This is a genomic window from Tepidicaulis marinus, assembly GCF_000739695.1.
GTDB lineage: Bacteria > Pseudomonadota > Alphaproteobacteria > Parvibaculales > Parvibaculaceae > Tepidicaulis > Tepidicaulis marinus.
In genome coordinates, this window is the sequence record NZ_BBIO01000013.1 from 56,616 (window position 1) to 107,632 (window position 51,017).

Sequence of the window (51,017 nt, forward strand, 5' to 3'; positions counted from 1 at the left end):
GATAGGCGCTGCGCAGGCTCTCCGCCTTGCCCACCAAAAGCCGGCGCGGGTCTTCCACGCCAACGAATTCCGTGCGCCCTTCGAAGGGAAGGTCGGCTTCGGCCGGATCGATGATCTGCACCATATGTCCGCCAATGCCGCGGTGCGCATAAGGTTGCAGCGCCTTGGCAAGCTTATCGGGCGGGGAGAGAAAATCGCTGAAGAAAACCATCGCGGCATAAGGCGGCACATGGGCGCCGGGGGGCAGGCTTTCCGGCTGGCTCTCTTCATCTGAAAGATAATGATGCGCAAGACGGCGCAGGCCCATCCGGTTGGTGGCGGGGGGAATACCGCTGCCAAGCACCGCGACCCGTTCGCCGCCGCGCACGAGCAGATTGGCCAGCGCCAGGCTCAGCACGGTGGCGCGGTCTTTCTTGGAAATTTGCGCGAAGGAGGAACGGTAATCCATGGAGGCGGAGGCATCGCGCCAGAGCCAGAGCGTTTCGGCCGCTTCCCACTCCGTTTCGCGCACATAAAGTTTGCTGGATTTGCCGGATTGGCGCCAATCGATGCGCTGGGCGGCATCGCCCGCGCGGTAGCGGCGGTATTGCCAGAAGCTTTCGCCCGATCCAGAGCGCCGCCGCCCATGCACCCCTTGCGCCACGGTATTGGCGACGCGTTCGGCTTCCACGAGAAGCGGCGGCAGCGCTTCGGCGAGACGCTCGGCTTGCGCGCGCAGACCCGCGCGCGCAGGTGCGGCCTGCGTACTTCGGGCCTTCTCGGCATGGGGGCTTTTAGGGCCGCCGGAAAGGGGGGCGTCTTCGCTCATCTGGTCTCATCTTTAAAACGGTGCGCGCTCAGCCCAGCCGTTGCACAAGCCGGTCGACGACACCGGGAATGGTAATGCCTTCGGCCCGCGCGGCGAAATTGAGCGCCATGCGGTGGCGCAGCACCGGCGCGGCGAGGGCCGCCACATCGTCGATCGAGGGCGAGAAACGGCCATCGGTCAGCGCCCTTGCGCGCACGGCCAGCATCAAGGCCTGGCTGGCGCGCGGGCCGGGACCCCAGGCGACATGCTCCGTCACTTCGGCGACATTTGCCTCTTCGGGCCGCGCCGAGCGCACAAGTTCCAGAATGGCATCGACCACCTGTTCGCCGACGGGAATGCGGCGCACCAGGCGCTGGGCGCTGCGCAGCTCCTCGCTGCTCAAAATCTGGCGGACCGGCGTTTCATCGAGGCCCGTCGTGGCAAGCAGCATGCGCCGTTCGGCGGCAAGGTCGGGATAATCCACATCGATCTGCAGTAAGAAACGGTCGAGCTGGGCTTCGGGCAGCGGGTAGGTGCCTTCCTGTTCCAGCGGGTTCTGCGTTGCCAGCACATGGAAGGGGCGCGGCAATTCATAGCGCTGGCCGGCCACCGTCACATGCTGTTCCTGCATCGCCTGCAAAAGCGCGGACTGGGTGCGCGGGCTGGCGCGGTTGATTTCATCGGCCATGAGAAGCTGGCAAAAAACGGGACCCTTGATGAAGCGGAAATTGCGCCGGCCTTGTTCGTTCTCCTCCAGCACTTCCGAACCCACAATATCGGCGGGCATTAGATCGGGGGTAAATTGGATGCGCTTGTCTTCCATGCCCAGCACAACGCCCATCGTATGCACAAGGCGCGTCTTGGCGAGGCCCGGCACGCCGACAAGCAGCGCATGGCCGCCGGCCAGCAGCGTGATGAAGGTTTCCTCGACGACTTTCGTCTGCCCGAAAATCACGTCGTTAACGGCGCTGCGCGCTTCGGCGATGCGGGCACCGGCCGTTTCGACTTCGCGGACGATATCGCCCTCTGCTTCACTGACCGTGTTCATTGTCCTACATATATCCTGAAGAGCGTTGCGGTGGATAAGCATGCGCCGGGGCGCTTATGGGCGAAAAGCCCCAATTTGCTCAGTTTTCGCGGTCTTTATGGCCCGATTATGACGTTGGAGCCCGCCCGCGCCTAGTCAAGCAGGCGTGAGATGCCCACGTAAAGCCGTGTAAACGGCTTAAAATGGAAGATAGAGGAGGCAAAACCGATGGCGGAGGCCAAGAGCGGCGAAAAACCTGCCGGTTCTGCCGGTTTGAGCGGCAATCCCGGCGATGCGCTGAAAGAGATCACCCGCGCGGCGGAAGAAGCCAATAAAGAGACGGGCGGCAAAAAGAAAAAAGGGCTGCCGCCGGTTCACCTGTGGAACCCGCCTTATTGCGGCGAGCTCGACATCCGAATCAAGCGCGACGGCAGCTGGCACTATCTGGGCACGCCCATCGGGCGGGAACGGCTGGTGCGGCTTTTCTCGACGGTTTTGCGCCGCGATGATGACGGCAAATACTATCTCGTCACGCCGGTGGAAAAGATCGGCATCACGGTGGATGACGCGCCTTTCGTCGCCGTGGCGATGCAGGTGGAAGGGGAGGGCAAAGACCAGCGCCTGACCTTCACCACCAATGTGGGCGATGAAACGGAAGCCGGTCCCGAGCACCCGATGCGCTTTGTCATCGACAAGGAAAGCGGCGAGCCCGCGCCTTATGTGCATGTGCGCGCCGATCTTGAAGCGCTGATCAACCGCGCGGTCTTTTACGATCTTGTGGAGATCGGCACGGAAGAGGACTGGGAAGGCGAGCGCTGGTTCGGGGTGTGGAGCGGCGGCACGTTTTTCCCCATCGCCCTTGCCGCGGATGTGACCGGTCCTGCCCAATGAACGCTTACCGGGAAAAGATCCTCGGCGCGATCGACCGGGACATGCCGCCTGCCGACATCGTGCTGAACGGCGTGAAGACACGCGGCGATCACGATCTCAATCCGGATGAATGGGTGGAGCCTTCCGAGCGCAAGAGCTTGCGCCTTGCCGCCGTGCTTGTGCCGCTTATCGAGCGGGGAGAGGGCGTCTTCGTGCTGCTCACCCGGCGCGCGGATCATCTCAATTCCCATTCCGGCCAGGTCGCCTTTCCGGGCGGCAAGGTGGAAGAAGGGGAGACCGCGGCGCAAGCGGCGCTGCGCGAGGCGGAAGAAGAAGTCGGCCTCGATCCCTCGCTTGTGGAAATCGCAGGCTTCCTCGATCCTTATGAAACGGGCACGGGCTTCCGGATTCTTCCTGTTGTCGGCTTCGTCAAACCCGATTTCACGCTGAAGATCGATCCCAACGAGGTGGCGGAAGCTTTCGAGGTGCCCTTGTCTTTTCTCATGAACCCTGATCACCATGAACGCCATAGCATCATGTGGCGGGGCAAACGGCGGGCTTATTACGCCATGCCTTATGAGGGCCATTACATTTGGGGGGCGACGGCGGGAATGCTGAAAAACATGTATGACAGGGTGTACGCGCCATGAGCCGCCTGCTTCTCAACGCCTTTCTCTTCCTGCTGCCCTTCATGCTGTACGGGCTCTATGTGCTTGCCGCCCGCCGGCTCGGCTGGATGAGCCGGGAGAGCGATCAAGCTCCGCCCCATGCCTGGCTGGTGCTGGCCGGGATCGGGCTCGTGCTTGCCTCGATCGGGCTTTTCGCGGTCTTCGACGGCTCGGAAGTCGGCAAGGAATATGTGCCTGCACGCCTTGAAAACGGCGAGATCGTGCCGGGCGGTTTCCGCTAAACTGCCTGCGGCAATTGCGGTCCTTTCGCCCCGCCTTCCAAGGGCTTATATGTTGAAGCAATCAAGGATAAGGCCGCCGGTCTGGGGACGTTCTAAAGGCATGCTCAGGGTCAGGCGCCGCATAGGAGGTGTGACGTGAGCGAGGCAAGCAAGGGCGAGCTGAAACTGGCAACCTGGATCCGCGACGCGGCGACGGTGAAGATCATGCAGGCGCTGGGGGAGGGCGAGGCCCGTTTCGTCGGGGGCTGCGTGCGCAATGCGCTTCTGGGCGAGCCCGTTGTCGATATCGATATCGCAACGGCGCTCAAACCTGAGGAAGTGATCGCCCGGTTGAAAAAGGCGGGCGTGCAGGTCATCCCCACCGGGATCGACCATGGCACCGTAACGGCGGTGACCGATGGGCGGCATTTCGAAATCACCACCTTGCGTGTCGATGTGGAAACGGACGGGCGGCGCGCCGATGTCGCCTTTACCGGCGACTGGCTGGAAGATGCCAAGCGCCGCGACTTCACGATGAACGCGCTTTATGCCGATAGCGACGGAACGGTGCACGATCCTTTGGGCGGGCGCGAGGATTTGAAAGCGCGCCGCGTGCGCTTCATCGGCGATGCCTCTGAGCGCATCAAGGAAGATTATCTGCGCATCCTGCGGTTTTTCCGCTTCCACGCGCAATATGGCAAAGGCGAGCCCGATGCCGAAGGGTTGAAAGCCTGCGCCGCGCAAAAGGAAGGCCTTGCCCAGTTGTCGGGCGAGCGGGTGCGCATGGAGCTTTTGAAAATTCTGGGCGCGGATAATGCGCCTGCCGCAATTCGCCAGATGGCGGCAAGCGGTATTCTTTCCAAAGTGCTGCCGGAGGCCGAACGCACCGAGCTTCTGGAGCGTGTGGTTGCGATCGAAACCGATCAGCTTTTCACTTCCGATCCCATCATGCGGCTCGGCGCGCTGATCGATCTCGACGAAGCGGGCATCCGCAAACTTGCCGAGCGCCTGCGTCTTTCCAACAAGGAGCGGGACCGTCTGATCCGGATGCATACGGATCAAACGAAGATCGTCTCTTATATGTCGATGCGTGAGATGCGCCGCGCGCTTTACTGGATGGGCCCGGAGCTTTTCAAGGACCGCGTCATGCTCGGCTGGGCGGCGGATAAAAAGCTCGCCAATTCCGTGCAATGGCGCGCGCTTCTGGCCATGGCCGATAGCTGGGAAAAACCGCAGCTGCCGCTGACGGGCCAGATGGTCCGCTCCGCCGGTGTGCCCGACGGGCCGGAAATCGGCCGCGTCATGCGCGAGGTCGAGGAATGGTGGGTCGATGCGGATTTCATCGAGGATGAGTTTTCGATCATCGAGCGCCTGAAAGCGGTGGTGCAGGCGACGGTTTATTGAGGGGTTTAATATGCCGAAGCCGCCAAAAGGTGAGGCGTTGAATTTCTTGGTTGATGCGGGTTCTCCTCGGAAAGGACGGAATTTCGTTCTCTCTGATAAGCTTTCCGCAGAATTGAACAGAAGGGTTCGTTACACGACTGAATTGACACCCGACGAGTATGAGATAGCTAGGAAGTTACTGTCGGCTGCCGTTCGCGATGTCGCCATTGGGAAAATTATAATTGATCTAAAGCCCGATAAAGTCTGGATGCTTGATTTTTCAGCTAGACGAGATCAACCGGTCGAGATTGAAGTTGCGTGTAAGGGGGTGACGATATCAGGTGCAAAAAAATTGTCTCGCATCGAATTCATTAATCATTCTGAATACGGAATGGTGGAAGTTCGAAAAAGCGACGTGCGACAGTTTTTTGTGCGAGAGAATTCCCATTTGAAGCTTGAGATAGAAGAAGCGCATATCGGGTTTCTTTCTTTGGCGGCGAATAGTGTCACTGATTTTAGAGTACGTGGTGGCTCGATCTTGAATATGTCGATCCCGAACCCGCACGCTGGTTTACCATTCACTGGGTCCGTCTCGTTTCAGTCCGTTTTCTTTCCTAAAAATACAAAAGTTTATGGACTCTCCGGTGCCCAACCGTATCGCAACATGCGAGCGCATCTTGCTAGTTTGCAGAATGGACCGGGTGTTTCGCTCTTTCACAGCTTGGAAATGGCTGTTGAGCGAGAGGAGCTAAGCTATTTTGATGCCATGGTGAGTTGGTTCTATGGTTTTTCTTCGAACTATGGCGCGTCGGCTGGCAGATCTCTTCTAATTCTGCTTGGCGTGTGGGCTGCTTCAATCCTTCTCCTGTGTGCCGTGGATGGTGCCGTTATTGCGAATGGCGCATGCGACGATCCGCGCGGTATTCAGCAAGCCGTTTGCAGCCCGGAGGTCGCTGGCTCTCTGTCCCGCTCAGCGATTTTATCTCTTCAGCCGTTGACACTATTTGGCAATCTATTGGGGGTTGGCCGGTCGGTAACGATCGTTGCTTCGAATTGGTGGGTTCAGATTTTTCTGGTGTTTGAAGGATTGGTCGCGACAACCTTGCTGGCCTTGAGTGTTTTTGCGCTTCGCCGGAAGTTCAGACTTTCTGCTTGAATATAGTTGTTTAGAAAGCAGGCTGCATGGACCCCGGGACAAGCCCGGGGTGACGCGTATTGTTTGTGGCAAGACGGTGCTTCAGATAGAAGCCGTCACCCCGGCCCCCGAGCCGGGGTCCAAACAGCGTCACGCCATGCCGCAGTGTCTGCATGGACCCTCGCGTCAAGCGCGAGGGTGACGATAGGGAGGGGCCGTCAGGTAATCACCGCCTTCGTTCCCTTTACCGCGTCCAGCAAAACACCCGGCGCGATTTCAAGCTCGAGGCCGTAGGCCCCGCCGCTGACATAGATGCTGGCAAAGCCGAACGCGCTTTCATCGAGAAAGGCGGGAAGCGCACTCTTCTGGCCGAGCGGCGCGCAGGCGCCCATTTGGTAGCCGGTGAGTTTGATGGCTTTTTCTTTCGGGGCAAGATCGACGCGCTTGGCTTTCATGAGCCGGGCGAGCGCCTTGCGGTCAAGGTCCCTGTCCGCTGGCACGATGGCCATGGCGAAGGTTTTGGCGTCGGCCAGCACGATCAATGTTTTGAAAAGCCGGGCAGGATCGAGGCCGCTTGCCTTAGCCATTTCAAGTGCGGAGGTTTTGCGGTCTTTCGGCACGCCGATTTCGTGAAAGGTGCCGGGAATGCCGTTAAGGCGGACAAAGCGCTGCGCCGCCGTTTCGCCCTTTGCCATTGCTGTTACCTGCTTAGGGCCATTTCACCGCAGGCGGCATGGAGGACAGGATCGAGTCCACATTGCCGCCGGTCTTCAGCCCGAAAGTGGTGCCGCGGTCGTAGAGCAGATTGAACTCCACATAACGGCCCCGGCGGATGAGCTGTTCCTCGCGCTCCGCCTCGCTCCAGTCTTTATTCATGTGGCGGCGCACGAGCACGGGATAAATGTCGCGGAAGGTGCGGCCCACATCCTGGGTGAAGGCGAAATCCTTTTCCCAGTCGCCGGTATTGTGGCGGTCGTAGAAAATACCGCCAATGCCGCGCGCTTCATTCCGGTGGGGCAGGAAGAAATATTCATCGCACCATTTTTTGAAACGGGCGTGGTAATCCTCCCCATGCGCATCGCAGGCTTTTTTCATGGCGGCGTGAAAATCCACGCTGTCGGGGTGGTCTTGCGTGCGGTTCGCCATGAGAACAGGCGTGAGGTCGGCGCCGCCGCCGAACCACCAGTCCTGCGTCACCAGCATGCGTGTGTTCATATGCACGGCGGGCACATGCGGGTTTTGCATATGGGCGATGAGCGAGATGCCGCTGGCCCAAAAACGCGGGTCCTTGTCGGCGCCGGGAATTTGCGCGCGGAACTCTTCGGAAAATTCGCCATATACGGTGGAGGTATGCACGCCCACTTTCTCGAACACGCGGCCCTTCATGATCGACATGGTGCCGCCGCCCTGATCCTCGCTGCCGTCCCCGCGCGTCCAGGGTTTGCGCTCGAAACGGCCCGGCGCCTCACCGGCAAAGGCGGTGCCTTCCAGCGCGTCTTCGAGTTTTTCGAACTCGGCGCAAATCTCATCGCGCAGCGTTTCGAACCAGGCGCGGGCACGGCTTTTTGCGTTTTCGATATCGGGCACGTCGTTCATCCGGCTCGTTGGGCGCAGGGGCTGCGCAGTGAAAGATGGCGCAGGGGCTGCGCAGTGAAAGCTAAGGCGCGCTTTTTCGCCGCAGCCGGGTTTCTCCCGGCAGTCTGACCTGGATCAAGGCGCCTTTTGAAATGCGGCGCTACTTTCCCCCATCAGCTTGCGGGCCGCAAGGCCCCCGCGCGGCTAAGGCCGGCGAAGTGCAGTGACAGTAAGCCGGATGAGGTGTGGATGCCGGAAACAGCGAGAATGAACGAGGCGCTTGCGGTCAAATACGGCGTGAACGTGCCCCGCTATACGAGCTATCCGACCGCACCCCATTTCAGCCGGGCGGTGAGCGAAGGGGTTTACCGCAACTGGCTTGCGGCCCTGCGCCCGGAACAACCGCTCTCCTTATATTTTCACATTCCCTATTGCCGGGAGATGTGCTGGTTCTGCGGCTGCCACACGAAGGCAACGCGGCGGTATGCGCCTGTCGGAGACTATCTCGACATATTGCTGCGTGAAGTCGATCTGGTGTCGGCGGCCGCGCCGGGGCCGATGCGCGCGGCGCACGCGCATTGGGGCGGCGGCAGCCCGAGCATGCTGAGCGCGGAAGACTGGCTGCGCATGGTGGCCCATGTGCGTTCCCGGTTCACGTTCGATGAGGCGAGCGAGCTTGCGGTGGAGATCGATCCGCGCACGGCAAGCGCCGATTATATCGCAGCGCTTGGAGAGAGCGGGGTAACGCGCGTGAGCATCGGCGTGCAGGATTTCCGCGAGGAGGTGCAGCGCGCCATCAACCGCATTCAGCCTTATGCGCTGACCGCCAAAACGGTGGAACTTGTGCGCGCCGCCGGCGTCAAATCCGTCAATCTCGACTTGATGTACGGGCTGCCGCATCAGAGCGTGGATTCGGTGCTGGAGCAGGTGGACCTTGCCCATGGGCTTTCGCCCGACCGGATCGCCCTTTTCGGCTATGCCCATGTGCCCTGGATGAAGACCCATCAGCGGCTCATCGACGAGGCGGCGCTGCCGGGGCTGGGCGAGCGGTTCGAGCAGAGCCAGGCGGCGGCCATGCGGCTGCGCGCGCTTGGCTATGTGGCGATCGGCTTCGACCATTTCGCCCGCCGGGATGACGGTCTTGCCCAGGCGCTGGTCGAGGGCACGTTGCAGCGTAATTTTCAGGGTTATACGTCGGATGATGCCGATGTGCTGGTCGGTTTCGGCGCCTCGGCTATCGGGCAGATGCCCAAAGGCTACGTGCAGAACGAGCCGGCCATCGGGCGCTATGTGGAAGAGGTGAAGGCGGGCCGGCTGCCGGTGGTGCGCGGGGCGGTGCTGAGCTCGGAGGACCGGGTGCGGCGCGACATCATTAATGAGCTCATGTGCCATATGGAAGCCAATATCGCCCCGGTTTCGAGCCCCGATACGGTCGAGCGCCTGGCGCCGCTCGTGGAAGACGGGCTGGTGGTCCGGCAGGGCACCTTTATCCGCATTACCGAAAAGGGCAGGCCCTTCGTGCGCGTCGTCGCCTCCCTCTTCGATGCCTATCTGCATTACGGCGAAGAGGTCCGCCATTCAAAGGCGGTCTAGAGGGGGGGCGGTCTAGACGGGCTCAAGCTCCCGGCAAGGGGAAGCTTTGCGTCTGGCGCAGCGCCTCGCCCAGTACCATGGCAGCGGCGACCGCCACATTGAGCGAGCGGGCGCCGGGGGCGAGCGGAATAAGAAGGCGGGCATCGGCGGCAGCGTGCACGTCCTCTGGCACGCCCGCGCTTTCCCTGCCCAGCAGCAGCGTGTCGCCGGGGGCGAATCGGAAGCCTGTATAGGGTTCGGCGGCCTTGGTGGTGAGCAAAATCAGCCGGTTTTCCGGCTTCCGGGCGTCCTGGAAGGCCTGCCAGTCGGCATGTCGGCGGATTTCTGCATGCGACACATAGTCCATTCCCGCCCGGCGCAGGCCCCGGTCGGAGAAGGGAAAGCCGCAGGGCTCGATAATATCCACGGGAACGCCCAGGCACGCGCCCAGCCTAAGAATAGTGCCGGTATTCTGCGGAATGTCGGGTTGGTAAAGGGCAAGTCGCATGAGCCGTTCCATACCCCGGTACGGGGCGGGCCGCCAAACGGAAAAAAGTGAGCAGGGGGCGCAGGTTGCGCCTTAGCCTTGCCGCTTGCGGCATCCTGCCACATTTCCCGATGGCGGGTCTGGACAATCTGTGAAGACAGTGCCACAAACGCCGCACATATGCGGGTGCTGGGCGGCCTGAGCTTGGGAGGGCAAAGGCTCGTGCCATGCAGTTCGGATGGGGTGGCGTTTGTGTCAGGGAAGACATCCCGGGCAGGCGGGTGCCCTTAAGTGATGAATCAGGGAGACCTCAACCGTGGCACACATCGACACGGATGAGCCGACACGGCGCGATTTTCTATATGTCGCGACCGGCGCTTTTGCGGCAGTCGGCGGCGCGGCAGCCATTTGGCCGCTGATCGATCAGATGAATCCGGATGCATCGGCGCTTGCGCTGGCATCCATCGAAGTTGACCTTTCCTCCATCGAAGTCGGACAGAGCATTACCGTGCAATGGCGCGGGAAGCCCGTCTTCGTGCGCCGCCGTACGGCTGCGGAAGTGGAAGAGGCCAAATCGGTCCCGGTGGAAATCCTGCCGGACCCGATCGCGCGCAACGACAACCTTTCCGGCGATGTGCCGGCAACGGATGAGAACCGCGCGGCGGAAGGCAAGGAAGAATGGCTGGTCATGGTCGGCATCTGCACCCATTTGGGCTGCGTGCCCAAGGGCCAGAAAGTCGGCGATGCCAAGGGTGACTTCGGCGGCTGGTTCTGCCCCTGTCACGGCTCGCACTACGACACGGCCGGACGTATCCGGAAGGGCCCGGCGCCCCAGAACCTGGAAGTGCCGGTTTATTCCTTCCTGTCCGACGACCGGATCAAGATTGGCTGAGGGGGCGTATTATGAGCCATGAAATCACCTATACGCCGTCGAACGCCTTTACCCGTTGGCTCGACGAGCGTCTGCCCATTATGGGCCTCGCCCACCACATGCTTGAGTATCCGACACCCCGGAACCTCAACTACTGGTGGACTTTCGGCGGCATTCTCACCTTCTGCCTTCTGACGCAGATCGTGACCGGCATCATCCTGGTGATGCATTACACGCCGCATGTGGACCTTGCCTTCAATAGCGTCGAGCACATCATGCGCGACGTGAACTATGGCTGGCTGATCCGTTACGTGCACGCGAACGGCGCCTCCATGTTCTTCCTGGCGGTCTATATCCACATGTTCCGCGGCCTTTACTATGGTTCCTACAAGGCGCCGCGCGAAGTGCTCTGGATCCTGGGTGTGATCATCTATCTCCTCATGATGGCAGCCGCCTTCATGGGCTATGTGCTTCCCTGGGGGCAGATGAGCTTCTGGGGCGCCACGGTGATCACGAACCTCTTCGGCGCCATTCCGCTGGTGGGCGATGCCATCCGCGAATGGCTGTGGGGCGGCTTTGCGGTCGGCAATCCGACGCTGCAGCGCTTCTTCTCGCTGCACTACCTCATTCCCTTCATCATTCTGGGCGTCGTCGTTCTTCACATCTGGGCGCTGCACGTGCCGGGGAACAACAATCCGCTCGGCATCTCGGTAAAGGACAAGCAGGACACGGTCAGCTTCCATCCTTACATGACGGTGAAGGATGCGCTGGGCCTGACGGTCTTCCTCCTGCTCTTCGCGTATTTCGTGTTCTTCAACCCGAATGTGCTCGGCCACGCGGATAACTATATCGAAGCCGATCCGCTGCAGACCCCGCCGCACATCGTGCCGGAATGGTATCTGTTGCCGTTCTACGCGATCTTGCGGGCGATCACCTTCGATATCGGCCCGATCGATTCCAAGCTGGGCGGCGTTATCGCCATGTTCGGTTCGATCGCCATTCTCTTTGTGCTGCCCTGGCTCGACACGTCGAAAGTGCGCTCGGCGCGCTTCCGTCCGCTGTTCCGCCAGTTCTTCTTCCTCTTCGTGGTGGTGTGCCTCGGCCTCGGCTGGGCAGGCGGGCAGTCGCCCGACCGCACCATTTTCACGAGCAGCGAAGTGATCGGCACTTATGAGAGCGCGGCCGAAGCCGATGCGGCGATCGCAGAAGCGGTGAGCCAGACGGACGCCACGGCGGACATGTTCAAGAAGCATGACGTGATCGAGGGCGGTGTCTATGGCGTTGAAGTGGAACGGGTGGATTACGCTTTCGATGTGGCATCGCTCAGCCTGGTGCTGACGATCCTCTACTTCGCGTATTTCCTGATCCTGCTTCCGCTGCTCGGGCTCATCGAAAAGACCAAGCCGCTTCCGGAAAGCATTTCCAAGGCCGTTCTGGCCGAGAAAGATGCGTAAGGGGGCCGAGGGATGATCATGAAAAACGAAGCTCTGAACCAAGCCGCCCGTCCTTGTGTGTTCACGCGCTTGTCGCGCGTGGCGCCCTATATCGCGACAGCGGCGATAACGGCCCTGGGCATGATGTTTCTTGCCAGCGTGCCGGCCAAGGCCGCCGGCAATGTTGAGCTGAAACATGCCGATTGGTCTTTCGAAGCGCCGTTCGGCACCTTCGACCGCAGCCAGCTGCGCCGCGGCTACAAGGTCTATAAGGAAGTCTGCGCGGCCTGCCATTCCATGGATCTGGTGAAGTTCCGCAACCTTGCCGAAGAAGGCGGGCCGGAATTTTCCGAAGCGCAGGTGAAGGCGCTGGCGGCCGAATATGAGATCGAAGACGGTCCGGATGAATATGGCGACATGTTCATGCGCGCCCGCGAGCCGAAAGACCCGATGCCGGCACCGTTCGCCAACGAAAACGCCGCCCGTGCGGCCAATGGCGGTGCCTATCCGCCGGACTTCTCGGTGATCGTGAAAGCCCGTTCCGGCGGCGCCGATTACATTTACTCGCTGCTCACGGGCTATGAAGAACCCCCGCAGGGTTTCCCGATGTCGCCCGGCATGAATTACAACGCCTATTTCGGCGGCCATCAGATTGCCATGGCAAACCCGCTGTTCGACGAAATCGTCGAATATGAAGACGGGACGCCCATGACGGTCGATCAATATGCCCGCGACGTGGCGGCCTTCTTGACCTGGGCGTCCGAGCCGAAACTGGAAGCGCGTCATCAGCTTGGCTTCCAGGTGATGGTCTTCCTGGCGGTTCTGGCAGGGCTTCTCTACTTCGCCGGCCGCAAGCTCTGGGCCGACAAGCACTGATACTCGCGTTTCATACGCGCTGAAAAGGGCCCCTCAGGGGCCCTTTTTTATGGTCATCCTTGTCGTTTTTGATAGGTTCGCGCCCGGGTTTGGGCGGAAATCTTCAGGAAAGGCGCGCGCATGGTAAAGACGGTTCTCGGCGTAATCGGCGGCAGCGGGGTCTATGACCTCCCGGGGCTTGAAAATGCCCGCTGGGAGAAGGTGGAAAGCTCCTTCGGCGAACCCTCGGACGCGTTGCGCATGGGCACGCTGGGCGGCGTGGACATGGTCTTCCTGCCCCGTCACGGGCGCGGGCACCGGCAGACGCCGTCCTCCATCAATTACCGGGCCAATATCGACGCGCTGAAGCGGGCCGGGGTAACGGATATTCTTTCCGTTTCCGCCGTGGGCTCGCTGCGCGAGGATCTGCCGCCCGGCTCCTTCGCCATTGTCGATCAGTTCATCGACCGCACCTTTGCCCGCGAGAAGAGCTTTTTCGGGCCGGGCTGCGTCGCCCATGTCTCCATGGCCGATCCGGTGTGCCCGCGCCTTGGGGATTATGCGGAGAAGGCTTGCAAGGAGCTTGGCATCGCTCACAAACGCGGCGGCACCTATATCGTCATGGAAGGCCCGCAATTTTCCTCGCGCGCGGAGAGCCATCTCTACCGCTCCTGGGGCTGCTCGGTGATCGGCATGACGAACATGCCCGAGGCGAAGCTCGCGCGGGAAGCGGAGATCAATTACGCAACTGTCGCCATGGTGACGGATTATGATTGCTGGCATGATGACGAGCCCGATGTCTCGGTGACCCATGTGGTCGAGGTGCTGCGGCAGAACGCGGAAAAGGCGCAGGACATGCTCAAGCATATCGTCGGCCAGATCGGGCCGGGCGAGCGTGAGCCGTGCCCGATGGGTTTCGACAAGGTGCTGGATTTCGCCATCATCACGCCGCCCGAGGCGCGCGATGCGGCGCTGATGAAAAAACTGGAAGCGGTGGCTGGCCGCGTGTTGAACAGATAAGTGAGCCGAGGGGCCTTAGACGATGGACGTGAAAGATTATATCCGCACCATTCCCGATTATCCCAAGCCGGGTATTCTCTTCCGGGACGTGACGACGCTGCTTTCCGATGCGCGCGGCTTCCGCAAGGCGGTGGACGCGCTGGTGCAGCTTCATGTGGGCGATGCGATCGACCTTGTGGCGGGGATTGAGGCGCGCGGCTTCATTCTGGGCGGGGCGGTGGCCCACCAGCTCGGCAAGGGGTTCGTGCCGGTGCGTAAGAAAGGTAAGCTGCCCTGGGAGACGATCAGCCAGGAATATGAACTGGAATATGGCACCGATAAGGTGGAAATCCACAAGGATGCTGTCTTCGACGGCGCGCGGGTGCTGCTTGTCGACGACCTCATCGCCACGGGCGGTACGGCGGAAGCGGCGGTCAAGCTGATCGGCCGGGCGGGGGGCAATGTGCTCGGCGCCAGTTTCGTGATCGAACTTCCCGACCTTGGCGGACGTTCACGTCTTGAGGCCTATGATATCGAAGTGCTGTCGCTCTGCAGCTTTGAAGGAGACTGAATGAGAATCGACGGGCGCCCCATGCGGACCATTTGGGTCGGCGCGGATGGCTGGTCGGTGGAAATCATCGATCAGACGAAGCTGCCGCATCTTTTCGAGGTGGCGGCGCTGCGCAGCATGGAAGATGCGGCACGGGCAATCTCGCATATGGCCGTGCGCGGCGCGCCGCTGATCGGGGCGACGGCGGCTTACGGAGTGGCGCTTGCCATGCGCGAGGACGCAAGCGATGCCTCGCTGGAGCGCGCTGTTGCAGTGCTGGGGGCAACACGCCCGACCGCGGTCAATCTTCACTGGGCGCTCAATGACATGAAGGCGTGCCTCGGCGCGGCAAGCCCGTCTGACAGGCTCGATCTTGCCTATGACCGGGCCGCGCAAATCTGCGATGAGGATGTGGAAACCTGCCGCCTCATCGGCGCGCATGGGCTGGAGATCATCCGCGCGCTTGCCGAAAAGAAAGACGGCGCCCCCGTCAATATTCTTACCCATTGCAATGCCGGCTGGCTTGCCTGCATCGATTGGGGCACCGCCACCTCGCCCATCTATCAGGCTCACCATGAAGGCATTCCCGTCCATGTCTGGGTGGATGAAACACGCCCGCGCAATCAGGGTGCTTTTCTGACCGCTTTCGAGCTCGGCCAGGAAGGCGTGCCGCATACGATCATCGTCGATAATGCGGGCGGGCATTTGATGCAGAAGGGCAAGGTGGATTTCTGCATTGTCGGCACCGACCGCACGACGGCGAGCGGCGATGTGGCGAACAAGATCGGCACCTATCTGAAGGCGCTGGCTGCAGCAGACAATGGCGTACCTTTCTATGTGGCGCTGCCCCATTCCACCATCGACTGGTCGCTTGAAGACGGCTTGCGCGATATTCCCATCGAAGAGCGGGACGGGCGCGAGGTGACGGCCATGGCCGGGCGCATTCCGGGCGGCGAGGTGGTGGAAGTCGATATTGCCGCGCCCGGCAGCCCGGCGGCGAATTACGGGTTCGATGTGACGCCCGCGCGCCTCGTCAGCGGCTTCGTGACCGAGCGCGGGCTCTGCGATGCCAGCCGCGAGGGTCTCCTCTCGCTTTACCCGGAAAGGGCGCGGGAAGCCTCATGAGTGATCTCAGCCTTGCCATGGACGAAGAATGGGCGCGCCAATCGGTGATCGATACGGCGCTTGCCATGTCGGGCTCGGGACTCTCGCCGGGGCGCTCCGGCAATGTCTCGGTACGCTTTGGCGCTGACGAGACGTCCCAAGTGCTGATCACGCCGACGGGTATGGCTTACCCCGATCTTCTTCCGGGCGATATCGTGCCGCTGTCGCTCGATGGCGAGGTGCTTTCGGGCCGGCGGCTGCCTTCATCGGAATGGCATTTTCACTGCGCGATTTACCGTGCGAGGCCCGACATTCAGGCCATTGTGCATACGCACTCAGCTTATGCGACGGCGCTTGCGGTGCATGAAAAAGGCATCCCGCCCTTCCACTATATGGTGGCGGCGGCGGGCGGCGCGGATATCCGCTGCGCGCCTTATGCGACCTTCGGGACGGAGGAACTTGCTGCCCATGCGCTTGCCGCACTTGACGGGCGCAAGGCCTGTCTTCTCGGTCATCACGGCCAGATCGCCTGCGGGCCCAGCCTCGAAAAAGCGTTTGAGCTTGCCGAGGAAGTGGAAAATCTCGCCCGCCATTATGTCATTGCCTGCGAGCTGGGCGAGCCGCCGCTGCTTGCCGAGGATGAAATGGCCCGGGTGATCGAGAAATTCAAATCCTACGGCAAGCAGCCGGGTTGAGGGCGGCGGCGTAAGAAGACTTATGCCTTCTCGAACCATTCGAGCGTGCGCTCCCGCGCCAGCTTCGTGGCTTCCGGGTCGTAGTGCTGGCGCCGGTCCGAGTTGAAACCGTGATCGGCATCATAGATATGCACGGTGATGTCGGGGCGTTCTTCCTTGAACTTGCGCACCCAGTCGATGGGGATCGACTTATCTTTCTCGCCGAAATGCAGCATGGTGGGGCAGCGCGGCTTTTGCGTATCCATTTCCATGATGAGCCGGCCGTAATAGCCCACAGCCGAGGTTAGGCCCTCGCAATTGCAGGCGGCGAACCAGGCGACGGAGCCGCCATAGCAATAGCCGGTAATGTGCACGCGCTCATTGCCGCGTTCTTTCAGAAAATCGATCGCGGCCTGCACATCGCCCTTGGCGTAAGTGAGGCCCGTCCCTTGCGCCAGCTTGATCGATTGCTGCATACCTTCTTCGGTGTATTCGGCCTGCCAGTTCTTGAAATCGCGGTCATACATGGAAGGGGCGATGACATCGTAGCCGTCGGCGGCAAACCCGTCGCACAGCTCTTTGATGTGATCGGTGACGCCGAAAATTTCTTGAATGAGGACAAGCCCGCCTTTACGCGTGCCTTCCGCTTCCACGAAATAAGCGGCAAGCTCATCGCCGCCCGAGCCTTTGATCGTGCTCATGCTGCCTTTATGTGTCATGTGTTTCCTCCCTGATATGGTTCGCGCCGTTCGATCAGGCCTTGGCCGATGAAGGAAAAGACGAGCTCGCCATCCTGATTGATGCCTTCATTGCGCGCGCGCACGATGCCGAGCAATGGCCGGCTTTTCAGATCGATCTTCTCGATCACGGTGCTGCGATAAGTGAGCTTATCGCCGGGGCGCACGGGTTTCAGCCATTTCATGTCGAGAAAGCCGGGCGAGGGCCCGCCTTTGGGAGCGGGACGCCCGTCCGGTGCCGGTTCTACCGCCTCTTTGGGCGCGTTTTGGCGTGCGGCGATCATCAGTTTCATCCAAATGGCCGCCGTGTGCCAGCCCGAGGCGACGAGCCCGCCGAAATGGGTTTTGGCGGCGGCCTCTTCATCCAGATGAAAGGGCTGCGGGTCGTATTTCTCGGCAAAGGCGATGATCGCTTCTTTCGTGAAGGTGTAGGAGCCGAGTTCGCTCACCGTGCCGGTTTCAATATCCTCGAACCAGGCCATCATGCCGCTCCTTTTTCGTCATTGGGGCGGCGGGCGAACATCACCCAGCAGTCCGATGTCATGATGATGTCGCCGGCCTCGTTTTTCATGGTCCAGAGGAAGCGCGTCAGGCCGAGATCCGGGCGGCTTTTGGAGGCGCGGCTTTCGGTGACCTCCAGCGTGACGGAGACGCTTTCGCCGGCAAAGAGCGGACGCTTCCAGCGGGTTTCCTCGATACCGGGCGAGCCCAAAGGCGTGCAATGGGGATAGAAATCATCGGCAACGAGGCGCATGGCGATACAGCAGCTATGCCAGCCCGACGCGCAGAGCCCGCCCAGGATCGAGTCTTTCGCCGCCTCTTCATCCAGATGAAAAGGCTGCGGGTCGTACTCGCTCGCAAATTCGATGATCTCTTCCTTTGTGACCTGCCGGCTTTTCGTCGTGAAGGTGAAGCCGGGCGTCAGGTCCTCCCAGTCGTAATGCGGATCTTTCATAAAATGCGTCCCTGTTCTTGTGGGGCTTTGCCTCTTTTCTTATCGTTCAGAATACAGATGCGGCAGGGCGCGAAAACCCCCGGCCCCCAAATCAGGTGATCAGATATGGACGATGCCCGTGCAATTCCGGTTCTTGCCTCGCTCGATCTCGAGGAGACGGCGGCTTTTTATGCCGATCAGCTTGGCTGCAAGGTCGAGCGCTACGGGGATTATGTCATCGCCCGGCGCGGCGCCATCGAAATCCATTTCTGGGCCTGCACGGAGCGCCATATTGCCGAGAACACGTCCTGCTATATCAGGGGCGGGGAGGTGCCTGCGCTTTATGAGGAATTTTCAAAGCGCGGTGTGGAGCGGCTGAGTGATTTCGCCGTGCGGCCCTGGAACATGAAGGAATTTTATGTTCACGACCCGCACGGCAATCTGTTGAAATTCGGTTGTGCGCCGGAAGAGGCGAACGCTTTTGCCTGAGGCGCGCCGCTTCTAGTTTGCGAAGCGGAAATGCATGATGTCGCCGTCAAGAACGACATAGTCTTTGCCTTCAAGGCGCATTTTGCCCGCATCCTTCGCGCCTTGTTCGCCTTTCAGCGCGATGTAATCGTCAAAGGCGATCGTCTCGGCCCGGATGAAGCCTTTTTCGAAATCCGTGTGAATGACACCGGCAGCTTGCGGCGCTTTGGTGTTTTTCTGGATCGTCCAGGCGCGGGTTTCTTTCGGCCCTGCGGTGAAATAGGTGATGAGATCGAGCAGGGAATACCCGGCGCGGATCAGCCGGTCGAGACCGGCTTCCGTCAGATCGAGCTCAGCGAGATATTCCTGGCGCTCTTCGTCGTCTAGCTGGGAAAGTTCGGCTTCGATCTTGGCGGAAATGACGACGCATTCGGCGCCTTCCGCCTCCGCGCGTTTCTTCACGGTCTCCGAAAAGGAATTGCCCGTCGCGGCCGAGCCTTCATCGACATTGCACACGTAAAGCGTGGGCTTGGAGGTGAGAAGCTGCAGGCCCTTGAAGGCGCGTTTTTCTTCGTCTTTCACTTCCAGCAGCCGCGCAGGCTTGCCTTCGCGCAGGAGAGCGAGGGCACGGTTGACGAGATCGAGCTGGAGTTTTGCTTCCTTGTCCTGCCCGCGGATTTTCTTTTCGAGATTAGGGATGCGCTTTTCCAGACTGTCGAGATCGGCGAGCATCAGTTCCGTTTCCACCGTGTCGGCATCGGCGAGCGGATCGATCTTGCCTTCCACATGAGTGATGTCTTCATCTTCGAAGCAGCGCAGCACATAGGCAATGGCGTCCACCTCGCGGATATGGGCGAGGAACTGATTGCCCAGCCCTTCACCTTGCGAGGCGCCGCGCACGAGGCCGGCGATATCGACAAAGGTCAGCCGCGTCGGGATGATTTCCTTCGATCCGGCAATGCTAGCAATCTGAGTGAGCCGGGGGTCCGGCACCGCGACCTCGCCCACATTCGGCTCGATCGTGCAGAAGGGGTAATTCTCCGCCTGAGCGGCGGCGGTCTGGGTCAGGGCGTTGAACAGCGTGGATTTGCCGACATTGGGAAGCCCCACAATTCCGCATTTGAACCCCATCTGGGTTACTCCTTTGTCTTCGGCGCTGGCTCACCCGGCGCGGCTTTGGGCGCGCGGGGCGGGTTGAGCGCGAGATGTACTTTATTGGCGAAGGTCGCGTCCTTGCCCTCGGCCAGAAGGGGGGCTTCGGCGGCGACCGCGTCCAGCAATTTATCGAGCCAGTCCTGATCGGCCTTGGCAAAGTCGGAAAGGACGTGGGAATGCACGCGGGCCCTGTCGCCCGGATGGCCGATGCCGAGCCGCACGCGGATAAAGTCCGCGCCGATATGCTGGGTGATGGAGCGGATGCCGTTATGACCGGCCGCCCCGCCGCCCAGCTTCACGCGGATCTTGCCGGGCGCCAGATCAAGTTCGTCGTAAAAGACGATGACGTCTTTCGGCTCCAGCTTGAAAAAGCGCATGGCTTCGCCGACCGATTGGCCGGATTCGTTCATATAGGTCTGGGGTTTCAGCGCCACGACCTTCTCCCCGCCCATCAGCCCTTCGCACATCAGGGCCTGAAATTTCTGGCGTTCGGGAGAAAAGGAATGGCGGCGGATGATGCCATCCACCGCCATGAACCCGATATTGTGGCGGTTCCGGGCGTATTTGGTACCCGGATTGCCGAGCCCGACGAAGAGTTTCATTGAGCCGGTCTCCGTCGTTGCCGGACGGCTTACTCTTCGCCGCCCTCTTCTTCCTTGGCTTCCTCGCCGCCTTCTTCACCTTCTTCGGCTTCGTTCTCAGCGGAGACGAGGCCGGCAGGCGCGGCGATGGTCGCAACCGTGAAGTCGCGGTCCGTGATGGTCGGTGTCACGCCCTTGGGCAGTTTGATGGCCGAGATGTGGATGGAATCACCCACTTCCGTGCCGGTCAGATCCACTTCGATGAATTCGGGGATCGATTCGGCCGGGCAGTTCAGTTCCACTTCGTGGCGCACGATGTTCAGAACGCCGCCGCGCTTGATGCCGGGAGAGGCTTCGTCGTTGAGGAAGTGCACCGGCACTTCCACGGCGATCGAGGCGTCTTTCCCGAGGCGCAGGAAGTCGATATGGATCACGAGATCGCGCACCGGATCGAGCTGGACGTCACGGGGAATGACGCGTTCAACCTTGCCGTCCACATCCAAATTGAGCAGGTGGCTCATGAAGGTGCCGGTGTTCCAGAGACGTTCGATTTCGTTCTTGGCGAGCGAAATGAGCTCGGGCGATTTCTTGTCGCCGTAAATAACGGCGGGGATACGGCCTCCACGGCGAACTGCACGGGCTGCCCCCTTACCGGCCCGTTCGCGGGTGTCGACCTTGAGGGTTCTTACCTCGGCCATGTCATATTCTCCAATAAAAACAGGCCCTTAGCGCAATTAGGCGACGCGAAGGACCCGTAAGCCTTGCAAAAAACCGCCTCCTCCAGGGGTGTCGGCGGTCAGGTGAGGCGGGTTATAGCCCTCAAGCCCCGAAAACTCAAGTGGGAGAAGCCGCCGGAAGGGCGGTTTTGGCCTTAGGGAGCCGGAAGGAAAAAACGGGCCGGAAAGGCCGGTTTTCAGTCGAAAAGGCTGGAAACCGAACGCTCCTCGGAGGTGCGGTGCATGGCCTCGCCGATCAGGGGGGCGATGGTGATGGTGCGGATGTTCTGCGCCACGCGGACCGCTTCCGTCGCCTGGATGGAATCGGAAATCACCAGTTCCTTCAGGGCTGAGGAGGAGACACGGGCAACCGCGCCGCCGGAAAGGACGCCATGGGTCACATAGGCTGAAACCTGTGTCGCCCCGGCCTCGAGCAGCGCCTGGGCGGCGTTGCAGAGCGTGCCCGCGCTATCCACGATGTCATCGACGAGGATACAGGAGCGCCCGCTCACATCGCCGATAATGTTCATGACTTCCGATTCGCCGGCCCGCTCGCGGCGCTTGTCGACGATGGCAAGGTCCGCATTGAGGCGCTTGGCGATGGCCCGCGCGCGCACCACGCCGCCCACATCCGGCGAGACGATCATGAGGTTCTGGCCCTTATAATGGGCCTGGATATCGCGGGTGATGACGGGGGCGGAAAAGAGATTATCCGTCGGAATATCGAAAAAGCCCTGAATCTGTCCGGCATGCAGATCCAGGGTCAAAACGCGGTCGGCGCCTGCGGTAACAATGAGATTGGCCACGAGCTTCGCTGATATGGGCGTGCGGGCCTGAGGTTTGCGGTCCTGCCTGGCATAGCCGTAATAGGGCAGAACGGCGGTGATGCGGCGCGCGGAGGCGCGTTTGAGCGCATCGATGATGATCAGCAGTTCCATCAAATGGTCATTCGCCGGATAGGAGGTCGACTGGATGACGAAGACGTCTTCCCCGCGCACGTTTTCCTGAATTTCGACGAAGACTTCCATATCCGCAAAGCGGCGGACGACCGATTTTGTCAGGGGAAGGTTGAGATAAGCTGCGATAGCTTCGGCAAGCGCCCGGTTGGAATTGCCTGCGACAAGTTTCATCTGGTCAACCCTCTCGGCCCGCTTTATCGGGCCGTTTGATGCCTAACTTTTTCCCGCCCCCGGCGCGGGCCGCGCAAATTGCGGCCGGCCCTGTCGGCGGGCGCGTTTTAACAGGGGGGCAGGACCCTGTAAACATTCAAAGGCCTGCCTCTATACCCTGTTACACCTGCGGCTCCCGGCTCCGGTCAAAAGAGCTCAGGAGCGCGCATTTTGCGGGGCCAGAAGCTCCAATATGCCGTCGGCGGCGGCCTTTCCCGCCGCTTCGGCAATCAGCCCCCACGACCGGTCGATCTCGCTATTTTCCACGTCGTTCGCCTGGCGCACGAGCCCGAGCGGGGTGCCGTCCTTGGCCGCCACCTGCCATTCGATTTCCACCCGTGTGCGGGCGCTGCCGCGCGGAGCGGTTTTGATATCGCCGGTCACGAAATAGCCTGTTCGCGCAGCTGGGTTTCCGCCCGCCTGCCGGTCTTTTTCCGTCAGTGCCTGGCGCAGCGCGCGGGCAAGGGTGGTGCCGTCCGTGCGTCCCGTGCTTCCGCCTCCCGTATCTGCGGGGCGGACGGTCACAAGGAAACGTGTTTCACCTGCCAAGGTGGCGGCAGGAGCGGTGCCTGCCGTTGCAAGGCGGTCATCAGCGGTGAGCGCGGCAGGGCGGTCAAAGCCTGCGGGTGTTATTTCCGGCCCAAGTTCCAGAAGGCCCTCGGCTTCGGCATAAAGCGCGCCCGGCGTTTTAGTGGTGCCCGGTGTTTGAGCGGGTGCGGCCTCAGGCGCCTTCAATTCGGCAAAGCGGGGCCAGGCGCCGAGCTTGTTCACCGTCTCTCCGGCAAGGCGCTGAATGTCTTCTTCGGAAAGTGCCTGCCAGACATTGCCGTTTGCCTTAGAGGAGGGCGGCAGGCGCTGCTCGATCACGGCGCGGTGGAGGCGTGTGCCCTCGCGGTTTTCCATATCAGCGACCAGCAGCACGATAATGCCGGAGGCATTGGCGGCGGCTTTCACCGCCGTCTTCAATTTATAAGCGCTTTGCAGCGTCTCGAGGCTGGACGCGGTGACGGATTGGCGGGCGAGCGCGAGGCGCAGCTCTTCCTGCAACCGGTTTGAGAGGGCAGAGGGAGCGCCTTGCGGCAGCTCGATTTCAACGCTCTGGCGGATGACCGGCGGTGCTTCGGGGGCAGCTTGCGGGAACGGGCGGACGGAAAGGGAGCCGGTGATTTCTTCGGACGTGTCCTCTTCGTTGAAAATCCACCAGCCATCGTCCGAGCAGGCGGCGAGCGGCAGAGCAAGTGTCAGAGCGGCGAGAAGCGCTTGCGCTTTTCCAGAATAATATCCAGCCGGCCGCGCCATCAGGTCCCCTCGCTCGCGTGCTGTGCCGGTTCTTTCTATGCGATTCGCGCGTTTTGAGCGAGGCACCGTGCAAAGACGAGTGGGTGGGGGTCAGCGCGGAGTGATTCGGATCACCGAAATCTGCCGCCCGTAATCGGGTTCTTTCCTGTGCGTGGTGCGGCGGAAAGAGAAAAAGCGCTGCGGGTCTTCATAGGTGCAAAGCTGCAAATCGTCGATCTGCGCGATGCCGGCATCTGCAAGGCGCCGGCGCACAAAACCCGTCAGGTCGAAAAGAAAATGCGCTTCTCTTTCGGCGGGGATGAAATAACGCGCATTCTCCCCGTTCTCTTTCAAAAAGGTATCGCGGAACTCGGCGCCCACTTCATAGTTCTTCTGGCGGATGGCCGGGCCGATCGCGGCGATGATGCGCTCGCGTTTCGCGCCTTGTTCTTCCATCAAGGCAAGCGTGCTTTCCAGAACGCCGCCGATCGCGCCTTTCCAGCCGGAATGGGCGGCGCCTACAATCGACTTTTCTTTGTCGGCAAAAAGCACGGGCACGCAGTCGGCGGTCAGAATGCCGAGGGCGAGATCCTTTTCGCCCGTGACCATTGCATCGGCTTCGGGCCGTGTGTCGCTATTCCATGGGCTTGCCGCATAAACGGCATCGGGCGAATGCACCTGATAGAGGGTGAGCAGTGCATCGGGGGCGGCCTCCATCGCGGCGGCGACGCGGGCGCGGTTCTCGCGCACATGTTCGGGATCGTCCTTCGAGCCCGGACCGCAATTCAGGCTTTCATAAATGCCGCCCGAGATACCGCCTTCACGGGTGAAAAAGCCGTGGCGGATATGGGGCAGGGCTTTCAGGAGCTTGCTCTCGATCATGACGGCTCTTTAGTTGAGGCGCGTTAAGCGCGGTCGAAACCGGCAGGCGGGGCCATGTCGGGCGCGGTGACGGTCAGCACTTTGAAAAGCGTGCCCATCTCGCCGGGGTCGGTCAAGCGGTGCATTGCGGCCTTGATGTCCCGGCTTTGCGCGGGCGTTGCGCTTGCTTGCAATTTTTTGGCGCGCTGGATGATCCCCAGCATGGAAAGAAAGGCGCTTTGCGTCGTCAGCGGCCAGATCTTCGCGCCGCCTTTGGCAAAGCATTGGGCGAGCGCGGCAAAATCCACATGGGCGGTCAGGTCCGCCTCGCCCGGATCTGCAAAGGGATCGGCATAATCATGGGCGCGCACCGCTTGCAATGTGTCGCCCGGCGCGCTTTCTCCATGGCCGTAATCGATGATGAGGCCCGCGCCGCCATGGCGTTTTAAATGTGCGCCCAGCGTTTCGGCAATGCTTTGCGCGGCGGGGCAGATTTCGGCGACGGAGCCCGGCGGGGCATCGAGCACGTTTAGGGGCAAGAGCGCGGTATTTGGAATAGGGTCTGGGGCAAGTTGCAGAGCAAAATCCCAGCCGCCATTTTCCTGCGGTACGAGGCCGAGGCAGCGCTCATGCCAGCCCTGCTCGGTGCGCTGGAACTGGCGGATGGGCAAGGCATCGAAAAATTCATTGGCGATGAGAAGCAGCGGCTTTTCCGGCAAGCTTTCGATGCTGGCATGCCAGGTGGCCTGGGGCACGCGGGCGCGCTGCTCGGCCATGAGGGCGGGGGAGGTTTCGACGAAATGCACCTCGGCGGCCTCCAGCAGCTCCGGCACGACTTTCAAGGTGCGCAAGACATCTTCCATCAAAGTGCCGCGGCCGGGGCCAAGCTCCACCAGGGCGATCTCACCGGGCGCGCCCATGCGCTGCCAGGTATCCGCGCACCAAATGCCGATCAGCTCGCCGAACATCTGGCTTATTTCCGGCGCGGTGGTGAAGTCGCCTTTCTCGCCGAGCGGCACCTGTTTCATGTAATAGCCATGCTGCGGATGGCCGAGCGCCAGCGCCATATAATCTGAAATGGCGAGCGGGCCCTGATTGGCGATCAGGGTGGCGATCATGTCGGAAAGCGGGTTCATGATTTTTTACGCGGCTTTTTGCTTGCAGGTTTTGCTTGAGGCTGCGGCGTGCGGCGCTGCGCCCAGAAGATGATGGCAAGGCCGATCATTACCATGGGCAGCGAGAGCAGCATGCCTTGGGTAAAGATGCCGGCGTAATAACCGATATGGGCATCGGGCTCGCGGAAGAATTCGACGCAGATGCGCGAGGCGCCATAGCCTGTGATGAAAGCGCCAACGATCGTGCCCGGTTTTTTCAGGGCATCCGTGTGGTGCGTTAGAAAGCGCAGCAGAATGAAAAGCACGATGCCTTCAAGGGCCGCTTCGTAGAGCTGGCTGGGATGACGGGGGAGGCCTAGCGGGTCGGTCGGAAAGATCACGGCCCAGGGCGCGTCCGACGGGCGGCCCCAAAGCTCGGCATTGATGAAATTGGCGATGCGGCCGAAAAAGAGCCCGATGGGCGTTGCCGCCGCCACCATGTCGCCGAGCGGCCAGAGCGCGATGTCCTTGCGCCGGGCAAAAAGCACGATGGCCAGCACGACGCCGAGAAAGCCGCCATGGAAGGACATGCCGCCTTCCCAGACCGCGACAATGTCCCCCGGATTGGCGAAGTAATAGGCTGGCTTATAAAAGAGGACGTAGCCGAGGCGGCCGCCCAGAATGACGCCGAGCGCCGCCCAGAGCAGAAGATCGTCGATCTCCTCGCGCGTTGCCGGGCCCTTGCCGCCCCAAAGCGCGTTTGTTTCGGTCAGCCGCACGATATAGCGCCAGCCAAGAAGCAGCCCGGCAATATAGGCCAGCGCATACCAGCGGATGGCGAAGGGGCCGATTTGAATGAGCACCGGATCGATATCGGGAAAGGGCATGGGGCGCCTGAGAAAGTGAATGGATGGCCGTGCCGCTAGTCTCACCGCGGCGCGGGGTAAGTCAAGCGCAGGGCGGGCGGAGCTTGCGTGCGCCCATCGGAGGCTGCGGCGTCTCGCCTCTCGCTTTTTACCGGCGCCGCGTTATGGTGTGTGCCGGATCTGGTGAGTGCCATTTGAGGAGAATGCCATGGCGCAGTATGAAAACCGCATTCTGGACGATATGGCGAAGCTGTTCACATCCGCAGCGGGCGCGGCCCAGGGCGTGCGCCAGGAAGCGGAGACGTTCTTCCGGGCGCATTTCGAGCGCATGATCGCCGATCTCGATCTCGTCTCGCGCGAAGAGTTCGAGGCGGTGCGCGATATGGCGGCGCTGGCGCGTGAGGAAAACGAGGCACTGCGCGCGCGGATCGAAGCTTTGGAAGCAGCGCAGAAGAAACCGGCTGCGGCAAAAGCCAAAAAGACGGATTGAGCGCGCTCGTCCACGGCGCCTTATCCGCGTGGATTTTATTCACACAAAATTCGCTTATCGGGGAGGCGTGCGCTCTTGCGCCGACTCACCTGTTCATGCACGCTGCTTGTGATAGGACGGCCAGTCACCACTATATGTGGCGGTCGCAGCGCTCTCATAAGGTGCCATGCGGGTGCCGAACGGGTGCCAGACAAGCTGTTACCGGCTCTCGCCAGAGACCGGGTGCGGCAAAGGCGGGGTGCAGCGATGACAGCAATTCTCATGGAAGCCGAATACGTGGACTCCAATCCGCTCGATCTTGTCGAGCAGGTAGCGGATCTGCGTAATTGGGTATGCGAGCGCAGCCATGATCAGGAGCTCAATCTCGCCCTTTCCGGCGAGTGGCGGGATTATCACGTCTCGCTGAACTGGCGGGACGATATTTCCGGCCTGCATATGGCCTGTTCGCTCGATCTGCGGGTTTCCCCGGATAAGCGCGGGGCGGTGCGCGAGGTAATGGGGCTCGTCAACGAGCAGCTTTGGTCCGGGCATTTCGACATGTGGCTGGAAGACGGCACGGTGCTTTTCCGCGATTCGCTGCTGCTCTGCGGCGGGGCGACGGCGACGCCGGAGCAATGCGAAACGCTGCTGCGCCTTGCACTGGAAGCCTGCGAGCGGTTTTTCCCGGCTTTCCAATATGTGATCTGGGCGGGCAAGGAACCGCGCGAGGCGGTGGAAGCCTGCCTGTTCGAGACCCATGGCACGGCTTGAATAGAGCCTTTAAGCCCGGGACAGTTTGATTTTCGGTGAGACAGAAGATGAGTGAGCTTGAAGTCGGCGGGCCGGTGGCCTTGATCGGGGCGGGCAAAATGGGCGGCGCGCTTATGGATGGCTGGCTGGCGCTCGGCTTGCCGGGCAGCCAGCTGATCGTGCGCGACCCGGCGGCCCCGCCTGAGATTTCCCGGCTCATCGTCGAGCATGGCATTTCGCTCAACCCGGAAATCGAGGCGCTGGCGGCGCGGCGCCCCCGCATCGTGCTTTTGGCCGTCAAACCGCAAATGTTTGCCGATGTGCTGCCGTCGCTGAAACCGCTTGTGGCGCCAGGCACCATCTTCGTTTCGATTGCCGCCGGCATCAGCCTTGCCGGGCTTGAAGCGCTTTTGGGCGCGGAGGCCGAAATCGTGCGCGCCATGCCCAACACGCCTTCCGCCGTTGGGCGCGGGGTGACGGCGCTGATCGCCAATGCCCATGTGGATGCGGCGGCAAAGACCCATGTCACGGCGCTCATGTCGGCGGTGGGCGAAGCCCATTGGCTCGCCTCCGAGGAACTGATGGATGCGGTGACCGCGCTCTCGGGCAGCGGCCCGGCTTACATCTTCCATATGGTGGAGGCGATGGCGGAGGCAGGCGCAAAGCTCGGCCTTGAGCCTGATATGGCCATGGCGCTTGCCCGCGCAACGGTGGCGGGCGCGGGCGAAATGCTGCACCGCTCGCAGCTTCCCGCCGCCAAATTGCGCCAGAATGTGACCTCTCCCGGCGGTACGACCGAAGCGGCGCTGAAGGTGCTGATGGGCGAGGAGGGCCTTGCCCGGCTCATGGAAGCGGCCATGACGGCGGCCCGGGACCGCTCGCGCGAGCTTGGAAACTGAGTCTTTCCAGCCGATTTTCGGAGAATGTTGCGCGCCAGCTCTCGAAACCGTGAGACAGGGTTCCTATATTTTATTTATGAGCGCGAAACGGACAGCGGAAGAGCGGCTGGTGGATGCGGCCCTGCGCCTTGCGGCCAAAAGGCCGTGGGAGGAGATTTCCTTTCAGGACATTCTGAAATCCGCCCGTCTGACGCTCGCCAAGCTGCCCCCCTCTCTCCATAACAAACCGGCCATTGTCAGCGCGTTCATTAAACGCGTGGATGCCGAGCTTCTGGCCAGCATCGATCCGGAGGAATTCGAGGAGGCCCGTCCGCGCGACCGGCTTTTCGATGTGCTGATGACGCGGTTTGAAATTTTGGAAGAACACAAAACCGCCGTGCGCTCCATCGCGCGGTCCATGCAGCGCGACCCGCTCGGCGCGCTTACCCAGGCGGAGACGATCGACCGGTCCATGGGCTGGGCGCTTGCCGCTGCGCAGACCGATGCGGAAGGGCTGGTGGGCGCGGCGCGCCGGCGCGGCCTCGGGCTTGTCTGGCTTGCCGCGTTCCGGGTCTGGCTGCGCGAGGACGATCTCAACAAGGTTATGGCCGAACTCGACAACCGCCTTGCGCAAGGTGAGAAATGGCTGACCATGCTGCGCGGCAAGCGTGGTGCCCGGCGGGGCGCTTCCGCTCGCGCTGAAGGCGGCCAGCCGCTTCACTCGTGATAGACGCGTACGTCCGTTAGATACTCCCCCTCCCATTCGATCAGTTCCAGAACGCGCGCCCGCTGCGCCTTCTCACCATTGCGCACGCGCCAATATTCGACGGCGGCCTTGTTGCCTTCCGTCACGACGCCAATGATGTCGGCGCGGAAAGAGCTGATATTGCCTGCCACCTTTTTCGCATAGGCGCGGATTTCTTCGCGCCCGTTCAGCGTATTGTCCTTGGCCTCGGGGGCAAGGCGGGCGACGACCGAGCTTTTGTGTTTGGCATCCGGCGCATAAAGATCGGCGATGCGGTCAGGATCGAGGCTTTCCCAAGCTTCTTTCCAGCGGGCGGCCATAACGGGAATGGGCGAGGGCATGCTGAGCTCCGTTGTTCCATTTTTATGGGAGCTGAGCATTGCGCCGGTCTTTTTCAAGCGCCAGCCTTCAAACAGGCAATGTGATTTGCGCGCGAAGGCCGCCGAGCGGGCTTTGCATGAGCACGATATCCCCGCCATGGGAACGGGCAACATCGCGGGCAATGGCAAGGCCGAGCCCCGTGCCGCCTTCATCGAGATTGCGTGCCTGATCGAGGCGATGGAAGGGGCGGAAAACCTCTTCATACTGATCTTCCGGCACGCCTTCGCCGTCATCATCCACGAAGATGGTGATGAGATGCGGCGCGCGCTGCGCCGTAACGGTTACGTGGTCGGCATATTTGCAGCCGTTTTCGATGAGGTTCGTCAGGCAGCGTTTGAAGGCGTGGCGGCGCAGCGGCAGGGTCAAGTCGCCCTCGGCGCTAACGTCGACCGCATCGCCATTGCGGCCCGAATCGAAGCGGATTTCTTCAAGCAGCGCGGCAATATCCACATCGACCACCGCTTCGTCCTGATCGCCTTTGGCAAAGGCGAGATAGGCTTCGAGCATGCGCTCCATTTCCTTGACGTCGGCGCGCAGGTCCTGCACTTCCGGCCCGTCGCCCAGCATGGCGAGCTGCAATTTGAAGCGGGTGAGCGGCGTGCGCAGGTCATGGCTCACACCGGCCAGCATGGCGGTGCGCTGGTCGATCTGGCGCTGAATGCGCTCGCGCATATTAAGGAAGGCGGCAGCGGCCCGGCGCACTTCCGAGGCGCCTTGCGGGCGGAAATCGGGCACGTCCCGGCCTTTGCCGAAACCTTCCGCCGCCTGGGCGAGGCGTTGAATGGGGCGGATTTGATTGCGCAGGAAAATCACCGCGACCGCCAGAAGCACGAGCGAGGTGCCCGCCATCCAGACAAGGAAGATATGCGAGTTGGTGGCATAGACGCGGCTGCGCAGCGGCAGCACGCGCAAGACCCCGCCATTCACCGCGATGCGGATATCCACATAATCGGAATAGCTGACCGTATCGATCCAGAAGGGGCGGGCGACGCGCTCCTCGATCTCGGAGCGCAAGGATTGCTCGAGCAGAAAGTTGCCGGGCTCTGCCGGTTCCGCCGGCAGGCCCTCATTGGGGCGGAAGGCAACGCTCATATCGAGCTCTTTCCAGGCAGCTTCGGTCAGAAGCTGCAATTCCTTCGGGTCGCTCAGGATTTCATATTGCCGCGTGAGAAGCGCAATATCGGCGACGACGGAGGCGGAGAGTTTTTCCGTCACCATCTGCCAGTGCCGTTCCAGAAAGACGTAAGAAACGACAAGCTGCAGCAGCACCATGGGCGCGACGATGATGATGAGCGAGCGCCCGTAAAGGCCGCGCGGCAACAGCGCCTTGATCTGCGCCGACAGGCTGAAGCCGGGGCGGGGCAGCGGGGCGCTTCGATGATCGCGTTCGATACTGTCTACAGTCATGAGTGCCTAGTTGGGATGCCTTGCCGGTGCCGCCGGATGCCTTAATCCGGTTTGAAAATATAGCCGATACCGCGCACCGTTTGCAGATAGAGCGGGTTGCGCGGGTCGTGCTCGATCTTGCGGCGCAGGCGGTTGATCTGCACATCGATCGCCCGCTCGCTGCCGGCGTTTTCTCCGTCGCGCAGATCGTCCCGCGTCAGCGTTTCGTTCATCCGGCCCGTGAAAAGCTGCATGAGCTGCACTTCGCGTTCGGTCAGGCGGACGGGAATTTCATCGCGCCAGAGCCTGCCGGATTTGCGCTCGAAACGGCAATCGCCGAAAAAGAGTTCCGCTTCCACTGCGTCTTCCTTGCGGGTGCGGCGCAGGATCGTATTGACGCGGAGCAGCAATTCGCGCGGCTCGAAAGGCTTGGGCAAATAATCGTCCGCGCCTTGTTCCAGCCCTTCGATGCGGTGCTCCGTTTCCGCCCGCGCCGTCAAAAGCAGGATGGGAATGTCGGAGGAGCTGCGCAAAGCGGCGGTCAGTTCCAGCCCCGTTTCGCCCGGCATCATCACATCGAGCACCAGAAGATCGAAGGCAAGGCCCGCGAGGCGCGCGCGCGCTTCTTCCGCCGTGCCGGCCACGGAAACGCGGAAGCCATTGTCGCCGAGATAGCGCTTCAAAAGCTCGCGGATGCGCCGGTCGTCATCCACCACCAGAATATGAGGCGCATTGTCATCGGGGCGCGACGTCTTGTTCTGCGCGGCCGCGCCCTCGGCGGGTGTCTCGATGAGGCGGGCGGTATTATCGCTCACGATACATATCCGTTCGAAATAAGCGCTTCGACGGCGCGCCGGTCGTCTTCATTGACGAGATGGGCAAGCACCGCGCACCAGGCTTTTTGCGCTTCGGGCCCGGCGGCGGCAAGGGCTTTCGCCACCCGCTCGCGCTGCGGCCCGGCAAGGCGGCGCTCCATCTCCATGCCTTTGTCGGAAAGATAAAGCAGGCGCTGGCGGCGGTCCTTCGTGCCCGTCTTTTGCACGATATAGCCTTGGCCGACGAGTTCCTTGAGCACGCGCGAGAGGCTTTGTTTGGTGATGCGCAGAATGTTCAAAAGATCGGCAACGGTGATGCCGGGATGGCGGCCGACAAAGTGGATGACCCGGTGATGGGCGCGCCCGAAGCCGTATTCGTGGAGAATCTCATCCGGATCGCTGGTGAAATCCCGGTAGGCGAAAAACAGCCATTCGATGGCTTCTACCAACTCACGGGTTTCGGCAGGGGAGCGGGCGGGAACCCCGCCGGGCGGTGTGTCCGGCGCAGCGGGGGCTGCGGAACCTGCAGATTCTGCAGGGTTTCCAGCAGAATCCGGCGGGGTGCCGGTGGGGGCGGGGGGAGCCGTGCTCATTTTTAGGTCAGCCATGTTGACATATATTCGTTCAGATGTTACGTTTAGAGCAATCAAAACGACAGATTTGTACTCTGCGCGTATTGGAAATCTGATTTCCCTATTTTGACCTATGTGGAGGCATCCGGCAAACATGTGCTGAGCGCATGGCAGGCATGCCGAACCGGCTTGGACTTTTAAGGATACAAGGCTCATGGCGGACATACCGTTCGATCAGCGTGATGGCTGGATCTGGTACAATGGCGAACTCGTTCCCTGGAAGGACGCGAAGGTGCATGTGCTGACCCATGGTCTGCATTACGGGAGCTGCGTGTTCGAGGGCGAGCGCCTTTACAATGGCGAGATTTTCAAGCTGCGCGAACATACCGAGCGGCTGTTCAAGTCGGCGGAAATTCTCGGCTTCAAAATTCCCTATACGGTCGAGGACATCGACAAGGCCTGCATCGAAACGGTGAAGGCGCAGGGGCTGACGAACGGCTATCTGCGGCCCGTCGCCTGGCGCGGCAGCGAGATGATGGGCGTTTCGGCGCAGAACAACCGCATCAATGTGGCGGTGGCTGCCTGGGAATGGCCGAGCTATTTCGATCCCGAGCAGCGGCTGAAGGGCATCCGCATGGATATCGCCCAATACCGCCGCCCTTCGCCCGAAACCGCGCCCTGCAAGAGCAAGGCGGCCGGCCTTTATATGATCTGCACGATCTCCAAACATGCCGCCGAAGCGAAAGGCTATGCGGACGCGATGATGCTCGATTACCGGGGCTATGTGGCCGAGGCGACGGGCGCGAACATGTTCTTCGTGAAGGACGGTGTCATCCACACGCCGACGCCGGACTGTTTCCTTGATGGGATCACGCGGCGCACGGTGATGGATCTCGCCCGCAAGCGCGGCTATGAAATCATCGAGCGGCATATCAAACCGGAAGAGCTCGACGATTTCTCCGAATGCTTCATCACCGGCACGGCGGCGGAAGTGACGGCGGTTGCCGAAATCGGCCCGCACCGTTTCACGCCGGGTGAGATCACCAAAGTGCTGATGGACGATTACACCGCGGAAGTGAACCCGAAAAAGGGTGCCGCCTGACTATTGTTGGCTGATTATTTCTGCCAGCGGGCGGCGGCTTCGTCGTCGCTCACCTTGGCATCGACCCAATGTGTCCCCGAAGGCCCCGTTTCTTTTTTCCAGAACGGGGCCTTTGTCTTGAGCCAGTCCATGAGAAATTCCGCTGCCTCGAAAGCATCCTTGCGGTGAGCCGAGGCGGTGATGACAAGCACGATCTGCTCACCCGGATGCAAGGGTCCGTAGCGATGGATGATGCGGCTTGCCTGCAGCTGCCAGCGCTCATGAGCTTCTTTTTCTATGCGCTCCAGCTCGCGCTCGGTCATGCCAGGATAATGTTCAAGCTCCATCGCCTCGACGGTTTTCGTTCCCGCGTGATCGCGGGCAAGGCCGGTAAAAGTGACGAGCGCACCGATATCGGTGCGTCCCGCCGTCACTTTTTCCGTTTCGGCCTTGATGTCGAAATCTTCAAGCTGAACAGAAATGCTCATGGAGCTCCCCGCGCGGGCTCAGCCGCCGGTGACGGGCGGGAAGAAGGCGATCTCGCGTGCGCCCGCGATAGGCGCATCGAGCGTTGCATGTTCCTGATCGACCGCCGCCTTGATGAGCGCGGTGTCTTCAAAAGCATGGGCATAGCCTTCCCCGCGCGCTTGCAGCCAGCCGAGCAGATCGCCCACGGTCTGCGCCCCGGGCGGACAGTCGATATCCTCTTCGCTGCGGCCGATCTTTTCTTTCAGCGAGGCGAAATAGAGAATCTTCACAAAGGCACCTATCCGTTGGAAGCGGGACCGGTTTTTCCCGCCGCGCTCTCATCTTCCTGAATGACGTGGCGTAGCCCTGCATTCAGGTAGTCATAGCCCGTATATAGGGTCAAAAGGGCGGCGATCCAAAGCAGGGCCGTTCCCGTTTGCGTGACGTAAGGCACGAGCTTGTCGCCTGCGGGCCCGGCGAGCAGAAAGCCGATCGCGATCATCTGGATCGCGGTTTTCCATTTGGCGAGCTGCGAGACGGGCACGGAGACGCGCACGCTTGCCAGAAATTCGCGCAGGCCAGAGACGAGAATTTCGCGCGAGAGAATGACAATGGCTGCAAGCACCGAATCCCAGCCGATCGTGCCCTTGGCGACCAGCATGAAAAGCGCCGCGGAGACGAGCAGCTTGTCGGCGATGGGATCGAGCATCCGCCCGAGCGCGGAAACCTGGTGCCAGGCACGGGCGAAATAGCCGTCGAAATAATCCGTGATCGCCGCCAGTACGAACAGCACGAGAGCTGTCCAATTGGCCGCATCGCCCTCCAGATAAAAAGCACCGACAAGGCCCGGCACCATCAGAATACGGGCATAGGTCAGAAGGTTGGGGAGGCTTGTCAGCATAGGCGTACCGTTTTTACTGCGTCTTGCGGGGTGGGGCCCCAAACTCAAGTCATCATAGCACAGGCGGCGGGCGCGCCGAGGTTAAACCGGCTATTTGCCCGGCTGCTCCGGCGTGCCGTGAAAGTGATCGTAGACCATCTGCGCGACTTTCTCATTAATCCCTTCGACCCCGGCAAGATCGGAGAGCCCGGCGCGGGCGACGGCCCGGGCCGAGCCGAAATGGTGCAAAAGCGCGCGTTTGCGGGCAGGGCCAATGCCCGCAATCTCGTCGAGGGGATTGGCGGTCGCCGCCTTTTTCCGCCGCGCGCGGTGGCTGCCGATGGCATAGCGGTGGGCCTCATCGCGCAGGCGCTGAAGGTAGTAGAGCACCGGGTTTTTCGGCGGCAGCATGAAGGGCTCGCGCCCGGGCATGAAAAAGCGCTCGCGGCCCGCATCGCGCTCCGGGCCTTTGGCGATGGAAATGACGGCGACATCCTCGATGCCGAGATCCTGCATCACTTCCATGGTGGCGGAGAGCTGGCCCGCGCCGCCATCGATCAGAATGACATCCGGCCATTCGGCGGGCTTGCCGCTGATCTCCTCGCGCTCGTGATCGCCCTTGGGTCCGGCTTCTTTCAAAAGGCGGGAGAAGCGGCGGGTCAGCACTTCGCGCATCATGGCGTAATCATCGCCCGGCTCGGCTGCCTCGTCCTTGATGTTGAATTTGCGGTACTGGTTCTTGATGAAACCTTCCGGCCCCGCCACCACCATGCCGCCCACGGCATTGGTGCCGGAGATGTGGCTGTTATCGTAAATCTCGATGCGCTCGGGCGGGGCATCAAGGCCGAAGGTTTCGGCCATTTCTTCCAAAAGCCGGCGCTGGGTGGAGGATTCGGCAAGGCGCCGGCCAAGCGCGTCTTTCGCGTTGGTGAGCGCGTGTTCGGTCAACTCGCGCTTTTCCCCGCGCTGGGGCATCGTCACCTCGACCTTGTGGCCGGCGCGGATGGAAAGCGCCTCGGCCAGCAATTTGCGCCCCGGCACGTCCTGGCTCAGGAGAATGAGCTTGGGCGGCGGTCGGTCGTCATAAAACTGCGCCAGAAATGCATCGAGCACGTCGCCCGCCTCGATTTCCTTGTCATGGCGCGGGAAATAGGCGCGGTTGCCCCAGTTCTGCCCCGCCCGGAAGAAGAATACCTGGATACAGGTCTGCCCGCCTTGCTCGGCAATGGCAAAGACATCCGCGTCCGAGACGGTGTGCGGATTGATGCCCTGGTGAGACTGGATCTGGGTGAGCGCGCGGATGCGGTCGCGGTAAATCGCGGCCCGCTCGAAATCGAGATCGGCGGAGGCTCTTTCCATTTCCTTCAGCAGCATGTCCTGGGTGCGCCGTGAGCGTCCGAGGAGGAAGTCATGCGCCTCGCGGGCAAGCTCCGCATAGCCTTCCTTGTCGATCTCGCCGGTGCAGGGCGCCGAGCAGCGCTTGATCTGATAGAGAAGGCAGGGCCGCGAGCGGCTTTCAAAGACGCTGTCGGAGCAGGAGCGCAGCAGAAAAGCTTTCTGCAAGGCGTTGAGCGTGCGCCCAACGGCGCCGGCAGAGGCGAAGGGACCGAAATAATCGCCCTTGCGCTTGCGCGTGCCGCGATGCTTGAGCACCTGCGGGAAATCATGGTCGCCGGTCAGAAGGATATAAGGGAAGGATTTGTCGTCGCGCAGCAGCACATTGTAGCGCGGGCGCAGGCGCTTGATCAGATTGGCTTCGAGGAGCAGCGCATCGGTTTCCGTCGCCGTGGTGATAAACTCCATCGCGGCGGTGGAGGTGATCATGCGGGCGATGCGGTTCGATTGACCGGTGAGCTTGGTGTAATTCGTCACCCGGCGCTTCAGATTGCGCGCCTTGCCGACATAAAGCACCTCGCCATCCGCGCCCATCATGCGGTAAACGCCGGGGCTGTCGGGCAGAGTTTTGACCTTTTCGGCAATCAAATCGGCCCCGCGGGGCGCAGATGTTCGGGTGTCCGTCATGAGCCTAATGTAGCGGTGTTCGGGGTTTCTCAAACCCTCCGATGAGGGCCCGGCGGCCTTTAAGTTATTGGGGTTATTCTTGTTTTGTCCACAAATGGCGGCTCATTGAGGGGTAGGGACAGGCCTGTGGATAAGTTTGTTGATGATTTCGGGGCAGATTCAGCAAACCCTTGTATTAATTACCTTTTGTGACACGGGTGAAATTTTCGTCATATTTCAACTCATTGATTTTAAAGAGTTTTTTAGAGCTTTCCTGCGACTCCGTGCACGGAACAATAAAATTGGCCGATTCTGCCGTGGTTAATTGCGCTTGACAGACCGTGTGCAGAACTTCCCCCGGTGGGCCGGGAATCGCGGTCATATCGCGCGACTGCGGGACTCTGGGCCTTTCGGTGCCGACTCAATCCTGACGGCTGCGTTCGATCTCCACGCCCACGCTCGCAACTTCGGGAATAGCCGCCAGTTTTTCCACCCGGACCCGGGCAGCGAGCACGCGGGCGTCTTCCAGGCAGCCGGCGGCGATCTTTTCGGCCAGGGTCTCGACCAGATTGACCCGGTCGCCCGAAACCAGCGCCTTGATGCGGTTCACGACGTCTTCGTAGCACACGACATTCGCCAGCTCATCGGAATGGGCAGCTTCGGAGACCGTCAGATCCACATTGAAGCGCAGCGGCTGCTGGAGGCCCTTTTCATGGGCATAGACGCCGATATCGGCCTGCAGCAGCAGATCGCGCACGAAAACGTGACGGATGGCGCGGGCGTGATCGGCGATCCGCAGGGGGGTGACATTGTCCGACATGTTGGAATTCTGTGTCACTTGCGACCTTTCTGGAGACCTCTTCCGGTCTATTCCGGAATGCCCACCACATCCGGCGTTTCCCAGGCCAGATGCTGGCCCCCGTCGAGTGCGATCATTTGGCCCGTCAGGGAGGGAGATTCAAGGATAAAGCGTATGGCGGCGGTAATTTCCCCGAGAGCGGGACCGCGCCGCAAGAGAAGCGCTTCTTGCTGGCGGGTAAAATCGGCGTCTTCCTGGCGGGCGTTTTTCAGCGTGGGGCCGGGGCCGATGCCGTTGACACGGATGCGCGGGGCGAGCGCCTGGGCCAGCGTCTGCGTCATGGTCCAGAGCCCGGCTTTCGAGAGCGTATAGGAAAAAAAGCGCGGGGTGAGGCGCCAGACGCGCTGGTCGATGATGTTGATGATATTGCCTTGCGCGCCGTCCGGCAGCTGCGCGGCGAAGGCCTGGGCCAGAAAGGCCGGGGCCTTCAGATTGGTGTCGAGATGCTGCGCCCAGCTCTCTTCATCGAGGCTTTCCAGCGTGTCGTCCTCAAAGGCGGAGGCATTGTTGATCAGGCAGGTGAGAGGGCCGAGCTTTGCCGCAGCGGCGCTGGCGAGACCGGCGAGCGCACCAGCGTCTGCAAGGTCCGCCTGAAAGGCAGCGGCCGTGCCGCCCTTGGCCCCGATCGCGCCGACAAGATCGCGGGCTTCTTGTTCCGAGCCGCCATAATGGACGGCAACATGAAAGCCTCGCGCTGCCATATCCTCGGCAATGGCGCGTCCCACGCGTTTGGCGGCACCTGTAATGAGAACGGTGCCGGGCTGGCTGTCGCTCATGAACTCAAGTCCTTCGGCCGGCTTGCCTGGCTTGCATCAAGGTGTGACGGCGCTTGCGGCTCTGTCTGCCAGAAACAGGAAATACATATAGCTGCAATAACCTGCCACGAAAACCGCCCCGGCGCTGCGCGTGATGGTCGTGCGCGCCATGGCGAAGGGGACGATGAGCAGCGCGGCGATCAACATCACCCAAAGATCGAACCAGAGGAAATTGGGCGGGATGGGAACGGTCCCCACCATGGCTGTCACGCCCATAATGCCGAGCAGGTTGAAGATGTTCGAGCCGATGACATTGCCGACCGCGACATCGGCTTGCTTGCGCAGGGCGGCGACGACGGTGGTGGCAAGCTCGGGCAGGGAAGTGCCGAAGGCGATGAGCGAGAGGCCGATGGCCGCCTCCGAGACGCCGAATGTGCGGGCGATGTCGGTGCCGCCCAGAACGAAAAGATGGGCGCCGAGCGGCAGGCCTAGAATGCCGAGTAAAATATAAGCCGTAATCTTCAGCCCGTTCGCGGGCAGCGCGTCGCCTTCCAAGAGTTCTTCCACTTCATCGTCCACCGCTTCAGGGCAGCGGCTGGCGTAATAGGCGGAATAGGCGAGGAAGAGCAGCAGCAGAATGAAAAGCAGCGCGCCTTGCCAGAAATGCAGCGCGCCGGAAAAGCACAGGACGACGAAGAGAACGCTCGTGCCCAGCATCAAGAACGTGTTGCGCCGGATGGATGGCTGATTGCAGAGCGTGGGATAAATAATCGCGGGCAGGCCCAGCACGAGAAGAATATTGGCGATGTTGGAGCCGACCACGTTGCCGATTGCAATGCCCGGCGCCCCCTTCAGAACCGCGTGAATGGAGACGACAAGCTCGGGCGCGGAGGTGCCGAAGGCGACGATCGTCAGGCCGATGATGATAGAGGGAATACCGAGCCGGACGGCCAGGGCGACCGCGCCTCGCACGAGCAGATCGCCGCAAAACAGCAACACGAGCAACCCGCCAGCAAGAGCCAGATACATCATGCCTGCCTGCCTTTTAAACCGGGCTGCTTGTGAAAGGGGATTGCCGGATCAAACCGGAAACGCAAAGGCCTGAAAAGAGCGGGCAGAGGAAAGGACGGGATCGGATGGGTCTCTCCATTAATACTAATCATTAGCCTCGCGAGTGCCCTCTTATAAAGCCTGACGTGGCAATCGCAAAGGCGCCTGTTTCCCGGTTTCAGCGATGCCGTGTTGTGCTAGGTGCAAAAGCGTTTCGGTTGGATGTGGGGTCTTTAGCGGTGAGGAGTAGGAGAACGAAGGTGGAACATAAGAAGATTTATCTCGCCGGGCCGGAAGTCTTTCTCGAAGACGCCGTTCAACTTGCCGAGAGGAAAAAGGCCATTTGCGCGGCGCATGGTCTGCGCGGGCTCTTTCCGCTCGATGCGGGGCTGGATTTGAGCGGGCTGGCACCTCAGGCGGCGGGGTTGGCGATCTATGAGGCCAATATCGCGCTCATCGAGGCAGCCGATGCCTGCATTGCCAATGTGACGCCGTTTCGCGGCCCCTCGCTCGATCCGGGTACGGCCTATGAGATTGGCCATATGCGCGGGCTCGGCAAACCCGTTTTCGCCTATTCCAATGCGCCGGAACACTTTGCCGAGCGCACGCGGCTTTATTGCGCGGCCAGCGGCGAGCGGGACGCAGAGGGGCTTTTGATCGAAGATTTCGGCCTCACCGACAATCTGATGATAGACGGCGCTGTTATGCGGGCAGGCCCGGGTATTGAAATTGATAAAAGCGGGCAGGGGTGGCACGGGCTCAAGGCATTTGAGATTTGCGTGCGTCGGGCGGCCGAATTTTTGGCAACCGTTTAGGGCTGGCCGGAGGTGTTCGGGAGGGTGGACGGAACCGGACGCAGGACGATGTCGATGACGGTGTTTTTTTTCTCCGGATGGCTCAGATCGGCTCTATGGGGCTGCGAGATAAAGCGTACTTCATCATCGATCAAAGCGCGCGCTGCCACGGTGTAGGAACCGTCTTCTTCGATGCCGCGCGGGTCGTAGCGAAGTTCGTAGGCAAAAGGCGGCTGCTTGCCCTGTGTCATGATGATCTGGCGGGCAAGGCGCGCCTTATTGGCATTCTCGCGGGACGTGTCGAGCAGGATGATTTCGATGATGGCCTCAGGAGGGAGCGCGATACGTTCCTTATAAGAAACGGTGCCGCTCAGGGCTGCGGTCTTGCCGTCTCCGCAAGCGGCAAGAAACCCGCAGAGGAGCAACAGGGAGAGGGTGCGCGGCAGCGGTTTCATCGGATTTCCTGCTTTCCCACATGGAGCGGCCCCCGCCACCCGGAGCCTGCAAAGAAAGCGCTTTGCAGACGGGCTTATAAAAAGCGGTAAAAATGGCAATTTCTTGATCGCCGGAAAATCGCGCGGTTTGCCGGGGTCAATTGGCCTCGGAGCGGGCTTGGCGGGCAGGAGGGGTGACGCCCGCTTCTTCATCGATAAAGGAAAGCGCAAGAGTGAAGCCCATCAGGGAAAAATGCGCCGAGGCGGGATTGCCCTCTTCATCCGTAAAGCGGATGGCAAGCGTGTAGCCCTTCTTCATCGCGTCCACGAGTTCGGCGACGATGGCCGGGTCTTTCACCATATATTCGTTGATGGAGTCGGGCGTTGAAAGTTTTTCCGGCGCGACGACGAGATTGGCCTCGCCTGGAATATCGAAGATCATTTCCTTCGAGGTAGTGGCAAAGCGTTCCACGGCGATAAGCGAGATGTGAAGACCGGCATCGGGCGCGGGGCGGGCCACGCGGAGCTGATAATCGATCCCTGCCGGCGCCGCTTGATTGTGAACATAGGTGTTGATGCTGCAATAGCGCGGCTCGCCCGGGCGGCACGCAGCCAGCCAATCGGTGAAATAAGCGCGCGTTTCACAAAAAGGGGCTTTGCTGCAATCGCTGGCCATCGCCCCTTGTGCGCCCAGCAGATAAAGCAGAACGGCAAGAATATATCTCAAGGTCGTTTCTCCCAGGGTTCCAGCCGTCCGGCAATGGTGCGCGGCGCGCCGCTTCTTATGGCTTTTATGGCCGCTGCCGAAATTTCCTCATGGGTCAGCCAGCGGCTTTTCCCGTCTTCTATCACAAAACCGAGAATGACCTGAGCATAGCGGATATGGGGGAAAAGCCGCATGGCTTTCGCCCGCTTATCGGCAAAACCGCCGGGGCGCGAGGCGCCCGAACCCATCACCTCCACCAAAAGCGCGTCCTTGGCCATCATCCGGGCAAGAGCGTTGCGCAATTCTTCCGCCTGAGGACGGATCCAGGTCAGCGCCATGTCGAACGGCGCTTCGGGGCGGATGAGACCGAGAAAGCGGGAAGGGCGCGCATAATCGGCATCGATTTTCCGCAAGCTGGCATCGAGGCGCGGATTGCCGAAACGGAAGGCGGAAGCATGGCGCGCGGCAAGCACGCTCTTTCCCGCATCCGCCGCCATTTCACCCGCCGCTTCTGCAAGCATACCCGTCGTGCCGATGAGAAGAGCTTTGCGCATGGGGACATTAATACCGGCGGATCATTTCATCGATCACGGGCAGGATAAGCGCGTGCGGTGTTTCCTCGCACTCCATCAGAAGCTTGTCCCTGACGTGTGTCATCCAGCTTTCATCCGCCTCGGTGCTTTTCATATGCGCAGCGCGGTATCCGTCGAGCCAGATGGCGAGCGGTACGATCTTTTCCTCATCGACATCCGCGCATCTCAGCTTGGCGATATTTTGCGCGCTGGCAGGCGGAACCATGAAAGCCAGCATCAGAGTAAGAAGAAGGGTGGCGGCCGGCGCGGCGGTCTGTTTCTTTTTCATATGTGTGTTCTTGATTTTCGCGGGGCGCTTTAGAAGCCGAACATATGGTCGAGGCAGAAGCTCTCCTCGCCATTGATCAGGCCATGGAATCCGAAAAGACGGCAGGTCGTGTCGCGGACGATGACATAACCGAGCCCGTCCACCTTCGCGCGTTCGTCCTCGGAGAACATTTCCTTATAGCGCCAGAAATGCGAGCCGCCGCAAGCAATCTCGATGGCCCGTTCCGCCACGGGTTCGCCCTTGCCATTATGCAGGATCAGTTTTGTGCTGCTTTTCTCGTGCCAGGGCAGGGAGGCGGGATAGACGAGATGGCACATCGTGTCCTCACCGCCGCGCGCAAGACGCAGGAAAAGCCGCGTGGTGAGCCCTGGCGGCTTGTTGGTGTAAGATTGCGGCTCGTCCTTATAGATGATCGGCGTGTTGTAGATATGCGCGCCGAAAATCGTCTCGGCCCGGTGGCCGGATGTTTTCTGCTCGAAGCGGCCAAGCGCGTGCAGCCAGCCATTGGCCTCGCCGCCCTCGCGGAAGTCGTACAGAAACTCCACATGGCCGAAGCCGGAGGGAAGTTTGGCGCTTTCTTCCGCGATCCAGGCATCGATATCGATCGCCACGCTTTCGCGGCGGGGAATGCGGCCGAGATATTTGGAAGCCGCCAGTGTGCCGTCCCCGTCCATCAGCTCGATGCGCAGCGGCATTTCCATTTCATCGCGCGCCATGGGGGTCGGCAGCACGGTGGTGGCGAACAGCGCTTGCGGCAAAACGGGCAGCGGCATGATGTAGCCTTTGCCCATGGTCTCGGAAAGCGCGGGGATGTTGGGATCGGTTTTCAGGTCGATCCGCTCGACATTCGCATGGGCGATGCGGCGGCGGCCATTTTCCTTGTGCCGGACTTCATAGCGCGGGCGCACGAAAAAGCGCCCGGCGGTCACTTCCACCTGATCGGGCCATTTGGCCTGGGGCAGCAGCTCGTTCACGTTCAGCGCATGGGTGGCGAAGGGGGGAATTTCCTCTTCGTACCAGGCAACATCCTGCGCGCCCATGATGTTGAGCCCGATGGATTTCGGCGGAATGGGCATGGGATGAGAGTTCTGAATATAGAGAAGAACTTCCTCATTCTCTTCGCCTGCGGGCATACCCGCATAATAGTCGGCGGGCCAGGCATTGGCATCATGCGAGCAGGTCAGGCTCTTGCCATTGTCCCCATAAACATCGAGCGCATATTTGACGACATCGTGCCCGGCAATGCGCACCGCATGAATGAAGAGCGAGCCGGTGAAATCTTCGAGGCCGAAACGGTCGCGGATTTTCTGGCTGTCGAGGGTAAAGGGCGCGCCGGCTTGCGGCAATCCTTCGGTCCATTCGGCAAGCGTGTTGCCCTCTTCATCGAAAAGGCAGAGCCAAAGCTCGGGGTTGGCGGCGCCATGCATCGACCAGTAATTGGCGCTCGCAACCGTGCTGTGCAGCCCGTCCGACCCGTTTGCGCCTTTGCGTTCGCGCAGCAGCGCGAAGTTCGTCGCGAAATTCATCGGGTCGAGATATTTTTTCTGATTGGTGAGCATCTCATCGGGAATGCGCATCTCATCGAGCGTGCGCACATCCGCACCCTTCGGAAAGAGATGGGTAAGGGGCGCCAGCACACCCTTCGCATCGAAAAGAAGAACGAGCACGGCGGCCGCTTTGCTCTCTTTGATCTGGCTGAGCGGGCGGGCCTTGTGGCCGAGGAAGGTGCCTTCCAGGTCTTCCACGCGCTGCACGTAATAACCTTCGATCTCCAGCTGCTTCAGATCGAAATAGGAATTGAAATTGCCGATCATGCCGGTGGGATCGTAAATGGCGACGGGGCCTTTGCCTTTCAGCCCTTCCACGAGCGCGCGGCCTTTGCGCGCGGCAAGCGGATGGCCCAGGGCCTTGAACAGCGTCGAGCCGCCGGCATTGTTGCCGGGGCGCCAGCCATGGGACAGGTCCGCGTTTTGGAAGGTCTCGATATTCAGCATCGGCAAACTCGCTGGTTTTTCTTTTATGGGAAAGCGCCCTTCAGGCCCGCATGGCAGGTCTTGCTGCGATAGGAGCCACGATAGGGCGCTCTTTCCCTCCCGCTTTGATCTCGGTCATCTATGGCTCAATCGGCTGCGAAGGGATTGAGCTTTTTCAGGCGCTGGGTGAAGCGGTGGCGGCGCTGTTCTTTTTCCACCACCTTGCCGCTGGTCACCCAGTTCATCTGTATTGCCCGGCGCGGCCCCTCGAAAGGTTCATGGCCGTGCCAGGATTTGTCCGAGCGGCGGAAGACGAGCAGCGTTCCGCCGTAGGGGGGGACTTCCTCGGCATAATTTTCCAGATCATCGCCGCTGCGCAAAATGCGCAGGCGCCCGCCATCGGCCTCCCAGCGCTCGTTCATGTAGAGCAGCACGGTGATGATTTTCGATTCCGTGTCCGTATGGATCTTGCCATTGCCCTTGTGGCAATGGCCGCGCACGGTGAACATGGTGGGATAGGTGCTCAGGTCCAGACCGAATTTCTCTTCGATCAGCGCGCGGAATTCCGGCCCGTCCATTTCCTCGAGGAGCTCGGCGAAGGCGCCTTTGATCTCAAGCTCGGACGGGGGCACGGAACCCGTCGTCGTCATGGGCGGATAATCGCGCACGACCCCGGCGAAGACTTCCGGGCGGATGAAGTTTTCCACCACGAGGTAATCGTATGGATCGGATTTGCGCGTTGTGTTTTTCAACGCCTCAAGATCGAGCAAGCTCATCGGGTTTTTCCTGAACCGGACCTGTTAACCTTGTTGCCGCGCGCGGTAGCGGCGCACGATCTCGCGCGCGACGTCTTTGGTAGCATTTAAGGGGCGATAATCCCAGCTTTCAAGCCGTCCCGCAAAAGGCCGCGCTGCACCTTCAGCATAAAGTGCATCGAGAAAACGGCGGAATTTGGAAGCCTTGATGGGGGAAATGGCCGGCAGTTCGATGACATGCACCGGCTTTCCGGTGGCGGTTGCCTCGCCGACCATATTGACGCTGTCGCAGGTCACGATCACGGCATCGGCCTGGCCCATGAAGCCGAAATAGGGATTGTCGCTTTTCCCGTCCCAGACGACGGCGCGCGGGCCCTCAAGCTCGCGTTTTAAAATCGCGGTCTGCGCCTCGCCGGTGCGCCGGGAAGGCGTCACCATCAGGCTCGCGCCGCCCTCCATCACCGCTTTCAGTCCGGCGCAGATCGTCTCCATGCGCGCCTCATCCAGCGTGAAGGCCTTGTTCGTGCCGCCAATGAGCACACAGACGCGCGGGCGAGGCAGATGCGCCACCTGCACGTCGAAGGCCTCGGCCTCGGCGGCGAGTTTTTCCGGCGTGATGCGGTGGGGCGAGGTGAGCGTCGAGAGCACATTCGGCCCGCTGAGCCGGTCATGGGCGGGCACCCAGACGAAATCGAATTTCGACGGGCGTACATGCGGGTGCTGCAGCACCGCTACGAAGGTGCGCCCGCCCGAGGCTTTGCGGATCATCCGCGCATAAGGAATGGCCTGGCGCCCCGCCGCGATGAGCAGGTCCGGCCAGGGCGCGGCGATGGCCGGGTCTTTCATGGCCGGGCCCCAGGGGGCAAGCCACTTGCCCGGCGCGCCGGGGCTGACCCGTTTTATCTCAGGCTTTACCCCCATCATTTCGGCAAGGCCGATGCCTTGGACCTCATAGCCCGCATTCCCGTTGGAGAGCACCCAGCAGCGCGTGCCCGCAGGCAGGGTCAGGTCCTTGTCACCGGAGGATGAGGCGGCGGATGAGGCAGAAAAAGTCATAGGCGGGATGGAAACGGGCTCATTTGGGTTATAATCATGCGCGAGCGGGTAATTTTATTACTGAAATTATCGCTCCGCCTGAGTAATAAGGCATTGAGAGCCGAATGTCTCCGGTTCTGGCCGCCGCCCCTTCTATGAGGCGCGGGCGGCTTGCACCAGACGGCAAATGGCCGCGCCCAGCCGCGCTGGCGCTGAGGGCGGGCCGGCCAAAAACAGAAGTGATTTACCGATGAAGCGGTCCAAGCTCGATACGATCGACCTGCAAATTCTGGCGGCTCTGCAAGAGGACGGCCGGATTACCAATGTAGATCTGGCCAAAAAGGTCGGCATTTCCGCGCCGCCCTGCCTGCGCCGGGTCAGGGCGCTGGAAGAGGCGGGCTTCATTCGCGGCTATCACGCCGATGTCGAGCCCAAGGCGCTCGGCTTCGAGGTGACGGTTTTCGTCATGGTGGGGCTGCACAGCCAGGCCGAATCGGACCTGAAAGCCTTCGAGACTTACGTGATGGGCCTGGAGCTCGTGCGCGAGTGCCATATGCTGAACGGTGAGATCGATTTCATTTTGAAATGCGTGGCGCCCGACCTTGCCACGTTCCAGAGCTTTTTGACCGAGCATTTGACGCCCGCGCCCAATGTGGAAAGCGTGCGCACGTCGCTGACCATCCGGCAGTCGAAATATCTGCCGGGTGTGCCGGTGGAAATGCTGGAAGAGATGCTGGAAGGCTAGGCGTGCCGGCAGCGCTTCTGAAAGCGCTGCCTTTTTCGTGCTTATTTGTATTCTACTTTGAGAATTTCATAGGACTTGCCGCCGCCGGGGGTGTTCACCTCGACGCTGTCGCCTTCTTCCTTGCCGATCAGAGCGCGGGAGATGGGCGAGGAAATGGAAATCCGCCCCTTGGAGACATCTGCCTCCATGTCGCCGACGATCTGGTAGACGTGCTCTTCCTCCGTGTCTTCATCGACCACGGTGACGGAAGCGCCGAATTTGACTGTGCTGCCGGAAAGTTTGGACACATCGATCACGTCGGCGCGGGCGATCTTGTCTTCCAGCTCGTTGATCCGCGCTTCGTTCATGCCCTGCTGCTCTTTGGCGGCATGATACTCCGCATTTTCCGAAAGGTCGCCATGGGCGCGCGCTTCCGCGATCGCCTGGATGATACGGGGGCGCTCGACGGATTTGAGACGTTTCAACTCTTCTTCCAGGGCCGTGTGACCCGCGGAAGTCATCGGATATTTATCCATGTCCTGACGGTCTTCCTTAACGTGTTTTGGCCGGTTGACCGGGGACCCCGGCGACCGGCCTATATGCTTATCTTTGAGCAGGTTTTCGGGAGGGTCAATGGCGATTTCCGCCTCCGGCCTTCCGCAAAGCGACATATGTAGGAAGTTTGCCGCCGCTTCCAAGCCGCAGGCGGCAGACAGGACGCGGCGAAGAGGCGGGGGAGGCGCGCGGCGTTTTACCGCGCCGCCGTCCCCGTTACGCCGAAGCTGCTCCGTTGTAGGCCTGCAGCGCTTCCACCTGAAGCTGGCCGGCATGGATGGCGGCGATGCCTTCCACGGCGGCGCGGGCGCCTGCCAATGTCGTGTAATAGGGAATTTTCGACATCAGCGCCGTCTGGCGGATCGATTTCGAATCAGCCAGCGCCTGCGCGCCCTCTGTGGTGTTGAAGACGAGCGCCACATCACCGTTCTTCATCGCATCGACGATATGGGGACGGCCTTCCAGCACTTTGTTGATGGTTTTCACCTCAAGGCCGGCTTCTTCCAGGAAGCGCGCCGTGCCGCTGGTGGCGATGATCTTGAAACCGAGGCCGAGCAGTTTGCGTGCCGGTTCCACGATGCGGGTCTTGTCCGCATCCTTCACGGAGATGAAGGCGGTGCCTTTGGTGGGCACTTTGACGCCCGCGCCGAGCTGGCTTTTGGCGAAGGCGACGCCGAAATCACGGTCGAGGCCCATGACCTCGCCGGTCGAGCGCATTTCCGGGCCGAGCACCGTGTCGACGCCGGGGAAACGGGCGAAGGGGAAGACGGCTTCCTTCACTGCAATATGATCGAGCGTCTTGCTCTTCAGGGCGAAGCTTGCCAGAGGCTCGCCTGCCATGATGCGGGCGGCGATCTTGGCCACCGGCTCGCCGATCACCTTGGCAACGAAGGGCACGGTGCGCGAGGCGCGCGGATTGACCTCAAGCACATAAATGTCCTTGCCCTGAACGGCATATTGCACATTCATCAGACCGACGACATTAAGGCCCCGTGCCAGCGCCTCCGTCTGGCGTTTGATCTCTTCGATCGTGTCTGCGGGCAGGGAATAGGGCGGGAGCGAGCAGGCGCTGTCGCCCGAATGCACGCCCGCTTCCTCGATATGCTCCATGATCCCGGCAACGAAGACATCCTTGCCATCGCAAAGCGCATCCACATCGACCTCGATGGCATCGCGCAGATAGCCGTCGATCAGCACCGGGCTTTTGCCCGACACGACGACGGCCTCGTTGATATAGCGTTCCAGATGCGGCGTATCGCGCACGATCTCCATCGCCCGGCCGCCCAAAACGTAAGAGGGGCGGATGACGACGGGATAGCCGATCCGCTCGGCAATCGCCTTGGCTTCTTCGCCCGAGCGGGCAATGCCGTTCGGCGGCTGTTTGAGGTTCAGCTTGTTGAGTAGCGCCATGAACCGGTCGCGGTCTTCGGCAAGGTCGATCGCGTCGGGCGAGGTGCCGAGAATAGGCACGCCCGCGCGTTCCAGATCGTTGGCAAGCTTGAGCGGTGTCTGGCCGCCGAACTGCACGATGACGCCAGCCAGCGTGCCGTTGCTCTTTTCCGTCTCGATCAGTTCCAGCACGTCTTCGGCCGTCAGCGGCTCGAAATAAAGCCGGTCGGACGTGTCGTAGTCCGTGGAAACGGTTTCCGGGTTGCAATTGACCATGATGCTTTCGATGCCGATATCGGCCAGCGCGAAGGCGGCATGGCAGCAGCAATAGTCGAATTCGATGCCCTGGCCGATCCGGTTCGGGCCGCCGCCGAGGATGATGGCTTTCTTGGCAGCCGTCGGTTCGGATTCGCAGCGGGCCTGCCCCATGAAATCCGTTTCATAGGTCGAATACATGTAAGGCGTTTCGGATTTGAATTCCGCCGCGCAGGTATCGACGCGCTTGAAGACGGGGCGCAGGCCCAGCGCCTGGCGGCGGGCGCGCACGTCTTCTTCGCTTAAGTTCGAAAGCTCACCGAGCCTTGCATCGGAAAAGCCCATGGCTTTGAGGCGCAGGAGGCCGTCTTTGTCTTCCGGCAGGCCGTTCTTGCGCACTTCTTCTTCGGTTTCCACCAGCTCGCGGATCTGTTCCAGGAACCAGGGATCGAAAGAGCAGAGCGACTGGATCTGCTTGTCGTCGAGGCCCATGCGCATGGCCTGGGCGATCTGCAGAATACGCATCGGCGCGGGCGTGCCGAGCGCCTTGCGGATGGCGTTCTTGTCGTCGCCTTCACCGGCGCCGGGAATGGCCGTCTCGTTCATGCCGGTCAGGCCGGTTTCAAGACCGCGCAGCGCTTTCTGGAAACTTTCCTGGAAGGTGCGGCCGATCGCCATGACCTCGCCCACCGATTTCATGGCGGTGGTCAGCAGCGGCTGGGCGCCGGGGAATTTTTCGAAGGCAAAGCGCGGGATCTTCGTGACGACATAATCGATGCTGGGCTCGAAGCTCGCAGGCGTCACGCCCGTGATGTCGTTCATCAATTCGTCAAGCGTATAGCCGACGGCCAGCTTTGCTGCGATCTTGGCAATGGGAAAGCCCGTCGCCTTGGAGGCAAGCGCGGAAGAGCGCGAGACGCGCGGGTTCATCTCGATGACGACGAGACGCCCGTCTTCCGGGTTGACCGCGAACTGCACGTTGGAACCGCCGGTTTCCACACCGATTTCACGCAGCACCGCGATGGAGGCGTTGCGCATGATCTGGTATTCTTTGTCGGTGAGGGTGAGGGCGGGGGCAACGGTGATGCTGTCGCCGGTATGAATGCCCATCGGGTCGATATTTTCGATCGAGCAGATGATGATGCAGTTATCCGCTTTGTCGCGGACGACTTCCATCTCGTATTCTTTCCAGCCGAGCAGACTTTCATCTACCAGCACCTGCGCCATGGGTGAGGCGTCGAGGCCGGAGCGCACAATCTGCTCGTATTCTTCCTTGTTATAGGCAACGCCGCCGCCGGTGCCGCCCAGCGTATAGGCGGGGCGGATGATGGCGGGCAGGCCCACTTCATCGAGCACGGCCATCGCCTCGCGCAGGCCCGCATTGCGGTCGTAATCGATAATCTGGCCGCTTTCGTCCTTGATGGGCGGGGCGGCGATGATGGAGGCGCGCGGGTTTTCAAGGCCGATCCGGTCCATGGCCTGGCGGAAGAGATGGCGGTCTTCGGCCTTGGAGATGGCGTCGCGGTTCGCGCCGATCATTTCCACACCGAATTTGGCGAGCGTGCCGTTATCGGCGAGCGCCAGGGCGGTGTTGAGCGCGGTCTGCCCGCCCATGGTGGGAAGCAGCGCATCGGGGCGCTCTTTCTCGATGATCTTGGCAACGACCTCCGGCGTGATCGGCTCGATGTAAGTCGCATCGGCCAGATCCGGGTCGGTCATGATCGTCGCCGGGTTCGAGTTCACCAGAATGATGCGGTAGCCCTCATCACGCAGCGCCTTGCAGGCCTGGGTGCCGGAATAATCGAACTCGCAGGCTTGCCCAATCACGATGGGTCCCGCGCCGATGATGAGAATGGAGTGAATGTCGGTGCGTTTGGGCATGGGTTACACTGTCGCGCTAGAGATAAGGGATTGGGAAGAATGAAAAGAGACGGGACGGCAAAAGCGCGGGCGCTGCGCCGTAATCTGACGGATGCCGAGCGCCTGCTTTGGCGGCATTTGCGCAGCCGTCAGCTGGCGGGGGCAAAGTTCCGCCGGCAGTTTCCTGTTGGAAGCTTTGTTGCCGATTTCGTCTGTCTTGAAGCCCGGCTCGTTATCGAGCTGGATGGCGGGCAGCACGCGTTCCAGGGCGCGCGCGACAAGGCGCGCACGCATTTTCTTCTGGCGCGCGGCTTTCGCGTTATCCGTTTCTGGAACCATGAGGTGCTTGGAAATATCGGCGGCGTGTTGCAGCAGATTGCGCACGAGTTGAGAGGCTGACCCCTCACCCTCCCACTGCCTGCGGCAGCGGGTCCCTCCCTCTCCCCGGAGGGGCGAGGGAATGAATGCGCCAAGCCCTCTTCCCCCTCTCCCCCTTGGGGGAGAGGGTTGGGTGAG

The 51,017-nt window shown here is 61.1% G+C and carries 58 protein-coding genes (1 of these 58 only partly in view); 22 read left to right on the forward strand and 36 right to left on the reverse strand.

Annotation, left to right across the window (positions count from 1 at the left end; all coding sequences use genetic code 11):
* Positions 1-808, reverse strand: the 5' portion of a protein-coding gene (locus M2A_RS12115) for a DUF58 domain-containing protein (RefSeq protein ID WP_081875601.1). Its footprint begins 182 nt before the window's first position; the window shows 808 of its 990 coding nt (coding positions 1-808); it begins with the start codon at positions 806-808; its stop codon lies off the left edge, out of view.
* Positions 809-836: 28 nt separating this feature from the next.
* Positions 837-1,835, reverse strand: coding sequence for an AAA family ATPase (locus tag M2A_RS12120; protein WP_045447847.1), 999 nt, complete (start codon positions 1,833-1,835; stop codon positions 837-839).
* Positions 1,836-2,042: 207 nt separating this feature from the next.
* On the opposite strand from M2A_RS12120, the gene M2A_RS12125 reads away from it, so the two are divergent.
* The 5 genes from M2A_RS12125 (at position 2,043) to M2A_RS12145 (ending at position 6,112) form a co-directional block, all read left to right on the forward strand.
* Positions 2,043-2,705, forward strand: a complete 663-nt coding sequence (locus M2A_RS12125; protein ID WP_081875602.1) for a DUF1285 domain-containing protein — start codon at positions 2,043-2,045, stop codon at positions 2,703-2,705.
* Entirely contained in the window at positions 2,702-3,334 is a 633-nt protein-coding gene (locus M2A_RS12130; protein WP_045447849.1) for a CoA pyrophosphatase, read from the forward strand. The genes M2A_RS12125 and M2A_RS12130 overlap by 4 nt, the downstream gene beginning before the upstream one ends.
* Positions 3,331-3,594 carry a DUF6111 family protein gene (locus M2A_RS12135; RefSeq protein WP_045447851.1) on the forward strand — a complete coding sequence of 88 codons (264 nt, stop codon included), beginning with the start codon at positions 3,331-3,333 and terminating at the stop codon, positions 3,592-3,594. Before M2A_RS12130 ends, M2A_RS12135 begins: the two co-directional genes overlap by 4 nt.
* Before the next feature lie 135 nt (positions 3,595-3,729).
* Positions 3,730-4,977 carry a CCA tRNA nucleotidyltransferase gene (locus M2A_RS12140; RefSeq protein ID WP_244444449.1) on the forward strand — a complete coding sequence of 416 codons (1,248 nt, stop codon included), beginning with the start codon at positions 3,730-3,732 and terminating at the stop codon, positions 4,975-4,977.
* A gap of 10 nt (positions 4,978-4,987) precedes the next feature.
* A complete protein-coding gene (locus tag M2A_RS12145) occupies positions 4,988-6,112 on the forward strand; it encodes a hypothetical protein (RefSeq protein WP_045447854.1) in 1,125 nt (374 codons plus the stop codon).
* 197 nt (positions 6,113-6,309) lie between these two features.
* On the opposite strand, the gene M2A_RS12150 is transcribed toward M2A_RS12145, so the two are convergent.
* Positions 6,310-6,786, reverse strand: coding sequence for a YbaK/EbsC family protein (locus M2A_RS12150; RefSeq protein WP_052379449.1), 477 nt, complete (start codon positions 6,784-6,786; stop codon positions 6,310-6,312).
* 13 nt (positions 6,787-6,799) lie between these two features.
* Entirely contained in the window at positions 6,800-7,687 is an 888-nt protein-coding gene (gene hemF / locus M2A_RS12155; protein ID WP_045447856.1) for an oxygen-dependent coproporphyrinogen oxidase, read from the reverse strand.
* 246 nt (positions 7,688-7,933) lie between these two features.
* Between hemF and hemN the strand changes: the two genes are divergently transcribed.
* A complete protein-coding gene (gene hemN, locus M2A_RS12160; RefSeq protein WP_045447859.1) occupies positions 7,934-9,259 on the forward strand; it encodes an oxygen-independent coproporphyrinogen III oxidase in 1,326 nt (441 codons plus the stop codon).
* Between the two features lie 22 nt (positions 9,260-9,281).
* Here hemN and M2A_RS12165 read toward each other — a convergent pair whose 3' ends face one another.
* Positions 9,282-9,746, reverse strand: coding sequence for a tRNA (cytidine(34)-2'-O)-methyltransferase (locus M2A_RS12165; RefSeq protein WP_439645675.1), 465 nt, complete (start codon positions 9,744-9,746; stop codon positions 9,282-9,284).
* Positions 9,747-10,041: 295 nt separating this feature from the next.
* On the opposite strand from M2A_RS12165, the gene petA reads away from it, so the two are divergent.
* The 7 genes from petA to M2A_RS12200 all read left to right on the forward strand — a co-directional run bounded on the left by petA (position 10,042) and on the right by M2A_RS12200 (position 16,232).
* Positions 10,042-10,617, forward strand: coding sequence for a ubiquinol-cytochrome c reductase iron-sulfur subunit (gene petA, locus M2A_RS12170; protein WP_045447864.1), 576 nt, complete (start codon positions 10,042-10,044; stop codon positions 10,615-10,617).
* A gap of 11 nt (positions 10,618-10,628) precedes the next feature.
* Complete coding sequence (locus M2A_RS12175) at positions 10,629-12,050, forward strand: cytochrome b (RefSeq protein WP_045447867.1); 1,422 nt, start codon at positions 10,629-10,631, stop codon at positions 12,048-12,050.
* Between the two features lie 18 nt (positions 12,051-12,068).
* Positions 12,069-12,905, forward strand: coding sequence for a cytochrome c1 (locus tag M2A_RS12180; protein ID WP_244444450.1), 837 nt, complete (start codon positions 12,069-12,071; stop codon positions 12,903-12,905).
* A gap of 120 nt (positions 12,906-13,025) precedes the next feature.
* Positions 13,026-13,904, forward strand: coding sequence for an S-methyl-5'-thioadenosine phosphorylase (locus tag M2A_RS12185; RefSeq protein ID WP_045447869.1), 879 nt, complete (start codon positions 13,026-13,028; stop codon positions 13,902-13,904).
* 22 nt (positions 13,905-13,926) lie between these two features.
* Complete coding sequence (locus M2A_RS12190; RefSeq protein WP_045447872.1) at positions 13,927-14,454, forward strand: adenine phosphoribosyltransferase; 528 nt, start codon at positions 13,927-13,929, stop codon at positions 14,452-14,454.
* Positions 14,455-15,558, forward strand: a complete 1,104-nt coding sequence (gene mtnA, locus M2A_RS12195) for an S-methyl-5-thioribose-1-phosphate isomerase (RefSeq protein WP_045447875.1) — start codon at positions 14,455-14,457, stop codon at positions 15,556-15,558.
* On the forward strand, positions 15,555-16,232 hold the full coding sequence (locus M2A_RS12200) for a class II aldolase/adducin family protein (protein ID WP_045447877.1): 678 nt from the start codon (positions 15,555-15,557) through the stop codon (positions 16,230-16,232). The genes mtnA and M2A_RS12200 overlap by 4 nt, the downstream gene beginning before the upstream one ends.
* Before the next feature lie 20 nt (positions 16,233-16,252).
* Here M2A_RS12200 and M2A_RS12205 read toward each other — a convergent pair whose 3' ends face one another.
* From M2A_RS12205 to M2A_RS12215, 3 genes are read right to left on the reverse strand one after another with little or no spacing between them, the layout of a single operon-like run.
* Entirely contained in the window at positions 16,253-16,930 is a 678-nt protein-coding gene (locus M2A_RS12205; RefSeq protein ID WP_045447880.1) for a dienelactone hydrolase family protein, read from the reverse strand.
* A complete protein-coding gene (locus tag M2A_RS12210; RefSeq protein ID WP_045447882.1) occupies positions 16,927-17,430 on the reverse strand; it encodes a MaoC family dehydratase in 504 nt (167 codons plus the stop codon). The genes M2A_RS12205 and M2A_RS12210 overlap by 4 nt, the downstream gene beginning before the upstream one ends.
* Complete coding sequence (locus M2A_RS12215) at positions 17,430-17,903, reverse strand: MaoC family dehydratase (protein WP_045447885.1); 474 nt, start codon at positions 17,901-17,903, stop codon at positions 17,430-17,432. Before M2A_RS12215 ends, M2A_RS12210 begins: the two co-directional genes overlap by 1 nt.
* A 105-nt stretch (positions 17,904-18,008) precedes the next feature.
* Between M2A_RS12215 and M2A_RS12220 the strand changes: the two genes are divergently transcribed.
* Positions 18,009-18,371 (forward strand): bleomycin resistance protein, encoded by a 363-nt coding sequence (locus M2A_RS12220; protein WP_045447889.1) that lies wholly within the window; start codon positions 18,009-18,011, stop codon positions 18,369-18,371.
* A 12-nt stretch (positions 18,372-18,383) separates the two neighbouring features.
* On the opposite strand, the gene ychF is transcribed toward M2A_RS12220, so the two are convergent.
* From ychF to lgt, 8 genes are all read right to left on the reverse strand, one after another.
* Positions 18,384-19,481, reverse strand: coding sequence for a redox-regulated ATPase YchF (gene ychF / locus M2A_RS12225; RefSeq protein ID WP_045447892.1), 1,098 nt, complete (start codon positions 19,479-19,481; stop codon positions 18,384-18,386).
* 5 nt (positions 19,482-19,486) lie between these two features.
* Positions 19,487-20,107, reverse strand: a complete 621-nt coding sequence (gene pth / locus M2A_RS12230; RefSeq protein ID WP_045447895.1) for an aminoacyl-tRNA hydrolase — start codon at positions 20,105-20,107, stop codon at positions 19,487-19,489.
* A 29-nt stretch (positions 20,108-20,136) separates the two neighbouring features.
* Complete coding sequence (locus M2A_RS12235) at positions 20,137-20,784, reverse strand: 50S ribosomal protein L25/general stress protein Ctc (RefSeq protein WP_045447898.1); 648 nt, start codon at positions 20,782-20,784, stop codon at positions 20,137-20,139.
* Positions 20,785-20,999: 215 nt separating this feature from the next.
* Positions 21,000-21,932 carry a ribose-phosphate pyrophosphokinase gene (locus M2A_RS12240; RefSeq protein ID WP_045447900.1) on the reverse strand — a complete coding sequence of 311 codons (933 nt, stop codon included), beginning with the start codon at positions 21,930-21,932 and terminating at the stop codon, positions 21,000-21,002.
* A gap of 195 nt (positions 21,933-22,127) precedes the next feature.
* Complete coding sequence (locus tag M2A_RS12245) at positions 22,128-23,270, reverse strand: hypothetical protein (protein WP_045447904.1); 1,143 nt, start codon at positions 23,268-23,270, stop codon at positions 22,128-22,130.
* Between the two features lie 90 nt (positions 23,271-23,360).
* Positions 23,361-24,131 (reverse strand): peptidoglycan editing factor PgeF, encoded by a 771-nt coding sequence (pgeF, locus tag M2A_RS12250; RefSeq protein WP_045447907.1) that lies wholly within the window; start codon positions 24,129-24,131, stop codon positions 23,361-23,363.
* Positions 24,132-24,154: 23 nt separating this feature from the next.
* Positions 24,155-25,246, reverse strand: a complete 1,092-nt coding sequence (locus M2A_RS12255; protein WP_045447910.1) for a class I SAM-dependent methyltransferase — start codon at positions 25,244-25,246, stop codon at positions 24,155-24,157.
* Entirely contained in the window at positions 25,243-26,091 is an 849-nt protein-coding gene (gene lgt, locus M2A_RS12260; RefSeq protein WP_045447913.1) for a prolipoprotein diacylglyceryl transferase, read from the reverse strand. Before lgt ends, M2A_RS12255 begins: the two co-directional genes overlap by 4 nt.
* Before the next feature lie 187 nt (positions 26,092-26,278).
* Between lgt and M2A_RS12265 the strand changes: the two genes are divergently transcribed.
* The 4 genes from M2A_RS12265 to M2A_RS12280 all read left to right on the forward strand — a co-directional run bounded on the left by M2A_RS12265 (position 26,279) and on the right by M2A_RS12280 (position 28,894).
* A complete protein-coding gene (locus M2A_RS12265) occupies positions 26,279-26,560 on the forward strand; it encodes an accessory factor UbiK family protein (RefSeq protein WP_045447916.1) in 282 nt (93 codons plus the stop codon).
* A gap of 246 nt (positions 26,561-26,806) precedes the next feature.
* Positions 26,807-27,310 (forward strand): type III secretion system chaperone family protein, encoded by a 504-nt coding sequence (locus M2A_RS12270; RefSeq protein WP_045447920.1) that lies wholly within the window; start codon positions 26,807-26,809, stop codon positions 27,308-27,310.
* Positions 27,311-27,357: 47 nt separating this feature from the next.
* Positions 27,358-28,188, forward strand: a complete 831-nt coding sequence (gene proC, locus M2A_RS12275) for a pyrroline-5-carboxylate reductase (protein ID WP_045447922.1) — start codon at positions 27,358-27,360, stop codon at positions 28,186-28,188.
* Between the two features lie 76 nt (positions 28,189-28,264).
* Entirely contained in the window at positions 28,265-28,894 is a 630-nt protein-coding gene (locus tag M2A_RS12280) for a hypothetical protein (protein ID WP_045447925.1), read from the forward strand.
* On the opposite strand, the gene M2A_RS12285 is transcribed toward M2A_RS12280, so the two are convergent.
* The 4 genes from M2A_RS12285 to M2A_RS12300 all read right to left on the reverse strand — a co-directional run bounded on the left by M2A_RS12285 (position 28,885) and on the right by M2A_RS12300 (position 32,087).
* On the reverse strand, positions 28,885-29,253 hold the full coding sequence (locus tag M2A_RS12285) for a nuclear transport factor 2 family protein (protein WP_197052926.1): 369 nt from the start codon (positions 29,251-29,253) through the stop codon (positions 28,885-28,887). The two genes, M2A_RS12280 and M2A_RS12285, sit on opposite strands and share 10 nt — an antisense overlap.
* Before the next feature lie 67 nt (positions 29,254-29,320).
* Positions 29,321-30,700 (reverse strand): ATP-binding protein, encoded by a 1,380-nt coding sequence (locus tag M2A_RS12290; RefSeq protein WP_052379450.1) that lies wholly within the window; start codon positions 30,698-30,700, stop codon positions 29,321-29,323.
* A 41-nt stretch (positions 30,701-30,741) separates the two neighbouring features.
* Positions 30,742-31,494, reverse strand: coding sequence for a response regulator (locus M2A_RS12295; protein ID WP_439645676.1), 753 nt, complete (start codon positions 31,492-31,494; stop codon positions 30,742-30,744).
* Complete coding sequence (locus M2A_RS12300) at positions 31,491-32,087, reverse strand: MarR family winged helix-turn-helix transcriptional regulator (RefSeq protein ID WP_081875604.1); 597 nt, start codon at positions 32,085-32,087, stop codon at positions 31,491-31,493. The genes M2A_RS12295 and M2A_RS12300 overlap by 4 nt, the downstream gene beginning before the upstream one ends.
* Positions 32,088-32,280: 193 nt before the next feature.
* On the opposite strand from M2A_RS12300, the gene M2A_RS12305 reads away from it, so the two are divergent.
* Entirely contained in the window at positions 32,281-33,168 is an 888-nt protein-coding gene (locus M2A_RS12305; protein ID WP_045447934.1) for a branched-chain amino acid aminotransferase, read from the forward strand.
* Positions 33,169-33,182: 14 nt separating this feature from the next.
* Here the strand turns inward: M2A_RS12305 and M2A_RS12310 are convergent, their stop codons facing one another.
* The 7 genes from M2A_RS12310 to M2A_RS12340 all read right to left on the reverse strand — a co-directional run bounded on the left by M2A_RS12310 (position 33,183) and on the right by M2A_RS12340 (position 39,142).
* A complete protein-coding gene (locus tag M2A_RS12310) occupies positions 33,183-33,635 on the reverse strand; it encodes a molybdenum cofactor biosynthesis protein MoaE (RefSeq protein ID WP_045447937.1) in 453 nt (150 codons plus the stop codon).
* An 18-nt stretch (positions 33,636-33,653) separates the two neighbouring features.
* Complete coding sequence (gene moaD / locus M2A_RS12315) at positions 33,654-33,905, reverse strand: molybdopterin converting factor subunit 1 (RefSeq protein WP_045447940.1); 252 nt, start codon at positions 33,903-33,905, stop codon at positions 33,654-33,656.
* An 8-nt stretch (positions 33,906-33,913) separates the two neighbouring features.
* On the reverse strand, positions 33,914-34,516 hold the full coding sequence (gene pgsA, locus M2A_RS12320; RefSeq protein WP_045447943.1) for a CDP-diacylglycerol--glycerol-3-phosphate 3-phosphatidyltransferase: 603 nt from the start codon (positions 34,514-34,516) through the stop codon (positions 33,914-33,916).
* A 90-nt stretch (positions 34,517-34,606) separates the two neighbouring features.
* The gene (gene uvrC, locus M2A_RS12325; RefSeq protein WP_045447946.1) at positions 34,607-36,517 is read right to left on the reverse strand and encodes an excinuclease ABC subunit UvrC; all 1,911 of its coding nucleotides are present in this window, start codon (positions 36,515-36,517) and stop codon (positions 34,607-34,609) included.
* Between the two features lie 400 nt (positions 36,518-36,917).
* The gene (gene folB / locus M2A_RS12330) at positions 36,918-37,334 is read right to left on the reverse strand and encodes a dihydroneopterin aldolase (RefSeq protein ID WP_244444451.1); all 417 of its coding nucleotides are present in this window, start codon (positions 37,332-37,334) and stop codon (positions 36,918-36,920) included.
* Positions 37,335-37,363: 29 nt separating this feature from the next.
* Complete coding sequence (locus M2A_RS12335) at positions 37,364-38,131, reverse strand: SDR family oxidoreductase (protein WP_045447952.1); 768 nt, start codon at positions 38,129-38,131, stop codon at positions 37,364-37,366.
* A 36-nt stretch (positions 38,132-38,167) separates the two neighbouring features.
* Positions 38,168-39,142 carry a calcium/sodium antiporter gene (locus M2A_RS12340; protein ID WP_045447955.1) on the reverse strand — a complete coding sequence of 325 codons (975 nt, stop codon included), beginning with the start codon at positions 39,140-39,142 and terminating at the stop codon, positions 38,168-38,170.
* Positions 39,143-39,420: 278 nt separating this feature from the next.
* Here M2A_RS12340 and M2A_RS12345 point away from each other — a divergent pair, with 278 nt between their 5' ends.
* Positions 39,421-39,975 (forward strand): nucleoside 2-deoxyribosyltransferase, encoded by a 555-nt coding sequence (locus M2A_RS12345; RefSeq protein ID WP_045447958.1) that lies wholly within the window; start codon positions 39,421-39,423, stop codon positions 39,973-39,975.
* On the opposite strand, the gene M2A_RS12350 is transcribed toward M2A_RS12345, so the two are convergent.
* From M2A_RS12350 to M2A_RS12380, 7 genes are all read right to left on the reverse strand, one after another.
* Positions 39,972-40,409, reverse strand: a complete 438-nt coding sequence (locus M2A_RS12350; RefSeq protein WP_052379452.1) for a YbaY family lipoprotein — start codon at positions 40,407-40,409, stop codon at positions 39,972-39,974. The genes M2A_RS12345 and M2A_RS12350 overlap by 4 nt on opposite strands.
* Before the next feature lie 136 nt (positions 40,410-40,545).
* The gene (locus M2A_RS12355; RefSeq protein ID WP_045447961.1) at positions 40,546-41,115 is read right to left on the reverse strand and encodes an invasion associated locus B family protein; all 570 of its coding nucleotides are present in this window, start codon (positions 41,113-41,115) and stop codon (positions 40,546-40,548) included.
* Positions 41,112-41,648 carry a Rossmann-fold NAD(P)-binding domain-containing protein gene (locus tag M2A_RS17475; RefSeq protein WP_052379453.1) on the reverse strand — a complete coding sequence of 179 codons (537 nt, stop codon included), beginning with the start codon at positions 41,646-41,648 and terminating at the stop codon, positions 41,112-41,114. The genes M2A_RS12355 and M2A_RS17475 overlap by 4 nt, the downstream gene beginning before the upstream one ends.
* 7 nt (positions 41,649-41,655) lie before the next feature.
* Positions 41,656-41,955, reverse strand: coding sequence for an HdeA/HdeB family chaperone (locus M2A_RS12365; RefSeq protein WP_045447964.1), 300 nt, complete (start codon positions 41,953-41,955; stop codon positions 41,656-41,658).
* Positions 41,956-41,984: 29 nt separating this feature from the next.
* Positions 41,985-43,949 (reverse strand): hypothetical protein, encoded by a 1,965-nt coding sequence (locus tag M2A_RS12370; protein ID WP_081875606.1) that lies wholly within the window; start codon positions 43,947-43,949, stop codon positions 41,985-41,987.
* A 125-nt stretch (positions 43,950-44,074) separates the two neighbouring features.
* Positions 44,075-44,704, reverse strand: a complete 630-nt coding sequence (locus tag M2A_RS12375) for a 2OG-Fe(II) oxygenase (RefSeq protein WP_045447967.1) — start codon at positions 44,702-44,704, stop codon at positions 44,075-44,077.
* Positions 44,705-44,728: 24 nt separating this feature from the next.
* The gene (locus M2A_RS12380) at positions 44,729-45,739 is read right to left on the reverse strand and encodes a mitochondrial fission ELM1 family protein (protein ID WP_081875607.1); all 1,011 of its coding nucleotides are present in this window, start codon (positions 45,737-45,739) and stop codon (positions 44,729-44,731) included.
* A 229-nt stretch (positions 45,740-45,968) separates the two neighbouring features.
* On the opposite strand from M2A_RS12380, the gene M2A_RS12385 reads away from it, so the two are divergent.
* Positions 45,969-46,463 (forward strand): Lrp/AsnC family transcriptional regulator, encoded by a 495-nt coding sequence (locus tag M2A_RS12385; RefSeq protein WP_045448039.1) that lies wholly within the window; start codon positions 45,969-45,971, stop codon positions 46,461-46,463.
* A gap of 41 nt (positions 46,464-46,504) precedes the next feature.
* On the opposite strand, the gene greA is transcribed toward M2A_RS12385, so the two are convergent.
* Positions 46,505-46,978 (reverse strand): transcription elongation factor GreA, encoded by a 474-nt coding sequence (greA, locus tag M2A_RS12390; protein ID WP_045448042.1) that lies wholly within the window; start codon positions 46,976-46,978, stop codon positions 46,505-46,507.
* A 235-nt stretch (positions 46,979-47,213) separates the two neighbouring features.
* Positions 47,214-50,522, reverse strand: a complete 3,309-nt coding sequence (gene carB / locus M2A_RS12395) for a carbamoyl-phosphate synthase large subunit (RefSeq protein ID WP_045447970.1) — start codon at positions 50,520-50,522, stop codon at positions 47,214-47,216.
* 39 nt (positions 50,523-50,561) lie between these two features.
* Here carB and M2A_RS12400 point away from each other — a divergent pair, with 39 nt between their 5' ends.
* On the forward strand, positions 50,562-50,900 hold the full coding sequence (locus tag M2A_RS12400) for an endonuclease domain-containing protein (protein WP_045447972.1): 339 nt from the start codon (positions 50,562-50,564) through the stop codon (positions 50,898-50,900).
* Positions 50,901-51,017: the final 117 nt, after the last annotated feature.

Coding starts and splice junctions, on each gene's coding strand:
- pth (WP_045447895.1), bottom strand. CDS start 20,107: ATGAAACTCTTCGTCGGGCTCGGCAATCCGGGTACCAAATACGCCCGG.
- pgeF (WP_045447907.1), bottom strand. CDS start 24,131: ATGATCGAGAGCAAGCTCCTGAAAGCCCTGCCCCATATCCGCCACGGC.
- hemF (WP_045447856.1), bottom strand. CDS start 7,687: ATGAACGACGTGCCCGATATCGAAAACGCAAAAAGCCGTGCCCGCGCC.
- M2A_RS12265 (WP_045447916.1), top strand. CDS start 26,279: ATGGCGCAGTATGAAAACCGCATTCTGGACGATATGGCGAAGCTGTTC.
- M2A_RS12180 (WP_244444450.1), top strand. CDS start 12,069: ATGAAAAACGAAGCTCTGAACCAAGCCGCCCGTCCTTGTGTGTTCACG.
- proC (WP_045447922.1), top strand. CDS start 27,358: ATGAGTGAGCTTGAAGTCGGCGGGCCGGTGGCCTTGATCGGGGCGGGC.
- M2A_RS12175 (WP_045447867.1), top strand. CDS start 10,629: ATGAGCCATGAAATCACCTATACGCCGTCGAACGCCTTTACCCGTTGG.
- carB (WP_045447970.1), bottom strand. CDS start 50,522: ATGCCCAAACGCACCGACATTCACTCCATTCTCATCATCGGCGCGGGA.
- M2A_RS12125 (WP_081875602.1), top strand. CDS start 2,043: ATGGCGGAGGCCAAGAGCGGCGAAAAACCTGCCGGTTCTGCCGGTTTG.
- M2A_RS12210 (WP_045447882.1), bottom strand. CDS start 17,430: ATGGCCTGGTTCGAGGATATTGAAACCGGCACGGTGAGCGAACTCGGC.
- M2A_RS17475 (WP_052379453.1), bottom strand. CDS start 41,648: ATGCGCAAAGCTCTTCTCATCGGCACGACGGGTATGCTTGCAGAAGCG.
- M2A_RS12245 (WP_045447904.1), bottom strand. CDS start 23,270: ATGGCGCGGCCGGCTGGATATTATTCTGGAAAAGCGCAAGCGCTTCTC.
- M2A_RS12270 (WP_045447920.1), top strand. CDS start 26,807: ATGACAGCAATTCTCATGGAAGCCGAATACGTGGACTCCAATCCGCTC.
- M2A_RS12235 (WP_045447898.1), bottom strand. CDS start 20,784: ATGGCCGAGGTAAGAACCCTCAAGGTCGACACCCGCGAACGGGCCGGT.
- M2A_RS12165 (WP_439645675.1), bottom strand. CDS start 9,746: ATGCGACTTGCCCTTTACCAACCCGACATTCCGCAGAATACCGGCACT.
- mtnA (WP_045447875.1), top strand. CDS start 14,455: ATGAGAATCGACGGGCGCCCCATGCGGACCATTTGGGTCGGCGCGGAT.
- M2A_RS12280 (WP_045447925.1), top strand. CDS start 28,265: ATGAGCGCGAAACGGACAGCGGAAGAGCGGCTGGTGGATGCGGCCCTG.
- M2A_RS12130 (WP_045447849.1), top strand. CDS start 2,702: ATGAACGCTTACCGGGAAAAGATCCTCGGCGCGATCGACCGGGACATG.
- M2A_RS12255 (WP_045447910.1), bottom strand. CDS start 25,246: ATGAACCCGCTTTCCGACATGATCGCCACCCTGATCGCCAATCAGGGC.
- M2A_RS12310 (WP_045447937.1), bottom strand. CDS start 33,635: ATGAGCATTTCTGTTCAGCTTGAAGATTTCGACATCAAGGCCGAAACG.
- greA (WP_045448042.1), bottom strand. CDS start 46,978: ATGGATAAATATCCGATGACTTCCGCGGGTCACACGGCCCTGGAAGAA.
- M2A_RS12285 (WP_197052926.1), bottom strand. CDS start 29,253: ATGCCCTCGCCCATTCCCGTTATGGCCGCCCGCTGGAAAGAAGCTTGG.
- lgt (WP_045447913.1), bottom strand. CDS start 26,091: ATGCCCTTTCCCGATATCGATCCGGTGCTCATTCAAATCGGCCCCTTC.
- M2A_RS12240 (WP_045447900.1), bottom strand. CDS start 21,932: ATGAAACTTGTCGCAGGCAATTCCAACCGGGCGCTTGCCGAAGCTATC.
- M2A_RS12185 (WP_045447869.1), top strand. CDS start 13,026: ATGGTAAAGACGGTTCTCGGCGTAATCGGCGGCAGCGGGGTCTATGAC.
- M2A_RS12370 (WP_081875606.1), bottom strand. CDS start 43,949: ATGCTGAATATCGAGACCTTCCAAAACGCGGACCTGTCCCATGGCTGG.
- M2A_RS12145 (WP_045447854.1), top strand. CDS start 4,988: ATGCCGAAGCCGCCAAAAGGTGAGGCGTTGAATTTCTTGGTTGATGCG.
- M2A_RS12205 (WP_045447880.1), bottom strand. CDS start 16,930: ATGACACATAAAGGCAGCATGAGCACGATCAAAGGCTCGGGCGGCGAT.
- M2A_RS12380 (WP_081875607.1), bottom strand. CDS start 45,739: ATGACTTTTTCTGCCTCATCCGCCGCCTCATCCTCCGGTGACAAGGAC.
- M2A_RS12375 (WP_045447967.1), bottom strand. CDS start 44,704: ATGAGCTTGCTCGATCTTGAGGCGTTGAAAAACACAACGCGCAAATCC.
- M2A_RS12200 (WP_045447877.1), top strand. CDS start 15,555: ATGAGTGATCTCAGCCTTGCCATGGACGAAGAATGGGCGCGCCAATCG.
- M2A_RS12340 (WP_045447955.1), bottom strand. CDS start 39,142: ATGATGTATCTGGCTCTTGCTGGCGGGTTGCTCGTGTTGCTGTTTTGC.
- M2A_RS12120 (WP_045447847.1), bottom strand. CDS start 1,835: ATGAACACGGTCAGTGAAGCAGAGGGCGATATCGTCCGCGAAGTCGAA.
- M2A_RS12215 (WP_045447885.1), bottom strand. CDS start 17,903: ATGAAAGATCCGCATTACGACTGGGAGGACCTGACGCCCGGCTTCACC.
- M2A_RS12335 (WP_045447952.1), bottom strand. CDS start 38,131: ATGAGCGACAGCCAGCCCGGCACCGTTCTCATTACAGGTGCCGCCAAA.
- M2A_RS12135 (WP_045447851.1), top strand. CDS start 3,331: ATGAGCCGCCTGCTTCTCAACGCCTTTCTCTTCCTGCTGCCCTTCATG.
- M2A_RS12305 (WP_045447934.1), top strand. CDS start 32,281: ATGGCGGACATACCGTTCGATCAGCGTGATGGCTGGATCTGGTACAAT.
- M2A_RS12385 (WP_045448039.1), top strand. CDS start 45,969: ATGAAGCGGTCCAAGCTCGATACGATCGACCTGCAAATTCTGGCGGCT.
- M2A_RS12190 (WP_045447872.1), top strand. CDS start 13,927: ATGGACGTGAAAGATTATATCCGCACCATTCCCGATTATCCCAAGCCG.
- M2A_RS12350 (WP_052379452.1), bottom strand. CDS start 40,409: ATGAAACCGCTGCCGCGCACCCTCTCCCTGTTGCTCCTCTGCGGGTTT.
- ychF (WP_045447892.1), bottom strand. CDS start 19,481: ATGGGGTTCAAATGCGGAATTGTGGGGCTTCCCAATGTCGGCAAATCC.
- pgsA (WP_045447943.1), bottom strand. CDS start 34,516: ATGCTGACAAGCCTCCCCAACCTTCTGACCTATGCCCGTATTCTGATG.
- M2A_RS12220 (WP_045447889.1), top strand. CDS start 18,009: ATGGACGATGCCCGTGCAATTCCGGTTCTTGCCTCGCTCGATCTCGAG.
- uvrC (WP_045447946.1), bottom strand. CDS start 36,517: ATGACGGACACCCGAACATCTGCGCCCCGCGGGGCCGATTTGATTGCC.
- M2A_RS12290 (WP_052379450.1), bottom strand. CDS start 30,700: ATGACTGTAGACAGTATCGAACGCGATCATCGAAGCGCCCCGCTGCCC.
- M2A_RS12365 (WP_045447964.1), bottom strand. CDS start 41,955: ATGAAAAAGAAACAGACCGCCGCGCCGGCCGCCACCCTTCTTCTTACT.
- M2A_RS12300 (WP_081875604.1), bottom strand. CDS start 32,087: ATGAGCACGGCTCCCCCCGCCCCCACCGGCACCCCGCCGGATTCTGCT.
- M2A_RS12150 (WP_052379449.1), bottom strand. CDS start 6,786: ATGGCAAAGGGCGAAACGGCGGCGCAGCGCTTTGTCCGCCTTAACGGC.
- hemN (WP_045447859.1), top strand. CDS start 7,934: ATGAACGAGGCGCTTGCGGTCAAATACGGCGTGAACGTGCCCCGCTAT.
- M2A_RS12400 (WP_045447972.1), top strand. CDS start 50,562: ATGAAAAGAGACGGGACGGCAAAAGCGCGGGCGCTGCGCCGTAATCTG.